This window comes from Rhodoferax sp. SPJ4, assembly GCF_058216275.1.
The window spans coordinates 442,914-497,532 of the sequence record NZ_JBYZMN010000001.1 but is presented as its reverse complement, the minus strand read 5'-3'; the positions used below and the strand labels follow the sequence as shown (position 1 = coordinate 497,532).

Annotated in this window: 53 protein-coding genes and 4 tRNA genes (1 of these 57 running past the window's edge); 25 read left to right on the top strand and 32 right to left on the bottom strand. The window is 67.9% G+C overall.

Annotated features, from left to right (window positions below):
• The 5 genes in view from AC4BAR_RS02460 to AC4BAR_RS02440 are tightly spaced (at most 36 nt apart) and all read left to right on the top strand, a layout consistent with a single transcriptional unit that may run on beyond the window.
• Positions 1-1,173 carry the 3' portion of an efflux RND transporter periplasmic adaptor subunit gene (locus tag AC4BAR_RS02460; RefSeq protein WP_490626225.1) on the top strand. Its footprint begins 30 nt before the window's first position, so 1,173 of the gene's 1,203 nt are visible here — the last part of the coding sequence; the start codon falls outside the window, past its left edge; the stop codon is at positions 1,171-1,173.
• 3 nt (positions 1,174-1,176) lie between these two features.
• A complete protein-coding gene (locus tag AC4BAR_RS02455; RefSeq protein WP_490626224.1) occupies positions 1,177-4,353 on the top strand; it encodes an efflux RND transporter permease subunit in 3,177 nt (1,058 codons plus the stop codon).
• A gap of 36 nt (positions 4,354-4,389) precedes the next feature.
• Positions 4,390-5,067, top strand: a complete 678-nt coding sequence (locus tag AC4BAR_RS02450; RefSeq protein ID WP_490626223.1) for a protein-L-isoaspartate O-methyltransferase family protein — start codon at positions 4,390-4,392, stop codon at positions 5,065-5,067.
• Positions 5,068-5,091: 24 nt separating this feature from the next.
• Positions 5,092-5,433, top strand: a complete 342-nt coding sequence (locus AC4BAR_RS02445; RefSeq protein WP_490626222.1) for a rhodanese-like domain-containing protein — start codon at positions 5,092-5,094, stop codon at positions 5,431-5,433.
• 36 nt (positions 5,434-5,469) lie between these two features.
• On the top strand, positions 5,470-6,828 hold the full coding sequence (locus AC4BAR_RS02440; protein WP_490626221.1) for a TolC family outer membrane protein: 1,359 nt from the start codon (positions 5,470-5,472) through the stop codon (positions 6,826-6,828).
• Here AC4BAR_RS02440 and AC4BAR_RS02435 read toward each other — a convergent pair.
• From AC4BAR_RS02435 to AC4BAR_RS02415, 5 genes are read right to left on the bottom strand one after another with little or no spacing between them, the layout of a single operon-like run.
• Positions 6,794-7,984, bottom strand: a complete 1,191-nt coding sequence (locus tag AC4BAR_RS02435; protein WP_490626220.1) for a fatty acid desaturase family protein — start codon at positions 7,982-7,984, stop codon at positions 6,794-6,796. The genes AC4BAR_RS02440 and AC4BAR_RS02435 overlap by 35 nt on opposite strands.
• Before the next feature lie 27 nt (positions 7,985-8,011).
• The gene (locus AC4BAR_RS02430) at positions 8,012-9,112 is read right to left on the bottom strand and encodes a ferredoxin reductase (protein WP_490626219.1); all 1,101 of its coding nucleotides are present in this window, start codon (positions 9,110-9,112) and stop codon (positions 8,012-8,014) included.
• 26 nt (positions 9,113-9,138) lie between these two features.
• Entirely contained in the window at positions 9,139-10,110 is a 972-nt protein-coding gene (locus AC4BAR_RS02425) for a metal-dependent hydrolase (RefSeq protein ID WP_490626218.1), read from the bottom strand.
• Between the two features lie 39 nt (positions 10,111-10,149).
• Positions 10,150-12,012, bottom strand: coding sequence for an SDR family oxidoreductase (locus AC4BAR_RS02420; RefSeq protein ID WP_490626217.1), 1,863 nt, complete (start codon positions 12,010-12,012; stop codon positions 10,150-10,152).
• 3 nt (positions 12,013-12,015) lie between these two features.
• Positions 12,016-12,900 (bottom strand): M24 family metallopeptidase, encoded by an 885-nt coding sequence (locus tag AC4BAR_RS02415; RefSeq protein ID WP_490626216.1) that lies wholly within the window; start codon positions 12,898-12,900, stop codon positions 12,016-12,018.
• Between the two features lie 205 nt (positions 12,901-13,105).
• Between AC4BAR_RS02415 and AC4BAR_RS02410 the strand changes: the two genes are divergently transcribed.
• The gene (locus AC4BAR_RS02410) at positions 13,106-13,996 is read left to right on the top strand and encodes a MerR family transcriptional regulator (RefSeq protein WP_490626215.1); all 891 of its coding nucleotides are present in this window, start codon (positions 13,106-13,108) and stop codon (positions 13,994-13,996) included.
• A 6-nt stretch (positions 13,997-14,002) separates the two neighbouring features.
• Here AC4BAR_RS02410 and AC4BAR_RS02405 read toward each other — a convergent pair whose 3' ends face one another.
• The 3 genes from AC4BAR_RS02405 to AC4BAR_RS02395 are packed head-to-tail and all read right to left on the bottom strand — an operon-like array spanning position 14,003 to position 17,654.
• Positions 14,003-15,274 carry a 3-deoxy-D-manno-octulosonic acid transferase gene (locus tag AC4BAR_RS02405; protein ID WP_490626214.1) on the bottom strand — a complete coding sequence of 424 codons (1,272 nt, stop codon included), beginning with the start codon at positions 15,272-15,274 and terminating at the stop codon, positions 14,003-14,005.
• Positions 15,271-16,248: a lipopolysaccharide heptosyltransferase I gene (waaC, locus tag AC4BAR_RS02400; RefSeq protein WP_490626213.1), complete on the bottom strand. Its 978-nt coding sequence runs from the start codon at positions 16,246-16,248 to the stop codon at positions 15,271-15,273. The genes AC4BAR_RS02405 and waaC overlap by 4 nt, the downstream gene beginning before the upstream one ends.
• 17 nt (positions 16,249-16,265) lie before the next feature.
• A complete protein-coding gene (locus AC4BAR_RS02395; protein ID WP_490626212.1) occupies positions 16,266-17,654 on the bottom strand; it encodes a phosphomannomutase/phosphoglucomutase in 1,389 nt (462 codons plus the stop codon).
• 101 nt (positions 17,655-17,755) lie between these two features.
• Between AC4BAR_RS02395 and AC4BAR_RS02390 the strand changes: the two genes are divergently transcribed.
• From AC4BAR_RS02390 to AC4BAR_RS02375, 4 genes are read left to right on the top strand one after another with little or no spacing between them, the layout of a single operon-like run.
• The gene (locus tag AC4BAR_RS02390; protein WP_490626211.1) at positions 17,756-19,309 is read left to right on the top strand and encodes a DNA-3-methyladenine glycosylase 2 family protein; all 1,554 of its coding nucleotides are present in this window, start codon (positions 17,756-17,758) and stop codon (positions 19,307-19,309) included.
• The gene (locus tag AC4BAR_RS02385; protein WP_490626210.1) at positions 19,306-19,806 is read left to right on the top strand and encodes a methylated-DNA--[protein]-cysteine S-methyltransferase; all 501 of its coding nucleotides are present in this window, start codon (positions 19,306-19,308) and stop codon (positions 19,804-19,806) included. Before AC4BAR_RS02390 ends, AC4BAR_RS02385 begins: the two co-directional genes overlap by 4 nt.
• A 10-nt stretch (positions 19,807-19,816) precedes the next feature.
• Positions 19,817-20,734, top strand: a complete 918-nt coding sequence (locus AC4BAR_RS02380; protein WP_490626209.1) for a DMT family transporter — start codon at positions 19,817-19,819, stop codon at positions 20,732-20,734.
• Positions 20,735-20,759: 25 nt separating this feature from the next.
• Positions 20,760-21,191, top strand: a complete 432-nt coding sequence (locus AC4BAR_RS02375; RefSeq protein WP_490626208.1) for a DUF2177 family protein — start codon at positions 20,760-20,762, stop codon at positions 21,189-21,191.
• A 17-nt stretch (positions 21,192-21,208) separates the two neighbouring features.
• Here the strand turns inward: AC4BAR_RS02375 and AC4BAR_RS02370 are convergent, their stop codons facing one another.
• Positions 21,209-23,266: a sensor domain-containing protein gene (locus AC4BAR_RS02370; protein ID WP_490626207.1), complete on the bottom strand. Its 2,058-nt coding sequence runs from the start codon at positions 23,264-23,266 to the stop codon at positions 21,209-21,211.
• A gap of 29 nt (positions 23,267-23,295) precedes the next feature.
• Complete coding sequence (locus AC4BAR_RS02365) at positions 23,296-24,834, bottom strand: sensor domain-containing diguanylate cyclase (protein WP_490626206.1); 1,539 nt, start codon at positions 24,832-24,834, stop codon at positions 23,296-23,298.
• Between the two features lie 25 nt (positions 24,835-24,859).
• Between AC4BAR_RS02365 and AC4BAR_RS02360 the strand changes: the two genes are divergently transcribed.
• Positions 24,860-25,099, top strand: a complete 240-nt coding sequence (locus AC4BAR_RS02360) for a hypothetical protein (RefSeq protein WP_490626205.1) — start codon at positions 24,860-24,862, stop codon at positions 25,097-25,099.
• A 71-nt stretch (positions 25,100-25,170) separates the two neighbouring features.
• Here the strand turns inward: AC4BAR_RS02360 and AC4BAR_RS02355 are convergent.
• The 9 genes from AC4BAR_RS02355 to folC form a co-directional block, all read right to left on the bottom strand.
• Positions 25,171-25,247 (bottom strand) — tRNA-Asp (locus AC4BAR_RS02355).
• A 70-nt stretch (positions 25,248-25,317) separates the two neighbouring features.
• Positions 25,318-25,393, bottom strand: a tRNA-Glu gene (locus AC4BAR_RS02350).
• A gap of 53 nt (positions 25,394-25,446) precedes the next feature.
• A tRNA-Ala gene (locus tag AC4BAR_RS02345) sits at positions 25,447-25,522 on the bottom strand.
• 66 nt (positions 25,523-25,588) lie between these two features.
• Positions 25,589-27,016 carry a glutamate--tRNA ligase gene (gene gltX / locus AC4BAR_RS02340; protein WP_490626204.1) on the bottom strand — a complete coding sequence of 476 codons (1,428 nt, stop codon included), beginning with the start codon at positions 27,014-27,016 and terminating at the stop codon, positions 25,589-25,591.
• Complete coding sequence (locus tag AC4BAR_RS02335; RefSeq protein ID WP_490626203.1) at positions 27,016-28,236, bottom strand: O-succinylhomoserine sulfhydrylase; 1,221 nt, start codon at positions 28,234-28,236, stop codon at positions 27,016-27,018. The genes gltX and AC4BAR_RS02335 overlap by 1 nt, the downstream gene beginning before the upstream one ends.
• Before the next feature lies 1 nt (position 28,237).
• Positions 28,238-29,779, bottom strand: a complete 1,542-nt coding sequence (gene purF / locus AC4BAR_RS02330) for an amidophosphoribosyltransferase (protein WP_490626202.1) — start codon at positions 29,777-29,779, stop codon at positions 28,238-28,240.
• 54 nt (positions 29,780-29,833) lie between these two features.
• Positions 29,834-30,322 (bottom strand): CvpA family protein, encoded by a 489-nt coding sequence (locus AC4BAR_RS02325; protein WP_490626201.1) that lies wholly within the window; start codon positions 30,320-30,322, stop codon positions 29,834-29,836.
• Positions 30,322-31,368 carry an SPOR domain-containing protein gene (locus AC4BAR_RS02320; RefSeq protein ID WP_490626200.1) on the bottom strand — a complete coding sequence of 349 codons (1,047 nt, stop codon included), beginning with the start codon at positions 31,366-31,368 and terminating at the stop codon, positions 30,322-30,324. The genes AC4BAR_RS02325 and AC4BAR_RS02320 overlap by 1 nt, the downstream gene beginning before the upstream one ends.
• Before the next feature lie 21 nt (positions 31,369-31,389).
• A complete protein-coding gene (gene folC, locus AC4BAR_RS02315; protein ID WP_490626199.1) occupies positions 31,390-32,697 on the bottom strand; it encodes a bifunctional tetrahydrofolate synthase/dihydrofolate synthase in 1,308 nt (435 codons plus the stop codon).
• 59 nt (positions 32,698-32,756) lie between these two features.
• On the opposite strand from folC, the gene AC4BAR_RS02310 reads away from it, so the two are divergent.
• Positions 32,757-33,116: an arsenate reductase gene (locus AC4BAR_RS02310; protein WP_490626198.1), complete on the top strand. Its 360-nt coding sequence runs from the start codon at positions 32,757-32,759 to the stop codon at positions 33,114-33,116.
• Positions 33,117-33,121: 5 nt separating this feature from the next.
• Here the strand turns inward: AC4BAR_RS02310 and AC4BAR_RS02305 are convergent, their stop codons facing one another.
• A complete protein-coding gene (locus AC4BAR_RS02305) occupies positions 33,122-33,457 on the bottom strand; it encodes a high-potential iron-sulfur protein (protein WP_490626197.1) in 336 nt (111 codons plus the stop codon).
• 180 nt (positions 33,458-33,637) lie between these two features.
• On the opposite strand from AC4BAR_RS02305, the gene AC4BAR_RS02300 reads away from it, so the two are divergent.
• Positions 33,638-34,294: a glycine zipper 2TM domain-containing protein gene (locus AC4BAR_RS02300; RefSeq protein WP_490626196.1), complete on the top strand. Its 657-nt coding sequence runs from the start codon at positions 33,638-33,640 to the stop codon at positions 34,292-34,294.
• A 66-nt stretch (positions 34,295-34,360) separates the two neighbouring features.
• Here AC4BAR_RS02300 and AC4BAR_RS02295 read toward each other — a convergent pair whose 3' ends face one another.
• Both AC4BAR_RS02295 and AC4BAR_RS02290 read right to left on the bottom strand, forming a co-directional pair.
• On the bottom strand, positions 34,361-35,188 hold the full coding sequence (locus AC4BAR_RS02295) for an anti-sigma factor (protein WP_490626195.1): 828 nt from the start codon (positions 35,186-35,188) through the stop codon (positions 34,361-34,363).
• Positions 35,189-35,235: 47 nt separating this feature from the next.
• Entirely contained in the window at positions 35,236-35,820 is a 585-nt protein-coding gene (locus AC4BAR_RS02290; RefSeq protein WP_490626194.1) for an RNA polymerase sigma factor, read from the bottom strand.
• A 191-nt stretch (positions 35,821-36,011) separates the two neighbouring features.
• Between AC4BAR_RS02290 and ppnP the strand changes: the two genes are divergently transcribed.
• Positions 36,012-36,329, top strand: coding sequence for a pyrimidine/purine nucleoside phosphorylase (ppnP, locus tag AC4BAR_RS02285; RefSeq protein WP_490626193.1), 318 nt, complete (start codon positions 36,012-36,014; stop codon positions 36,327-36,329).
• Positions 36,330-36,334: 5 nt separating this feature from the next.
• Positions 36,335-37,669 carry an argininosuccinate synthase gene (gene argG / locus AC4BAR_RS02280; protein WP_490626192.1) on the top strand — a complete coding sequence of 445 codons (1,335 nt, stop codon included), beginning with the start codon at positions 36,335-36,337 and terminating at the stop codon, positions 37,667-37,669.
• A gap of 62 nt (positions 37,670-37,731) precedes the next feature.
• Here the strand turns inward: argG and AC4BAR_RS02275 are convergent, their stop codons facing one another.
• The gene (locus AC4BAR_RS02275; protein ID WP_490626191.1) at positions 37,732-38,046 is read right to left on the bottom strand and encodes an EthD family reductase; all 315 of its coding nucleotides are present in this window, start codon (positions 38,044-38,046) and stop codon (positions 37,732-37,734) included.
• Positions 38,047-38,341: 295 nt separating this feature from the next.
• Here AC4BAR_RS02275 and AC4BAR_RS02270 point away from each other — a divergent pair, with 295 nt between their 5' ends.
• Entirely contained in the window at positions 38,342-38,668 is a 327-nt protein-coding gene (locus tag AC4BAR_RS02270) for a high-potential iron-sulfur protein (protein ID WP_490626190.1), read from the top strand.
• A 75-nt stretch (positions 38,669-38,743) separates the two neighbouring features.
• On the opposite strand, the gene AC4BAR_RS02265 is transcribed toward AC4BAR_RS02270, so the two are convergent.
• The 3 genes from AC4BAR_RS02265 to AC4BAR_RS02255 all read right to left on the bottom strand — a co-directional run bounded on the left by AC4BAR_RS02265 (position 38,744) and on the right by AC4BAR_RS02255 (position 40,389).
• Positions 38,744-39,235: a VOC family protein gene (locus AC4BAR_RS02265; RefSeq protein ID WP_490626189.1), complete on the bottom strand. Its 492-nt coding sequence runs from the start codon at positions 39,233-39,235 to the stop codon at positions 38,744-38,746.
• Between the two features lie 40 nt (positions 39,236-39,275).
• Entirely contained in the window at positions 39,276-40,094 is an 819-nt protein-coding gene (locus AC4BAR_RS02260; RefSeq protein WP_490627174.1) for an isocitrate lyase/PEP mutase family protein, read from the bottom strand.
• Positions 40,095-40,167: 73 nt separating this feature from the next.
• Positions 40,168-40,389, bottom strand: coding sequence for a TIGR02450 family Trp-rich protein (locus tag AC4BAR_RS02255; protein WP_490626188.1), 222 nt, complete (start codon positions 40,387-40,389; stop codon positions 40,168-40,170).
• Between the two features lie 105 nt (positions 40,390-40,494).
• Here AC4BAR_RS02255 and AC4BAR_RS02250 point away from each other — a divergent pair, with 105 nt between their 5' ends.
• Positions 40,495-40,659, top strand: coding sequence for a hypothetical protein (locus tag AC4BAR_RS02250; RefSeq protein ID WP_490626187.1), 165 nt, complete (start codon positions 40,495-40,497; stop codon positions 40,657-40,659).
• A gap of 150 nt (positions 40,660-40,809) precedes the next feature.
• Here AC4BAR_RS02250 and AC4BAR_RS02245 read toward each other — a convergent pair whose 3' ends face one another.
• From AC4BAR_RS02245 to murB, 3 genes are all read right to left on the bottom strand, one after another.
• Positions 40,810-41,511 carry a P-loop NTPase family protein gene (locus AC4BAR_RS02245; RefSeq protein WP_490626186.1) on the bottom strand — a complete coding sequence of 234 codons (702 nt, stop codon included), beginning with the start codon at positions 41,509-41,511 and terminating at the stop codon, positions 40,810-40,812.
• 98 nt (positions 41,512-41,609) lie between these two features.
• Positions 41,610-42,422 carry a glycine-rich domain-containing protein gene (locus tag AC4BAR_RS02240; protein WP_490626185.1) on the bottom strand — a complete coding sequence of 271 codons (813 nt, stop codon included), beginning with the start codon at positions 42,420-42,422 and terminating at the stop codon, positions 41,610-41,612.
• 6 nt (positions 42,423-42,428) lie between these two features.
• Complete coding sequence (gene murB, locus AC4BAR_RS02235; RefSeq protein WP_490626184.1) at positions 42,429-43,469, bottom strand: UDP-N-acetylmuramate dehydrogenase; 1,041 nt, start codon at positions 43,467-43,469, stop codon at positions 42,429-42,431.
• 89 nt (positions 43,470-43,558) lie between these two features.
• Between murB and AC4BAR_RS02230 the strand changes: the two genes are divergently transcribed.
• Entirely contained in the window at positions 43,559-44,044 is a 486-nt protein-coding gene (locus AC4BAR_RS02230; RefSeq protein ID WP_490626183.1) for a YajQ family cyclic di-GMP-binding protein, read from the top strand.
• On the top strand, positions 44,041-44,697 hold the full coding sequence (locus AC4BAR_RS02225; protein WP_490627173.1) for a retropepsin-like aspartic protease family protein: 657 nt from the start codon (positions 44,041-44,043) through the stop codon (positions 44,695-44,697). The genes AC4BAR_RS02230 and AC4BAR_RS02225 overlap by 4 nt, the downstream gene beginning before the upstream one ends.
• A 15-nt stretch (positions 44,698-44,712) precedes the next feature.
• Here the strand turns inward: AC4BAR_RS02225 and plsY are convergent, their stop codons facing one another.
• From plsY to AC4BAR_RS02210, 3 genes are read right to left on the bottom strand one after another with little or no spacing between them, the layout of a single operon-like run.
• Complete coding sequence (gene plsY, locus AC4BAR_RS02220) at positions 44,713-45,348, bottom strand: glycerol-3-phosphate 1-O-acyltransferase PlsY (RefSeq protein WP_490626182.1); 636 nt, start codon at positions 45,346-45,348, stop codon at positions 44,713-44,715.
• Positions 45,349-45,353: 5 nt separating this feature from the next.
• The gene (locus AC4BAR_RS02215; protein WP_490626181.1) at positions 45,354-45,845 is read right to left on the bottom strand and encodes an aminoacyl-tRNA deacylase; all 492 of its coding nucleotides are present in this window, start codon (positions 45,843-45,845) and stop codon (positions 45,354-45,356) included.
• A gap of 11 nt (positions 45,846-45,856) precedes the next feature.
• A complete protein-coding gene (locus tag AC4BAR_RS02210; RefSeq protein ID WP_490626180.1) occupies positions 45,857-46,921 on the bottom strand; it encodes an aldo/keto reductase in 1,065 nt (354 codons plus the stop codon).
• 124 nt (positions 46,922-47,045) lie between these two features.
• Here AC4BAR_RS02210 and AC4BAR_RS02205 point away from each other — a divergent pair, with 124 nt between their 5' ends.
• From AC4BAR_RS02205 to AC4BAR_RS02180, 6 genes are all read left to right on the top strand, one after another.
• A complete protein-coding gene (locus AC4BAR_RS02205; protein ID WP_490626179.1) occupies positions 47,046-47,975 on the top strand; it encodes an alpha/beta fold hydrolase in 930 nt (309 codons plus the stop codon).
• A 60-nt stretch (positions 47,976-48,035) separates the two neighbouring features.
• A protein-coding gene (gene prfB / locus AC4BAR_RS02200) for a peptide chain release factor 2 (protein ID WP_490626178.1) occupies positions 48,036-49,140 on the top strand; the annotation gives its coding sequence in 2 pieces (ribosomal slippage) (positions 48,036-48,116 and positions 48,118-49,140; 1,104 coding nt in all).
• Positions 49,141-49,145: 5 nt separating this feature from the next.
• Positions 49,146-51,836 (top strand): aminopeptidase N, encoded by a 2,691-nt coding sequence (pepN, locus tag AC4BAR_RS02195; RefSeq protein ID WP_490626177.1) that lies wholly within the window; start codon positions 49,146-49,148, stop codon positions 51,834-51,836.
• A gap of 8 nt (positions 51,837-51,844) precedes the next feature.
• Positions 51,845-52,861, top strand: coding sequence for a class 1 fructose-bisphosphatase (locus AC4BAR_RS02190; protein WP_490626176.1), 1,017 nt, complete (start codon positions 51,845-51,847; stop codon positions 52,859-52,861).
• Between the two features lie 32 nt (positions 52,862-52,893).
• A tRNA-Thr gene (locus AC4BAR_RS02185) sits at positions 52,894-52,969 on the top strand.
• Positions 52,970-53,085: 116 nt separating this feature from the next.
• Entirely contained in the window at positions 53,086-54,456 is a 1,371-nt protein-coding gene (locus AC4BAR_RS02180) for a DUF6538 domain-containing protein (RefSeq protein WP_490626175.1), read from the top strand.
• Positions 54,457-54,619: the final 163 nt, after the last annotated feature.

The following is a 54,619-nucleotide window of genomic DNA, read 5'->3' as shown; positions in this document are numbered from 1 at the left end:
GCCCTGGTGGTGCTGGCCTTGGCCGCCGGTGTGTGGCGGGCGCTGTCTGTGCGCAAGGCCCAGCAGGCCGCACTGGCCGAGAGCGTGGCGGCGCGCAGCCAGACGGTGGTGGCGCTGGCGGCAGACGATCTGGTGCGGGCCAGCCCGCGCACGCTGGCGTTGGGCGTGCCGATTTCCGGCGCGCTGCGGGCGGTGAATTCGGCGCTGGTCAAGGCCAGGGTGGCGGGCGAGGTGCAGGGCCTGACGCTGCGCGAGGGCGACACGGTGCGCGCCGGCCAGGTGGTGGCCCGCATTGAGCCCGACGAGTTCCAGGCCCGGGCCCGCCAGGCCCGCGAGCAGGCCGACGCGGCCAAGGCCCAGGTGGACATTGCCCAGCGCCAGTTCAACAACAACAAGGCGCTGGTGGACCAAGGTTTCATTTCGGCCACCGCGCTCGACACCTCGCAGGCCAACCTGGCAGCGGCCCAGTCCAGCTTCAAGGCCGCGCTGGCCGGGGCCGACGTGGCGCAAAAATCGGTGAACGACACGGTGCTGCGGGCCCCGCTCAGCGGCCAGGTGTCGCAGCGGCTGGCCCAGCCCGGCGAGCGGGTGGGCGTGGACGCCAAGGTGCTGGAAATCGTGGACCTCGGCCGGCTGGAGTTGGAAGCCACGCTCAGCGTGGGCGACGCGCTCGACGTGCGGGTGGGCCAGAAAGCCCGTTTGCAGCTCGAAGGCGATGGCGCGGCCACCCGGACCGTGGCCGCCACCGTGAGCCGCATCAACCCCAGCGTGCAGGCCGGCAGCCGCAGCGTGCTGGTGTACCTGGCGCTGGACGCCACCCCCGGCCTGCGCCAGGGCCAGTTTGCGCAAGGCACGCTGGCCACCGGCCAGGCCCAGGGCCTGGCCGTGCCGCTGAGCGCGGTGCGCACCGACAAGCCCATGCCTTATGTGCAGCTGGTGCGCGACGGCAAGGTGGTGCACCAGCCCGTCACGCCCGGTGCGCGCGGCGACGACGGGGCCGACCCGCTGGTGCTGGTGAGTGGCCTGCCCGAGGGTGCGCTGGTGGTGCGCGGCGGTGTGGGTGCCTTGCGCGAGGGCACGGTGGTGACCTTGCCGCCCGCGTCCGCTGCCCCACCGGCTTCTGCTCCTGCTGCACCGGCCCTGCCCGCCTCCGCACCGGCCTCGGCCCGCTGAGCCATGTGGTTCACCCAGGTCAGTCTGAAGAACCCGGTCTTTGCGACCATGGTGATGCTTGCCCTGGTGGTGCTGGGGCTGTTTTCCTACCAGCGGCTGCAGGTCGACCAGTTCCCCAACATCGACTTCCCGGTGGTGGTGGTCACCACCGAATACCCCGGCGCCTCGCCCGAGATCGTCGAGACCGAGGTCACCAAAAAGGTGGAAGAGGCTGTCAACTCCATTGCCGGCATCAACGCGCTGACCTCGCGCAGCTACGAGAACCAGTCGGTGGTGATCATCGAGTTCCAGCTGTCGGTGGACGGCCGCAAGGCCGCCGACGATGTGCGCGAAAAAATCGCCGCGGTGCGGCCCAGCTTCCGCACCGAGGTCAAAGAGCCGCGGGTGCTGCGCTTCGATCCGTCCAGCCGGGCCATCTGGTCGGTGGCGGTGTTGCCGGCCGGCAAGGACAAGCAGGCCGACATGTCCCCGGTCGAATTGACGAACTGGGCCGATCAGGTGCTCAAAAAACGGCTGGAAAACGTGCGCGGCGTGGGCTCGGTCACGCTGGTGGGCGGCACCAAACGCGAGATCAACATCTACCTGAACCCGCAGGCCATGGAGGCGCTGGGCGTCACCGCCGAGCAGGTGGCCAACGCGGTGCGCGGCGAAAACCAGGACCTGCCGGTGGGCGCCATCCGCTCGCTGGAACAAGAGCGCACGGTGCAGGTGCAGGCCCGCATGCAGCGGCCGGAAGACTTCAACCGCATCATCGTGGCCCGCAAGGGCGGGCCGATCCGCCTTGACCAGGTGGCCCGGGTGGCCGATGGCGCGCAGGAGATCGACAGCCTGGCGCTGTACAACGGCGGCCGCACGCTGGTGCTGCAGGTGCAGAAATCGCAGGACGACAACACCATCGCGGTGACCGACGGCCTGAAAAAAGCCATTGCCGACATGGCGGCCGAGCTGCCGCCCGGCGTGCGGCTGGAACCCATCAGCGACGGTTCACGGCCCATCCGCGTGGCGGTGGACAACGTGCGCCGCACGCTGGTTGAGGGCGCGCTGCTCACCGTGCTGATTGTATTTTTGTTCCTCAACTCCTGGCGCTCCACCGTCATCACCGGGCTGACGCTGCCGATCGCCATCATCGGCACCTTTTTGTTCATGTACGCCTTTGGCTTCACGGTGAACATGATCACGCTGATGGCGCTTTCGCTGTGTGTGGGTCTGCTGATCGACGACGCGATTGTGGTGCGCGAGAACATCGTGCGCCATGTGCAAATGGGCAAGTCGCCCTACCAGGCCTCTCTGGACGGCACGCAGGAAATCGGCCTGGCGGTGCTGGCCACCACGCTGTCCATCGTGGCGGTGTTTCTGCCCATCGGCTTCATGGGCGGCATCATCGGTAAGTTCTTCCACGAGTTCGGTGTGACCATCGTCGCGGCGGTGCTGATCTCGATGTTTGTCAGCTTCACGCTGGACCCCATGCTCAGCAGCGTCTGGCACGACCCCAGCATCCACGCCCCGGGCGAGCATGGCGCGCCGGTCACCTTCTACGACAAGACCATTGGCCGCGTCACCGGCTGGTTTGACCGCAGCACCGACCAGCTGGCCGATGGCTACCAGCGCCTGCTGCGCTGGGCCCTGGGGCACCGGCTGGCCACGCTGGGGTTGGCCGTTGCGGTGTTTGTCACCAGCGTGTTGATGGTGCCGCTGCTGGGCACCGAGTTCGTGCCCAAAGCCGATTTCTCCGAGACCTCGCTGACCTTTTACACCCCGGTGGGCTCGGCCATCGAGGTCACCGAGGCAAGGGCCAAGCAGGTGGACGCGATCCTGCGCGAGCTGCCTGAGGTCAGCTACACGCTGGCCACCATCAACACCGGCAACGCGCAAGGGAAGATTTACGCCAGCGTCTACATCCGGCTGGTGAACCGGGCCGACCGAAGCCGCAGCGTGGACCAGATGTCGGCCGTGCTGCGCGAGCGGCTGCGCCAGGTGCCCGGCATCACCGTCACCCATGTGGGCCTGCTGGACGCGGTGGGCGGGCAAAAACAGATCGAGTTCTCGCTGCAAGGCCCCGACCTCAAAGAGCTGGAGCGCTTGACCCGGCTGGTGGGCGAAAAAATCCGCGACATCCCCGGCCTGGTGGACCTGGACAGCAGCGTCAAGCCCGACAAGCCCACCCTCAACGTGACGGTGCGGCGTGACGCCGCTTCTGATCTGGGCCTGGGCGTGGCGCAGATTGGCAGCGCCTTGCGCACCCTGGTGGCCGGGCAGACGGTGGGCAACTGGCGCGCCCCCGACGACCAGACCTACGATGTGAATGTGCGGCTGGCGCCCGAGGCCCGCAACGCGCCGCAAGACCTGGAGCGCCTGCCCTTTGCGCTGACCGGCGCCGACGGCAGCACCCGCGTGGTGCGGCTCAACCAGGTGGCCAGCGTGGCGGCCGCCACCGGCCCCAACCAGATCAACCGGCGCGACCTGAACCGCGAGGTGGCGGTCAACGCCAACACCGGCAACCGCTCGGCCGGCGAGATTTCCAACGACATCCGCGCCGCGCTCGACAGCATTGTTTTCCCGCCCGGCTACCGCTACCAGTTCGGCGGCTCGACCAAGAATTTGCAGGAGTCGTTTGGCTATGCCATCTCGGCACTGGTGCTGGCCGTGGTCTTCATCTACATGATTCTGGCCAGCCAGTTCAAGAGCTTTCTGCAACCGCTGGCGCTGATGACGGCGCTGCCGCTGACGCTCATTGGCGTGGTGCTGGCGCTGCTGATGTTCGGCTCCACGCTGTCGATGTTCTCGGTGATCGGCGTGGTGATGCTGATGGGCCTGGTGACCAAGAACGCCATTTTGCTGGTGGACTTTGCCATCCGCGCCCGCCAGGGTGAGGGCACCGACGACGGCCAGCCGCTGAGCCGCGAAAACGCGCTGCTGCTGGCGGCCCGGGTGCGGCTGCGGCCCATTTTGATGACCACGCTGGCCATGGTGTTCGGCATGGTGCCGCTGGCCTTTGCGCTGACCGAAGGCTCGGAGCAGCGCGCGCCCATGGGCCAGGCGGTGATTGGCGGCGTCATCACCTCCTCGCTGCTGACGCTGGTGGTGGTGCCGGTGGTGTACTGCTACCTGGACGACTTTGCCGCCTGGTGCGGGCGCGTGTGGCGCGGCCAGCCCACCCCAGCGCCTAAAATTGAGGGTTGACCCTGAGTCCCCCACCTCTTCCCCCTGGAGAACCGCATGACCACCCCGATGAACATCGAACAAGCCCGTTTCAACATGATCGAGCAGCAAATCCGGCCCTGGGAGGTGCTTGACGCCGCCGTGCTGCAGCTGCTGGCGGTGGTCAAGCGCGAAGACTTCTGCCCGCCCGCCCACCGCGCGCTGGCTTTCGTGGACATGGAAATCCCGCTGGGTTCGCCGGCCGTGGCCGGTGAGGCCATGCTGGCGCCCAAGGTCGAGGCCCGGTTGCTGCAAGACCTGGCGGTGCAAAAACACGAGCGGGTGCTGGAAATCGGCGCCGGCTCCGGCCACATGGCCGCCTTGCTGGCCCACCGCGCCCAACAGGTCGTCACGCTGGAAATCAACCCCGCGCTGGCCCGTCTGGCCGAAGACAACCTGCGCCGCGCCGGCGTGACCAATGTGCAGGTGCTGGTGGCCGACGGCGCTGGCACGCTGCCGGTGAACGGCGAGTTTGATGTGATCGTGCTCAGCGGCTCGGTGGCCGAGGTGCCCTCGTCGCTGCTGGCCCGCCTCAAGGTTGGTGGCCGGCTGGCCGCCATCGTCGGCCAGGAGCCGGTGATGCGCGCCACCCTGGTCACCCGCAGCAGCGACGCCGCCTTCCACAGCGTCCAGCCCTGGGACACGGTGGCCCCGCGGCTGCTGAACTTCCCCGAGCCGTCCAAATTCAGCTTCTGAAACCACCCTGCCGTGAGCGCCCCAATGATTGACCATGTCCGCCCCGCCCAGCTGGCCGATTGGCTGCAAGCCGTCCAGGCCCAGGGCGCCCCTGTCGTGCTGGACGTGCGCGAACCCTGGGAACTGCAAACCGCCAGCGTCACGCCCGCGGGCTTTGAGCTGGTGGCCATTCCCATGGGCGTGCTGACGCAGCGCCTGGCCGAGCTGGACCCGAACCGCCCGGTGGCCTGTTTGTGCCACCACGGCGCGCGCAGCCTGCGGGTGGCCGCCTACCTGGACCAGAGCGGCTTTGCCCAGGTGGCCAACATTTCCGGCGGCATCGACGCCTGGACCCGCGAGCTCGACCCGCGGATTCCGCTGTACTGAGCGCCGCCCTCCCTGCCCCGCCCCCGAAGGACCTCCATGACACTGCTCCGGCTTCTTCCCTTGTCGCTGGCCCTGGCCAGCGCGCTGGCGGCCCCCGCCCAGGCGCAAAGCCTGCAAGCCCTGTACGAGGCCGCCCGCGCGTCGGACGCCAGCTACCAGTCGGCACGGGCACAGTTCGAGGCCAACCAGTTCAAGGCCGAGCAGGCCAAGGCCAATGTGCTGCCCAATGCCGGGCTGGCCTCCACCTACACCCGGGCCGGCCAGGAGGTTCAGCTAAGCACCGGCCAGAGTTCAGACCGCAACTTCAACGCCCGCAGCACCACCCTGAGCGCGGCGCAGCCGCTGTACCGGCCGGCCAACCTGGCCAGCTACCGCCAGGGCCAGCAACTGCTGCTGGCCAGCCAGGCCCAGTTGCAGGCAGCCGAGCAAGACCTGCTGGTGCGGCTGAGCCAGGCCTACTTTGACGTGCTGGCCGCGCAGGACACCTTGGTGTTTGTGCAGGCCCAGAAAACCGCCACCGCCGAGCAACTGGCCTTTGCCAAACGCAATTTCGAGGTCGGCACCTCCACCATCACCGACACCCGCGAGGCCCAGGCCCGGTTTGACCTGGTCACGGCCCAGGAAATCGCCGCCGACAACGACCTGCGCGTCAAACGCATCGCCCTCGACACCCTGACCGGTCTGGTCAATGCCGCGCCGCGCCCGCTGGCCCAGCCGCTGGCCTTGCCGGCGGTGGCGCCCGACGACGTGAACGCCTGGGTGGCGCAGGCCGAGGCCGGCCACCCGGCCATCGTGCAGGCGCAAACCGCGCTCGACGTGGCCCAGCTGGAAACCGCCAAGGCCGAAGCCGGTCACAAGCCGACCTTGGACCTGACCGCCAGCTACAACCGCTCCGACAACCCCACCAGCTCCAGCGGCCTCAGCAGCCCCACGGCGGCGGTGGGCACCCGGGTCAACACCAGCGCGGTGGGCCTGAGCTTCAACCTGCCGCTGTTTGCCGGCTTTGCCACGCAGAACCGCATCCGCGAAACCCTGTCGCTGGAAACCAAGGCCAGGGCCGACCTGGAGGCCGCCCGCCGCGCGGTGGGGCTGGGCACGCGCACGGCCTTCTTCGGGGTGGTGTCGGGTTTAGGCCAGGTGAAGGCGCTGGAAGCCGCCGAGGCCTCCAGCCAGAGCGCGCTGGACGCCAACAAGCTGGGCTACCAGGTGGGTGTGCGCATCAACATCGACGTGCTCAACGCCCAGAGCCAGCTGTTCCAGACCAAACGCGACCTGGCCAAGGCCCGTTACGACGTGCTGGTGGGTGGCCTCAAGTTGCGCCAGGCCAATGGCAGCCTGAAAGCCGAGGACCTGTTGCCCATCAACGCCCTGCTGCAAGCATCGACGACGCCGTAGACCGGCCGCCGGGGAAGGCCAGCCGCAGAATGGTCCAGGTGGTGGTGCCGTACTGGCGCCACAGCGGCGCGCTGTTGTAGGGCAGGCCGTACTGCCGCGCAATCGCCTGCACCTTGGGCGCCAGTTCGGGGTAGCGGTTGCTGGGCAGGTCGGGGAACAAATGGTGTTCCACCTGGTGGCTCAGGTTGCCTGACATCAGGTGCAGCAGCGGGCCGCCGCTGATGTTGCAGCTGCCCAGCAGCTGGCGGATGTACCAGCCGCCCCGGGTTTCGTTGGCCACATCGGCCTCGGTGAAATGGTGCACACCGGCCGGGAAATGGCCGCAGAAAATGATCAGGTTGGACCACACGTTGCGCACGCCATTGGCCAGCAGATTGGCCAGTGCGGTGGCACCGAAGGCCCAGGCCAGCGCTGCCCAGGGCGCGACACCGGCCGCGGCCAGCGGCAGCACCAGCAGCGCGGAGAGCGCCGGCCACACCACGTAGTCTTTGCGCAGCTGGCGCCAGGCCTTGACGCCGATTTCGCGCAGCATGGGCAGGGTTTCAGCAACAGACTTGCGGCCGTCCAGCAGCTTCTCGGGCTCCACGTCGTGCAGGGCCACGCCCCACTGGAAGTAGAACTGCAGCAGCACGTTCACCAGCGGCTGCAGCAGGTACTTGGGCCGCCAGGGTTGCTCGGGCGTGACACGCAGCACGCCGTAGCCCACGTCGGGGTCTTTGCCCAGCACATTGGTCCAGGTGTGGTGGACCACGTTGTGCGAATGCTTCCACTGGCTGGACGGGCAGACGTTGTCCCACTCCCAGTTGCTGGAATGGATGTGCGGGTCGTGCATCCAGTCCCACTGGGCGTGCATCACGTTGTGGCCGATCTCCATGTTTTCCAGGATCTTGCCCAGCGACAGCAACACGCCGCCCAGGCCGGCCATGGACACCGCCCACCACAGGCTCTCGACCAGGCCGAGATGAGGCAACAGCGGCAGCGCCGCGATGATGGCCAGCCGGCCGAACAGGTTGAAGCCGCGCTGCAGGCGGATCACGCCCAGGATGTAGGCGCGGTCGGCCGCGCCGCGCGAGGCGATGGTGGTGTCGCGCAATTCGTCGAGCGCGCGGCCAAAGGCCTCCACGTCGGCGGGGCTCAAATGGTTGGGCAGAGACATGGTGTTTTCCTCAAAAGGGGAACAGGGTCAGAGGTCCAGCGTGGCGTCGCCGGCGGCGGCGCAGACGCAGGGCTGGACCCGTTGACCGGGGGTGTTGTAGACGGTGTTGTTGCGCAGGTCGCGCACGCAGCCCGACAGCAGCACCGCGTCGCAGCCATGGCAGATGCCCATGCGGCAACCATGCGGTGGCTGCAGGCCGGCGCCTTCGGCCACCAGCAGCAAGGGGGTGGTGCCGTCGGCGGTGGTGTTCACGCCGCTGCGCTGGAACACGATGGCGCCGCCATGGGCCGTGGCCGGCGGGGTGGCCAGCTGGGCGTGGAAGCGCTCAATGTTCAGTTGCTCGCTCAGGCCGGTGTCGGCCCAGTGGGCGTCAAGCCGGGCCAGCAAGGCCTCGGGGCCGCAGGCATAGGCCTGGCGCTCGGCCCAGTCGGGACACAGACGGGCCAGCTGGGCGGCGCTGAAATGCCGCTCGCCGGGCGCGACCCCACCCTGCCGGGTGTAGATGCGGTGCAGGCGGTAGCCGGGGTGGCGGGCCTGCAGGGTGCTGAGGTCGTCGCCGAAGATCACGTCGCTGGCCTCGGTGGCGTAGTGCAAATGCACCACGTCCCACAGCTGGCTGCGGGCGGCCAGCCGGCGCAGCATGGCCATCAGCGGCGTGATGCCGCTGCCGCCGCTGACCAGCAGCATTTGCCGCGGCACCGGCCGGGGCAGCATGAAGTCGCCATGCGGCGGGCTCAGCGTCAGCACGTCGCCGACCTGGGTGTGGCGCACCAGGTGCTCGGACACGCCGCCCTTGCCCATGGCCTTGACGGTGATCCGGATGTGGCGGCCGCGGGTGGGCGCCGAGCTGATGGAGTAGGTGCGGGTGCACAGCACGCCGTTGATGGCCAGGCTCACCTGCACATGCTGGCCGGCCCGGTGGCGGTGCCAGCCCCGGCCCAGCCGCAGCACCAGGGTGCGGGTGTCGGCGGTTTCCATGCGCGCCCGCTCGACCCGGGCCTGGACCCGGTCGCCCGACCACAGCGGGTTGATCAGGGCCAGGAAATGGCCGGGGGCCAGCGGCCAGGTGAAGGCGTCGGCCCAGCCGGTGCGGGCGGGGGTCAAAGCGGGCGGGGAGACGGCATTCATGGCGGGCAGACGTTGGGTAATTGGTTTCAGGCGGCGGCCAGGGCCGGCGCGCGCGCCGGTGCCGAGGCCACCCAGTTGCCACCGTGGGCGGCGGCCTGGGCGGCGGGCGAGCGGGCCAAATAAGCCAGGGCCTGCTCGGTGGAACCCTCGTGGCCGGGCGAGTAGCCCGGGGCGAAGAAACGCAGCGCCGACTTCACCGTGCCCCACAGCGAGGGCAAGCAGCCGCGCTGGGCCCCTTGCGACCAGGTGCGGAACAGGCCCAGCGGCTTGCCGGCATCGGGGTCGTGGCGGTACATGTAGCGGGCGCCCAGCGAGGTGGTGACCAGCAGCAGCGGAATCACGCAGGCCATGTGGAAGCAACGGCCCAGGTAGCCGCCGCCCAGGTGGCGGTAGATGTCGTAGGCCACGCTGCGGTGCTCCACCTCTTCGGCACCATGCCAGCGCAGCAGGTCCAGCATCGCCGGGTCGGTGCCGGCCTGGTCGAGCGCCGGGGCGTTCAGCACCCAGTTGCCCAGGTAGCCGAAGAAATGCTCCAGCGCCGCGATGATGCCCAGCTGCTGGCGCAGCCAGAAGCGGCTCTGGCCGCCCCAGGGCAGGCCCCAGGGCCGGTCGCCCAGCAGCTTGGCCAGCGACCAGTCCAGCACCCGGGTGAAGGGCTTGGTGTCGATGCCGTGGCGCTGGTAGTAGTGGGCCAGCACGCCGCCGTGCGAGCGGGAGTGCAAGGCCTCCTGGCGCAGAAAACCTTCGGCGTCGTCGCGCAGCTTCACGTCGGTGATGTGGGGCAGCACCTTGTTGTAGACCCGGCAAAACCACAGCTCGCCGGCCGGGAACATCAGGTTCAGCGTGTTCATCACATGGGTGCTGGCCGGGTCACCGGGCACCCACTGGATCGGGGTGTGGCTGAAATCGAAGCGCACATGGCGCGGCAGGATGCGGTAGTGGTCATGCAGCGGCGCGACGGCGGGCTGTGGCGTGGTGGTGGGGGCAAGGTCGGTCATGACAAGGTCCTCGGGCAAGGTCGTTGGAATGAAGGGGGTTCAGAGCATCTTGACGCGTGCGATGCGGCGCGACAGCCAGGGCATGAAACGCGAGGTGAAGCGGGCGCCATGGGCCTCCATGCCCACGGTCACCAGCGGCAGGTTTTTGTGCAGCGCGCGCAGCATGGCCTGGGCCACGGTTTCGGGCTGCAGGCCACGCATCTTGTAGAGCTTGGTGGCCTTGGCGCGGCGCTTGGCCTGCTCGTCGGCGCTGACACCCACATGCTCGGTGGCGGCCATGATGCCGGTCTCGGCAAAGCCCGGGCAAACGGTGCTGACGCCGATGCGGTGCTCGGCCAGCTCGCCGCGCAGGCTTTCGCTCAGCATCAGCACCGCGGCCTTGGTGGTCGTGTAGCCCACCATGCTGCGCGAGGGCGAAAACGCCGCCGCCGATGCGGTGTTGAGCATGTGGCCGCCGCGGCCGTTGGCCACCATTTGCTGGCCGAAGAAACGCGCGCCGTAAATCACGCTCCACAGGTTGATGCCGATCACGCGCTGCCAGGACGGGATGTCGGTGTCCAGCATGCCACCGGCCATGCCGATGCCGGCGTTGTTGACCACGATGTCGGCGCCGCCCCAGTCGCGCTGCACGTGGTCGGCCAGGGCCTGCATCTGCTCAGCGCTGCTCACGTCGACCCGCGCAGCGGCGGCGTCCACACCGATCAGCCGGGCCAGCGTGGCGGTGCGTTCGGCGGTTTCGGCGTTGATGTCGACCGACACGATGTGGGCGCCTTGCTGGGCAAAAGCCAGCGCGGCGCAGCGGCCGATGCCGCTGCCGGCACCGGTGACTACCGCCACTTTGCCCGACAACGGCAGGCGCTTGGCACTCAGCCGGGTGCGGCGCAGGTGGCCGGGCGCGGCGGCGCCGTCGGGGCGCTGGCCGTCGGCGTTCAGGCCGCCTTCGGTGAAATTCACGAACTCGCGCACCATCTGCGCCATCACCGACGGCTGCTTCAGCGGAAACCAGTGGCCGGCCTGCACCTCGCGGCGCCAGTGCTGCGGCACCCAGCGGCCGATGTCGTCCGACAGGCGCGGGCTGACGTAGCGGTCAAACAGCGGCACCAGCGTCTGCACCGGCGCGTGGGCCACGCGGGCCTGCGGCCGGCGGCGCAAGAAGTTGGCACGGTACAGCGCCACGCCCTGGACGCCGTCGCGGGTCTGGTGCGGTCGCGGCTCGGTCACCACCGCCTCGGTGCGGCGCAGCAGCCAGGGCCACAGCGGGCCCAGGCCAAGGCGCCACAGCAGGCCGGGCAACACCGGCAGGTGGAAAAAGGCGATGTACCAGGATTTGAGCATCTGCGCGAAGAACTGCGCGAGGTTGGCTGGCGTGGGCCGCGCGACGCGGTCGCGCAGCCAGTGCGCCACATGGTCCAGGCAGGGGCCGGAACAGGAGGTGTAGGACGCGATGCGGCCTTTGAGGCGGGCGTCACTGACAGACTCCCAGCTCTGGATCGAGCCCCAGTCGTGCGCGACCAGGTGCACCGGCGCGTTGGGGCTGACCCGGTTGATCACGGTCTCGAAGTCCTGCGACAGGCGCGTCATCCGGTAGGCCGCCGTGCCCTTGGGCGCGCTGGACTCGCCGGCGCCACGCACGTCGTAGGCCACCACAAAGAAGTTCTGCGCCAGGTCGGCCGCCACCGCGTGCCAAACCTCGCTGGAATCGGGGTAGCCGTGCACCAGCACCACGGTGGGCCGGCCCGGGCCGGCCTTCTGGCCCCAGGTCTTGACGGCCAGGCGCACGCCGTCGCTGGTGGTGACGGTGAAGCGGGCATCGGGCAGCAGGGTGGTGCGTGCCGGGGCCGTGGCCACCCGGGGGGCCACCTTGGCAGCGGGGGCGCGGAAATCAGCGGTGGTGGTGCTCATGGCTCAGGCCGCCAGCAGCTGGGGTTGGCGGTCGGCCTGGCGCTGGGCCCAGCGGCGCACGTGCGGCAGGTCGTCGTCCAGCCAGAAGGCGTCGGTGTCGGTGATGACCAGCAGCTCCTCGAATTTGGCGCCGACGCCGTGGAAGCCCAGGTGGGGCTCGACCGCCCACAGGCCGGGCGTGGGGGCGTGGTCGGATTTGTCGGAGGTGTTCCACAGCGGCGACCAGCCTTCTTTCTTGCCGGCGCGCGACTGGGCGATCAGGTTCAGCGTGCTGTTCAGGCCGAAGCGGGCCACGCTGCGCGGCGTGGCCGGGTTGTCAAGCTTGGCGACGCGGTGGGCCAGCACCTTGAAGGGGTAGGCCTTGTGGCGCGGCTCCACGCCCTGGCGCACACACAGCGCGTCCACCGCACGGGCCACCTCGGCCAGCGTGTGGCGGCGCTGGACCAGGTCGACGATCAGCGCGCGGTGGGCCATCAGGTCGTCCTGCAACTGGTCCAGCGTGGGGTTGTGGCCGATCACGCCGGCGTAACCTACGTCGGCCAGCGCGCCGTTCATGACCGGGGCCACGTCCAGAATGAAGGGCATGTTTTCCTCCAGCCGGCGGCTGCTGGGGAAGAAGTTCAGGCTGAAGCCGGCCATGTGGCTCAGGCCGGAGAAGCCCTGGAAGGCGGTGCGGTCACCAAACCAGGCAAAGGGCTTGTGCAGCCAGTCGTTGACGCCGTGGGCGCGCAGCCAGTCCAGCATGCGGGCGGCGGCATCTTTCTCGGTCATGCCGGGGCGCAGCTCGGCCGCCACCGACTCGACGCAGCGGTAGGCCAGTTGCTGCACGGCCCGGAACTGGGCCAGCTCGTCGGTGCCGATGTGGCGAACCACGCTGGTGTTGATCATGAAAGCCCCCTGGTTGTGGGCCAGATTGATGAAACAATCTGACTGTGACATTGATTGATGTCAAGATTGTGCCTCCAGGCTTTCAAGAAACTTACAGGGTTTTCCACTAGTGACTTCAGCAACCACACTCACCCCCATGGGCCAGAAAGCCCCGGCTGGCCCCATAATTCAGCCGTTATGGCGCTTTGCCACGCCGCACCCTGCCATGTCCCCGCCCCCAGACACACCCAACACCGACGGCCGCGTCCAGCTTGAATCGATGGAATACACCATCGACGAGCTGGCGCGTGCGGCCGACACCACGGTGCGCAATGTGCGTGCCTACCAGGACCGTGGCCTGATCGACCCGCCCGAGCGGCGTGGCAGGGTCGGCATTTACACCCAGGCCCATTTGGGCCGGCTGAAACTGATCAACCACCTGCTGAGCCGGGGTTACACGCTGGCCAATGTGCAGGAGCTGCTGCTGGCGCTGGTGGACGGCCAGGAGTTGCACGCCATCCTGGGGCTGGAAAAAGCCATCAACAGCCCCTGGAGCACCGAGAAGCCGCAGCACTACTCGTATTTGTCGCTAGTGCGCATGTTCGGCACCGCCATCAGCCTGGGCGCTTTGAGCAAGGCGGTGTCGCTGGGCCTGCTGGAGGCCGACGGCCTGGGCTACAACTGCCGCTCACCGCAGCTGCTGGAGGCCGGTGCGGCCTTTGCCAAGGCCGGTTTCCCTCTGGAAGACGTGCTGCAGGTGGTGGACATGGCGCGGCCGCTGCTGCAACAGGTGTCGGACCGGGTGGTGGGGCTGGCGGTGGGTGAACTCGACCGTTATGGCGACGGCAACCTGCCGCCGGCCGAAGACATGCCGCGCTTGGTGGAGACCATCTGGCACATCCGGCCGCTGGCCATGGTGATGATAGAGAGCGAGATGCGCCGCGCGCTGGAACGCTCGGCCAACAAATACCTCGGCGACCGGGTGGCCGCCATCATGGAACACCGGGCCGAGGCGCCCCAGCCCTTCCCGGTGACGGTGGCGCTGCCGCCGGTGGCCGAACCCGCGGCCCCACCCGACACACCGGCCTCACCGGCCGAGCCCACGCCGCCGGTCTGAGCGCCCTCAGCGCGGCGCCTGGCCCAGGGCCAGCAGCGCCTGCGCGGTGCGCTCGGCCGCCCCCCGGTGGGCCCGACTGAAGGCGAGCGCGGCCGCGGCCATCGTGCCCTGCGCCTGGGCCGATCCACCCAAAGCCACTGCGCGGGCGACTGCCGCCGGCAGATTGACCAACCGCTCGGCCGCGCCGGCCGCGATGGCCTGCTCCGCCGCCTCGGCAAAGTTGAAGGTGTGGGGCCCCATTAGCACCGGGCAGCCACAGGCCGCGGCCTCGATCAGGTTCTGCCCCCCCAGGGGTGCGAAGCTGCCGCCCAGCAAAGCCACATCGGCCAGGCCGTAGTACAGCGCCATCTCGCCCAGCGAGTCGCCCAGCCAGACCTGGGCCGGCTCGGGTGCATCGCCCCAGGTAGAGCGGCGCGACAGACTCAACCCCGCCCCCTGCACCAACGCCGCCACCGCATCGAAGCGCTGGGGGTGGCGCGGCACCAGCAGCCACTGCACCGCCGAGGCGCTGGCCGCCAAGGACGGCAAGGCCTGCAGCCACAGCGCTTCTTCGCCCTCACGCGAGCTGGCAAACAACACCACCGGCTTGCCGGCAGCATTCCGCCAGGCCCTGCCCTGGGCGATCTGGCCGGCATCGGGCGCGGCGTCGAACTTCAGGTTGCCCAGCACGCCACGCACCGGCGCGTCCAACGCATGCAGCCGCTGCGCATCGGCCTCGGTCTGCGCGTAGACCGCAGCCAGCGCCCGGTAGGCCGGCCGGGCCAGCCAGGCCAGGCGCTGGGCCTGGCGCTGTGATTTGGCGCTGAGCCGGGCATTGACCAGCGCCACCGGCACCCCCAGGGCCTGGGCCTCGGCCACCAGGTTGGGCCACAGCTCGGTTTCCATCAGCACGCCCAGGCAGGGCTGGAAATGGTGCAGAAAACGCCGCACCGCGCCCAGGCTGTCCCAGGGCTGCCAGACCTGCACATCGCCCGGCAACAGCAGCTTGGCGCCCTCGGCCCGGCCGGTGGCCGTGCCATGGGTCAGCAGCAGGCGCAGGCCGGGCTGCTGGCGGCGCAGCTCGGCCACCAGGATGGCGGCGGCCCGGGTCTCGCCCAGCGACACCGCATGCACCCAGACCCAGCCGCTGGAGGGGGACTGGCTGTAATGGCCAAAGCGCTCGGGAACGGCCTCCAGATAGCCCGGCTCGGCCACGCCACGGCGCGCCAGTTTGCGCCGCAGCAACGGCTGGCCCAGCGCCATCAACAGGCTGTACAGCGCACGCACCACGCGGCTCATGGGGTGCGCGCCGCCCACACCGCCTGCCAGGCCGCCCACACCGCGTCCACCGTGGGGGCCGGCTGGCCGAACACGCTGCGCTGGCGGGCCAAACCCACCGGCCCAGTGCGCCAGGCGGTGTCGAAGTTGTAGAGCTGCACATGGGGCAGATCGAGCGCCACCGCGATGTGGCTCAGGCCGCTGTCCACCCCCACCACACCGGCGCAACCAGCCAGCGCGTCGGTCAAAGCGTCCAGCGCCAGCCGGGGCCAGACCTGGGCGTGGGCCATGGCGTTGGCCATGGCCTCGCTGCGGCGCTGTTCCATGTCGCTGCCATGGGGCAGCACCACGTCAAAGCCGGCCTGGTCCAGCCGCTGGGCCAGCGCCAGCCAGTGGGCGGTGGGCCATTCCTTGTCGGCCCGCGAGGTGCCGTGCACCAGGGCCACACAGGGCCTGCCCTGCGCCACCGGCGGGGCCGAGGGGAACAAGCCGTAACGCTCGCCGGCCGGCAAGGCGTAGCCCAGCGCCTGGGCACAGAGCTCACGCGAACGTTGCACCGCGTGCACATGGAAGGTCATGGGCAGGGCCACGTCGGCCACCCAGCGGGTCGGGGCCTCGTAGCCCGAGCCCTCGGTCTGGTTGGCCATGGCGTAACGCTTGCCGCCCGGCGCCAAACGGGCCAGCCTGGCCACCAGCGCCGACTTGGTCAGGCCCTGCAGGTCGAGCACCGCGTCGTAGGCCTCGTGCTGCAGCTCGGCCTTGAAGGCAGAAAACGCGGCGCGGGTGGCGGCGGCGAACGGCGCCTTGCGCCAGCGCCGCAGCTCGCAGGGAATGGCCCGCCGCACACCCTGGCAGCGTTGCACCAGCGGCGCAAAGCCACGCTCCACCACCCAGTCGATCTGCGCGCCGGGCAGCGCGTGCAGCATGTCTTGCACCGCTGGCATCGCATGGACCACGTCGCCCAGCGACGAGAGCTTGACCACCAAAATTTTCACGGCGAAGCCCGCGTCGCTCAATGCGCAGCGTCGCTGAACGCCGCGTCGGGTTTGACCTGTCGCAGCAGCGCCAGCATGGTGGCCTGGATCCGGGCCAGGGCCTCGGGCGTGTGGCCCTCGAAACGCAGCACCAGCACCGGTGTGGTGTTGGACGCGCGGATCAGGCCGAAGCCGTCGGCCCAGTCGATGCGCAGGCCGTCGATGGTGTTGACCTGGCCGTCGGCCACGGTGCCGCCGGCGGCCAGCGCCTGCAGCGCGGCGCTCAGCCGGTGCGGTTCGCCTTCGGCACAGGCCACGTTGAGTTCGGGGGTGGAAAAGCTGGTGGGCAGGGCGTCGAGCACGGCGCCGGCGTCGGCCGAGCGGCTGAGGATTTCCAACAGCCGTGCGCCGGCGTAGGTGCCGTCGTCAAAGCCGAACCAGCGTTCCTTGAAGAAGATGTGGCCGCTCATCTCGCCGCCCAGCGGCGAGTCGACCTCTTTCATCCGTGCCTTGATCAGCGAGTGGCCGGTCTTGTACATCTCGGCCTGGCCGCCGGCCGCCACGATGGCCGGTGCCAGGCGCTGCGAACACTTGACGTCGAACAACACCGTGCCGCCGGGCACACGGCTCAGCACGTCCTGGGCGAACAACATCATCTGGCGGTCGGGGTAGATGTTGTTGCCACCCTTGGTGACGATGCCCAGCCGGTCGCCGTCGCCGTCAAAGGCCAGGCCCAGCTCGGCGTCGCCGGCGGCCAGCGCGGCCACCAGGTCGCGCAGGTTGTCGGGCTTGCTGGGGTCGGGGTGGTGGTTGGGGAAAGACCCGTCGACCTCGCTGAACAGCTCGGTGACCTCGCAGCCCAGCGCGCGGAACAGCGCCGGTGCCGAGGCCCCGGCCACGCCGTTGCCCGAATCGACCACGATCTTCATCGGCCGGGCGAGGCGGATGTCACCAACGATGCGCTCGGCGTAGGCCGGCCCCACGTCCACGCGGCGCACCGTACCACCGGGGGCCAGCGTCCAGGACTCGGCTTCGATGGTCTGGCGCAGGCGCTGGATCTCGTCGCCATAGATCGCGCGGCCGGCCAGCACCATCTTGAAGCCGTTGTGGTCGCGGGGGTTGTGGCTGCCGGTGACCTGGATGCCGCTGCGGCACAAGGTATGGGCGGCAAAGTACAGCATGGGCGTGGTGACCATGCCGACGTCGATCACCTCGACGCCGCTGGCCACGAGGCCGCGCACCAGGGCCGCGCTGAGTGCCGGGCCGCTCAGGCGGCCGTCGCGCCCCACGGCCACCGTGGTTTCGCCCTCGGCGCGGGCAGCGCTGCCAAAGGCCTGGCCCAACGCGTGGGCGAAGGCCTCGTCCAGGGTGGTGGGCACGATGCCGCGGATGTCGTAGGCTTTGAAAATGGAGGGCGTGACGCGCATGGGAAGCCAGTGGAAATGTGCGCCGATTGTAGGTGGCGGCACTGGGCTGACCATGTCCGAAAATGGCGAGTGATGGCGGCTGGCCGCCGTATCATGAAGCCATGCTTTCGCCCGCCCTGCCCACCCCGGACGACGCCTGCTACCTGGCGCTGAAGACCCGCGACGCGCGTTTCGACGGCCGCTTTTTCACCGGCGTCACCTCCACCGGCATCTACTGCCGGCCGGTCTGCGGCGTCAAGACCCCGCGGCGCGACAACTGCCGCTTTTTTACCCACGCGGCGCAAGCCGAAAGCGCTGGCTTTCGGCCCTGTCTGCGCTGCCGGCCCGAGCTGGCGCCGCAGGCGGTGGTCTGGTCCAGCCAGGACGCCAGCGCCATCCTGGCCCAGCAGGCGGCGCGGCTGCTGGACGAGCCCGACGCTTGGGGGCATGAAGCCCCGTCGGTGCAGGCGCTGGCGCGACGGCTGGGCGTCAGCGACCGCCATGTGCGGCGCATCTTCGAGGCCCAGTTCGGTGTGTCGCCGCTGCAGTATTTGCAGACCCGCCGGCTGCTCACCGCCAAGCAGCTGCTGACCGACACCACGCTGCCGGTCAGCCAGGTGGCGCTGGCCAGCGGCTTTGCCAGCCTGCGCCGCTTCAACGCCGCCTTTGCCGCGCATTACCGCCTGCAGCCCACGGCACTGCGCAAGGCCGGCGCGGCGCCACGCAGCCACCCGTTGGCGGGCAGCGGCCTGGTGCTGAAACTGGCCTACCGCCCGCCCTACGACAGCGCGGCCATGCTGGGCTTTCTGGGCCAGCGTGGGCTGACCGGGGTGGAGCAGGTCGATGGCTTTGGCTACCGCCGCACGCTGCGGCTGGTGAGCGGCGGGCGCGAACACCGCGGCTGGTTCGCCGCCCAGTTCACCGGTGGGCAGTTGGCGCTGCAAGTCAGCGACGGCCTGCACGACGCGCTGCCGGCGGTGGTGCGGCGGGTGCGGGCGCTGTTCGACCTGGACGCCGATCTGGACGCCATCAATGCGGTGCTGCACGCCCCCTTTCCCGGCGGCGATGGCCTGCGGGTGCCAGGCGCGGCCTGTGGCTTCGAGCTGGCGGTGCGGGCGGTGCTGGGCCAGCAGGTAACGGTGGCGGCCGGCCGCACGCTGACCCAGCGGCTGGTGACTCGCTTTGGCGAGCCCCTTGCCACACCCTTCGACGGGCTGGACCGGCTGTTCCCCAGCGCCGCCACGCTGGCGGCGCTGGACGCCGGTGGCAGCGACGCCCTGGGCCAGCTGGGCATCGTGCGCCAGCGCCAGGCTGCCATCGTGGCGCTGGCCCGGGCCGTGGCCGACGGCACGCTGGCCCTGCACGGCGGCGCCGACGTGCCGGCCACCACCGCCGCCCTGCGCGCCCTGCCCGGCATCGGCGACTGGACGGCGCAGTACATCGCGATGCGGGCCCTGCGCTGGCCCGACGCCTTTCCCGCCGGCGACGTGGCCTTGCACAAAGCCCTGGACGTGGCCGGCGCGCGCGAGGCCGAACGGGCCTCCATGGCCTGGACCCCCTGGCGCAGCTACGCCTTGCTGCGGGCCTGGGCCGGCACCCACGTTGCCGCACAGCCTGCACCCTCCTCCACCGCAACATCGCCAGCGCCAACGCCGGCCAAAGGCAGCCCGCCATGAAATTCAGCCCCACCCTGGAAACCACCACCGTCGCCAGCCCGCTGGGCCCCATCCGGCTCGCCGCCAGCCCACGTGGCCTGGCCGGCCTGTGGTTCGACGGCCAGCGCCACCAGCCCGACGCCAGCGCCTGGCATGAGGCACCCGCCCACCCGCTGCTGCGGCGCACCGCGCTGCTGCTGCAGGCCTACTTTGCAGGCCGCGCCAGCGCCTTGCCGGCCGACCTGCCGCTGGACCTGACCGGTGGCACGGCCTTCCAGCAGGCGGTGTGGCAGGCGCTGCTGCACATCCCGCACGGCGGCACCACGAGCTACGGCGGCATCGCGGCCGACCTGGGCCGGCCCGCCGCGGTGCGGGCGGTGGGCGCGGCGGTGGGCCGCAACCCCGTCAGCATCCTGGTGCCCTGCCACCGCGTGCTGGGCCGCGACGGCAGCCTAACCGGCTACGCCGGTGGCATGGAACGCAAGACCGCGCTGCTGCAACTCGAAGGGGTGCTGTGAGGGCGGCGGTGTGAGCACCCGCGCGGCCGCCGGCCGCGGCTGGGTGGCCGAGTTCGTGCTGCTGGCCGCGCTGTGGGGTGCGTCGTTTCTGTTCATGCGCATCGGCACCCTGCAGTTCGGCGCCTGGCCCACGGCCGCGGCGCGGGTGACAGTGGCGACGCTGTTCCTGCTGCCGCTGCTGGCCTGGCGGCGCCAGCTGGGGGCGCTGCGGCCCCACTGGAAAGCGCTGGCGGTGGTGGGCCTGCTGAATTCCGGCATTCCCTTTCTCTGCTACGGCTTTGCGCTGCAGTCCATAAGCACCGGGCTGTCGTCCATCCTCAACGCCACGGTGCCGCTGTTCGGCGCGCTGGTGGCCTGGCTGTGGCTGGGCGACCGGCCCCAGCCCTTGCGGGTGCTGGGCCTGGTGATCGGTTTTGTGGGGGTGGCGCTGCTGGCCTGGCACAAGACCGGCCTGCAGGCCGGCGCACCGGCCGCGCCCGCGCTGTGGGCGGTGGCCGCCTGCCTGCTGGCCACGCTCAGCTACGGCATTGCCGCCAGCTTCACCCGGCGCCACCTGGACGGTGTACCGCCGCTGGTGACGGCCACCGGCAGCCTGCTGGGCGCGGCCCTCATGCTGGCCCTGCCGGCCTGGTGGGCCTGGCCCGCCAGCGCACCGGACACCACGGCCTGGCTGGCGCTGCTGGCGGTGGGGGTGTTGTGCACCGGGCTGGCCTACCTGCTGTTTTTCCGGCTGATCGACAGCGCCGGGCCGGCCAGGGCATTGACCGTGACCTATGTGATCCCGGTGTTTGCGTTGACCTACGGTGTGGGGTTGCTGGGCGAGACGGTGTCGGCGGCCATGGTGGGGTGCGGCGCCGTCATCGTCTTCGGCACGGCGCTGGCCGCCGGGGCGTTGCAGCGCGCCGACCCCAACCGGCGGATGCGTTAAGGTCGGACAACAACGATCCTTCACCATGCCCACCCACCACCCCCTGCCTTTGCGCCGCGCCTGTGCGGCCGCCGCCACCTTGGCGGTGCTGCTGTTGCTGGACTTCGCCTGGCTGGGCCACCTGGCCACGCCGATTTACACCCAGGCCATTGGCCACCTGCTGGCCACGCCGCCCCGGCTGGACGCGGCCGCGGCCTTTTACCTGGTGTACGCGGCCGGGCTGTGGGTGTTTGCGCTGCGGCCCCATGCCGCCAACCCGGCCTGGCGGCCCAGCCTGCAGGCGGCGGGCCTGTTCGGCCTGTTTGCCTATGCCACCTACGACCTGACCAACCTGGCCACGCTGAAGGGCTGGCCGCTGTGGCTGTCGCTGATGGACATGGCCTGGGGGGTGCTGGCCAGCGTGGTGGCGGTGGCAGCGGGCAAATGGGTGTTGCGGCGCGGGCCCATCGTCGGGTGAGCCCCGGCGCGGGCGCGTCAATGCGGGTTGCTTGCCAGCAGCTCGTGCGAGGGCGTCACCCGCCCCCCGCCGTGGCGCTTTGATTCGGCTGCGTCCTTGTTGGCCTGGCGCAGCGCAATGCCGACATGGTCGCTGGCGTCCGGCAAGGCCACGAAACCGATGCTGGCCGAGATGCGGACGCTCAGCCGGTCGCCCAGGTCGAAGGGCTTGTTGATGACCCCGGTCAGCCGCTGCAGCGACGCCTCACGCTCTTCGGCGCTGCTGACGTTGCACATCAGAATGACGAAGGTGTCGCCCTCCAGCCGGCACAACACATCGTGGGCCCTCAGGCTGGCCTTGAGGCGCCCAGCCACCTGGATCAGCAACTCGTCGCCTTTGGCATGGCCATGGGCGTCGTTGACCTTTTTGAAGCCGTCCAGGTCCAGGTAACACAGCGCCACCGGCACATCGCCCCGGCTGCGCATGGCCGTGACCTGCTTGACCCGCTCGGCAAAGGCCCGCCGGTTGGGCAGGCCGGTCAGTGCGTCGGTGAAGGCCGCCTGTTCGGTTTTTTCCTGCGCCCGCTTGATCTCCGAAATGTCGGAAATCACCCACAGCGTTTCGCCGTTGTCCTGGGACAGCAGAGCGCCCTGCAGGTCGATCCAGATGGCATGGCCATCTTTGTGCACCATCTTCAACTGGGTGCGGTACAGGCCGTTCGCCAACACCACCGGGTAGGCTGCTGCGCCGACCGATTCGAACGTGTCCTGGTCGGGGTACAACATGCGCAGCGAATGGCCCTCCAGCTCACCGATTTCGTAGCCAAAAATCCGGTGCATGGCCTCGTTGACCCAGACGAAGCGGCGGTCTTTGACCTTGATGATGCCGGTCAGCTCGTTGTTCAGCATGGCGTTCTGCTCCACCATGAGCTGGCGCAGCCGCTCCTTGTTGCGGCGCAGCTCGGTGATGTCACTGGCCACGGTGCGGCTCATCACAAAGGCCCCATCCTCGCCATAGATGGCGGTGGCGCTGAGCCGGATCCGGCGCAGGGTGCCGTCTTCACTGACCAGGTCAAACTCCAGGCCTTCCACCTGCCCCGACTGGATGAATTCAGCGAAGCACTTTTCGAACAGCGCCTGGCTTTCCGGGGTGTAGAAGTCGCTGATCTTGCGCCGCCCCAGCACCTGGCTCTCGGGCAAACCCAGCCAGCTCAGAATCAGCTTGTTGGCCGCGATGATGGTGCCGTTCGGGTCCAGCGAGTAATAGCCGCAGGGCGCGTTGTCGTAAAAATCCTTGAAGCTCGCCATCGATTCGGCCAGCTTCTGCTTCAGTTCCTTGCGCTCGGTGATGTCGCGGCCAACCAACTGGACGCCGGTCAGCTTGCCATGGGCGTCAAAGGTGGCGCTGTGGACGGACTGAACCCACCGAACGCCACACGCGGTGTTGACACGGCTTTCGATGGTCACCACCGGGTGCGCCGGCGACAGGCTGGCCAGTTCGGCCTGGACCCGCGCGCGGTCCTCATCCACCGCCAGCGGTGCCCACACATGGCCAATCAGTCGCGCCCTGGCCATGCCGAACAGTTCGCAAAACGCCTCGTTGACATAGGTGATGGTCTGGCTGGCGTTGACGCGGCAGATGAAATCGGATTGGGTCTCCAGGATCTGCAGGTACTTCTCTTCGTTCGATTCATGGGTTTGCAACGCCTCCCTGAGCTCGGCGACGGTGGCCTGCAACCGATGGACCAGCAGGCCCATCAGCCCCCCCAGCAGCGCGTGCATCAGCGTCGCCAGGGCCGCGTTGCCGTCGTAATTCAGTTGCTCGAAACTCTTGGACTGGATCAGGTAGCCAACCCCCGCGCCCAACAAAACAACCATGCTGCCAGCGCCCACGCCACACAGGCAGCAGGCCAGTAAAACTGCCGGGTAAAAAGTCAGAAACGCCAGGCCGTAACCGGAAGGCAGCAGGGCAAAACGCAAACCCAATGCCCCGGCGAGAATGAGCAGCGCCAAACCGTAGCGCTGCAGGGGCCGCAGTTTCAGCGGGTTGTAGGCCAGCCTGTGCTCCGATGACGGGGGCACGAACGGGTGGGCCATGCGGCCGGGCGGTGGGAGTGACCGGGCCTTCATGTCTTGACCACCTTCAGCCGCGACACCCGTCGACGGGTTGCCGTTTTGTCGCTGTACATCAGGGCATCGGCACGATCAATGAGCTGCTCCAAACCGGGTGTCGACGCATCCCACAAGGCACATCCCACACTGCAGCCCAGGCCGTGACCAATGGTTTCAATCCGGCGCTTGATCTGGGTGGCCAGCTCTTTCATGCCCGTGTCCACCCATTCCTGCGGCATGAAGACACACATCACAAACTCATCCCCGCCCCAGCGACCCACCACATGGGACAGGCCGGCGATGTCGCGCAGCGCCCGGCCCACGTCGATCAGAACCTTGTCGCCGCATTGGTGGCCCTCGGTGTCGTTGATGGCCTTGAAGCCGTCCAGGTCCATGAACAAAATGCCCACGGCAAGGCCATGCGCTGTGGGGCTTTTCATCAGGCGCTGGTTGACCTGTTCGACAAAGCCCTGGCGTTGCCACAGACCGGTCAGGCCATCGATGTGGGACAAGGCCAGCTGCTGGTTGATCTGGTCCTTCTCATCCTCGTTGCGCCGCAGTTCCTCCTGCACCTGGCGTTTGGTTTGGTGGGCCTGGATCAATGACTGGGTGATGACGTCGAGCTCACGCACATGGACAGCTGCGACACCTTCCGATCGGCCCTCCTTGATGGCCTGAACCGCCGCCAGCACTTTGCGACTCCAGGCCTCCAGGCGCTTGCTGGCGGCGTAGGCCATCAGGGCAATCAGCAGGAACACCGCCATGGCCGCGCCCACCAGCCAGCCCAGCCGGGCCCGCAATGGGGCTTCAATGACCGCACGGGGCACGCCGCTACCGACGGTCCAGCTGAAACCCTGCACCTTGGCGGTGAAACCCATCGCCGGCAGACCTTCCTTGAGGGTGAAAGGCACCGGGCCCGTCTGGCCGGCCCGCAGCTGCGCGAGGATTTCGGGCACCACCGGCGTGCCGACGTATTTGTCTCCCAGCACGTTGCGCGCGATGGTCACGCCATTCTGGTCGAACAGCGCCATGCGCCAGTCCTCTGGCAACTGCAGGTTTTTCAGCAAATCCGCCCAGGCCTCGCTGGAGACCACCATGAACAAACAGTGGGTCATGACTCCGTTACGGAACAGCGGGATGCCCAGAGACACCACCTTTTTGCCAGAATAAGGACCTTGAAAAATGCCTGACACGGCGGGGCGTTCGGTGGCGAACACAGTCTCGGCCATCACGGTGCTCGGCGGCCTGGGCAAAACTGTGCCGTAAGGCTTGGACGTGATGAAGTGCATCGTCAGGTCGCGGTTCATCAGCCCCAGGCCGGTCAGGCCAGGCACCTTTTGCGACACCCGCTGGGCCTGCCGGTACAGCGCTTCGAAGTCACCCGACTGGGCGGCGTCGGTGGACGCCAGCGAGTCCAGGTAGCCAATGCCGACTTGCAGCCGGGTGCTGATGGCAAAGGCGGCCGACTCGGTTCGCTCCGCCAGCTCACGCTCAATGGCTTTCTGACGTGCCTCCTGAATTTGCACCAGCTGGTGGGTCGTCAGCAGCAGCAACGGCCCCAGAACCAACAGACTGAGAATGAGAAACCACCAGCGGATGCTGGGCGACCTGACCCCGTGCAAAGGCCCCGCCGCGGACCGGCGTCTTTCAGTTCTGGAGATCTCGCGGATGGGTAGTGAGTTCACCGAGGTGCGACAAAACAGGGCCAGCGGGATTGCTGTCCACCCCCTGTGTATCGGCGGCGACGGGGCTAATTTGAGAAAAATTGAGGAAGAAAGTCACAACCACGCCTTCTTCAGCGAAGCAAACCAGCGGTGACCAGTGCCTGCAGCGGTGCGGCATCGACAAAGAAAAAGCCCCAAGCAAGTGGCTGCTTGGGGCTTTGTGTTTGGCGGAGTGGACGGGACTCGAACCCGCGACCCCCGGCGTGACAGGCCGGTATTCTAACCAACTGAACTACCACTCCTGGCAGGTGACATTCGCTCTTGCGAGCCAAGCGTCATCGACTTGTGCCTTGTTCACCGAAGGTGAAAACTTGGCGACCCTACGGGGATTCGAACCCCGGTACTCACCGTGAAAGGGTGATGTCCTAGGCCTCTAGACGATAGGGTCAAAACCTGTGGACTTCCGTCTCAACACCACACATTGCTGTGTGTTCAGAAAATTGGTGGAGGTAAACGGGATCGAACCGATGACCTCTTGCATGCCATGCAAGCGCTCTCCCAGCTGAGCTATACCCCCGCACCAGACTGACACTGTTGCCGTGCCTTGTTCCGAGCCTCAAAGTATACCGCGAAAATCGCGTTTTTAGAAACTGCGCAAACGATTCAGCACTTTTTCTTTGTCGAACAAGGCCAGCACCGCATCGACCGACGGCGTCTGCGCCGTGCCCACCACCAGCACGCGCAGCGGCATGGCCAGCTGCGGCATCTTCAGACCGGTCTCGACCAGCACCGCCTTCAGCGTGGCGGCGATGCCGGCCTTGTCCCAGGGGGCGGTTTGCAGGCGCTCGGCCAGCAGGCTGAGCGCCGGGCGCACGGCCTCGGTCACATGCTGGGCCAACTCATCGGCCTTGGGCTTCACGTCGGCGTAAAACACCGCCGCCCAGTCGGCCAGCACCACGGTGGTGTCGCAGCGGTCCTTGAACAAACCACAGATGGCTGGCAGGCGCGCATCTGTGGTGATGCCACGGGCCTGCAGCTGTGCCGCCACCAGCGGGGCCAGGGCCTCGTCGGCCATGGCCTTCAGGTGCTGGGCATTGACCCAGCGCAGCTTGGCCTCGTCGAACTGGGCGGCGCTTTTGCCCAGGTGGTCGAGGTTGAACCACTCGAGGAACTGCGCGCGGGAAAAGATTTCGTCGTCGCCATGGCTCCAGCCCAGGCGGGCCAGGTAATTCACCATGGCGTCCGGCAAATAGCCTTCCACCGCGTACTGGGTGACGGCCTTGGCGCCGTTGCGCTTGCTCATCTTTTCGCCCTGCTCGTTGAGCACGGTGGGCAAATGGGCGTAGACCGGCGGCTCTTTGCCGAGGGCGCGGAAGATGTTGATCTGGCGCGGCGTGTTGTTCACATGGTCGTCGCCACGGATCACATGGGTGATGGCCATGTCGAGGTCGTCCACCACCACGCAGAAGTTGTAGGTCGGTGTGCCCACCGTCTCGCCAGGGGCGGCCGGGCGGGCGATCACCAGGTCGTCCAGCTCGGCGTTGGCGATCTCGATGCGGCCCTTGACCTTGTCGTCCCAGGCCACCACACCGCCCTGCGGGTTCTTGAAGCGCAGCACCGGCTGCACGCCCTCGGGCACCGGCGGCAGCACCTTGCCGGGCTCGGGCCGCCATGTGCCGTCGTAACGCGGCTTTTGTTTGGCCGCCATCTGGCGCTCGCGCAACGCGTCCAGTTCGGCCATGGCCATGTAGCAGGGATAGACATGGCCGGCGGCAATCAGCTCGGCCAGCACCGCCTTGTAGCGGTCAATGCGCTGCATCTGGTAGAACGGGCCCTCGTCGTGGTCCAGGCCCAGCCAGCGCATGCCTTCGATGATGACGTCCACCGCGGCCTGGGTGGAGCGGTCTTCGTCGGTGTCTTCGATGCGCAGGATGAAGTCGCCACCGGTGGCCCGCGCAAAGGCCCAGGGGTAGAGCGCCGAGCGGATGTTGCCGAGGTGAATGAAACCGGTGGGGGACGGGGCGAAGCGTGTGCGGACGCGCGCGCCCGGGGTGCCGATGGGAGCAGTCATTAGAGGGTGTCAAGACCTCGGGCGAGGTCGGTGGTCAGGTCGGTCACGGCCTCCAGGCCCACGGCCACACGCACCAGCCCCTGCTGGATGCCGGCGGCCTGGCGCTGGGGTTCGGAAAGTCGGCCATGCGAGGTGCTGGCCGGGTGGGTGATGGTGGTCTTGGTGTCGCCCAGGTTGGCGGTGATGGAGCACACACGGGTGCTGTCGATCACATGGAAGGCGTTGCGGCGCGCGGTCTGCGGGTCGTCACCGACCACATCGAACGAGATCACCGCCCCGCCCTGCCCCGATTGCTGGGCCATGGCCAGTGCGTGCTGCGGGTGCGAGGCCAGGCCGGGGTAATGCACCCGGGCCACCTTGGGGTGTTGCTCCAGCCACTGGGCCACTTCGAGCGCGCGGCGGCACTGGGCTTCCATGCGGATGCCCAGGGTCTCCATGCCCTTCAGCACCACCCAGGCGTTGAAAGCCGACAGACTCATGCCGGCGCTGCGCATCACCGGGATGAACTTTTCCTCGATCAGCGCCTTGGGGCCGCAGATGGCACCGGCCACCACCCGGCCCTGGCCATCCAGATACTTGGTGCCGGAATGGATCACCAGGTCGGCGCCGAAGTCCACCGGCCGCTGCAACGCCGGGGTGCAAAAGCAGTTGTCCACCGCCAGCAACGCGCCAGCGCCATGGGCCACAGCGGCCAGCGCGGCGATGTCGCAGACCTCGGTCAGCGGGTTGGTGGGGGTTTCGGCAAACAGCAGTTTGGTGTTGGGCTGCAGCGCGGCGCGCCAGGCGGCCACGTCGGTCTGCGAAACAAAGCTGCTCTGCACACCGAACTTGCCAAACTCGCCGGCGATCAGCTTGATGGTGGAGCCGAACACGCTTTGCGAGCAGATCACATGGTCGCCGGCCTTCAGCAAGCCCATGCACAGCAGCAGGATGGCGGCCATGCCGCTGGACGTGCCGATGGCGGCCTCGGTGCCTTCGAGCGCGGCCAGCCGCTGCTCGAAGCTGGCCACCGTGGGGTTGCTGAAGCGCGAGTAGATGTAGCCGTCTTCCTCGCCGGCAAAGCGCCGGGCGGCGGTGGCGGCGTCGGGCTGGACAAAGCTGCTGGTGAGGAACAAGGCCTCGGAGTTCTCGCCGTACTGGCTTTTGGGCACGGCCTCGCGCACCGCCAGGGTGTCGAGGTGCAGGCCGGGCGGCAGCGGGGGCTGACTGGGTGCGCTCAACTCAGGCCCCCTGGGTGCTGGCCTGCGCGTTGGGCAGGGCCAGGCGCGAGGTGTCTTCGGTGGGCTCGTTGGTGCCCACCCGCCTTTCGTTCAGGCGCACGATGTCGTCCGAGGTGATGTCGCCGGTGACGTAAACACCGTCGAAACAAGAGGCGTCAAAGCCCATCAGCAGGCCGTTGGCCGGCGTGGCGGTGGTGGGCGCGGCGGCCTGCACCGCGCGCTTCATCGCGTCCACGTCCTGGTAGATCAGCGCGTCGCAGCCAATGATGTCGCGGATTTCTTCCACCGTGCGGTTGTGCGCCACCAGCTCGTCCTTGGTCGGCATGTCGATGCCGTAGACGTTGGGGAAACGCACCGGCGGCGCGGCGCTGGCCATGTAGACCTTGCGGGCGCCAGCGTCGCGTGCCATCTGCACGATTTCCTTGCAGGTCGTGCCACGCACGATGGAGTCGTCCACCAGCAGCACGTTGCGGCCCTTGAACTCGCTGCCGATGACGTTGAGCTTCTGACGCACGCTCTTCTTGCGCACCGCCTGGCCCGGCATGATGAAGGTGCGGCCCACGTAGCGGTTCTTCACAAAACCTTCGCGGTAGGGAATGCCCAGCAAATGCGCCAGCTGGGTGGCGCTGGGCCGGCTCGATTCGGGGATGGGAATCACCACGTCGATTTCGCTCGGCGGCACGGTGGACACCACCCGCTTGGCCAGCGACTCGCCCAGGTTCAGGCGTGCCTGGTAGACCGAGATGCCGTCGATGGTGGAATCGGGCCGCGCCAGGTAGACGAACTCGAAGATGCAGGGGTAGAGCTGCGCATGGTCGGCACAGGACTGCGAACTCACCTGGCCGGCCATGTCGATGAACACCGCCTCGCCCGGCAGCAGGTTGCGTTCGAACTGGTGGCCCGTGCCTTCCAGCGTGACCGACTCGCTGGCCACCATCACCGTGCCATCGGCGCTGCGGCCCAGGCACAGCGGGCGGATGCCATAGGGGTCGCGGAAGGCCAGCAGGCCATGGCCGGCGATCAGCGCGATCACCGCGTACGAGCCCTTGATGCGGCGGTGCACATGGCGCACCGCGGTGAACACGTCCTCGGGCTTCAGCGCCAGGCCGCGGGTGGCGCGTTCCAGCTCATGGGCCAGCACGTTGAGCAACACCTCGGAATCGCTCTCGGTGTTGATGTGGCGGTGGTCGGTCACGAACAGCTCGGTCTTCAGCGCCGCGGCGTTGGTCAGGTTGCCGTTGTGCACCAGCACGATGCCGTAAGGCGCGTTGACATAGAAGGGCTGGGCCTCTTCCTCGCTGTAGGCATTGCCGGCGGTGGGGTAACGCACCTGGCCCAGGCCCACGCTGCCAGGCAGCGCGCGCATGTCGCGGGTGCGGAACACGTCACGCACCATGCCCTTGGCCTTGTGCATGAAGAACTTGCGTTCCTGCTGCGTGACGATGCCTGCCGCATCCTGACCCCGGTGCTGCAACAGCAGCAGCGCGTCATAGATCAGCTGGTTGACCGGGGTCTGGCTGACTACACCGACGATTCCACACATGTCTTGGTCCTTTTGCGGCGGGGCGGCACTGGCGCCACACCCACCGGGTTCACTTCAGGGAGGCAAATGCCTTCCAAACGTCTCTGGCAGCACCGGCTTCAGGCCCTTCAGCGCCGATGCCAACACCCCCGCGCCGGTGGACTGCTTCCACCAAACGCTGTCTTTCAGCGGCGTCATCGCCACCACCACCGCCGCAGCCAGCAGCAACACCACGCCGCGCAACAGGCCGAACACCATGCCTAAGGTGCGGTCCACCGGCCGCAAACCAATGGCCTCGACCATTTTTTTCACCAGCCAGGCCACCAGCCCACCGGCAAAGGCCGCGGCGATGAACACCAGCACAAAGGCCGCCGCGTAGCGCACCGGCTCGGCCGCGCCGGCCATGGGCAGCTGGCCCGCCACCTGGGGCGCAAACCACTGTGCCAGAAAAAACGCCGCCACCCAACCCAGCACCGACAACATCTCGTACACCAGGCCGCGCCAGAAACCCAGCAGCACCGAGGCGGCCAGCACGGCCAGCAGCACCCAATCGACCGCGGCCATCACAGCGTCAGGATGGCGGCGGGCAGACGCAGCGCCTTGATGCGGCTGGCGGCCTTGTCGGCTTCGGCCCGGCTGGCGAACGGCCCCACCCGGACCCGGATGCGCCGGCCGTCGTCGGTGTCCACCACCTGGGTGTAGGTTTTCAGGCCGGCGGCCTCCACCTTGAGCCGGGCCTCGCGCGCCTTGACCTGCTCGGAGAACGCACCCACCTGCACGATGAAGCGGCTGGCGTCGGCGGCAGCGGCCGAGGCCTTGGCAGCGGGCTTGTCGGCGGCTTTTTCGCTGGTCTTGTCGGACGGCTTGTCGGCTTTGACGGGGGCCTTGTCGACCGGCTTTTCGCCGGGGGCGCTGCCTTCCAGCAGGGCCCGGGCCTTGGCACCATCGTCACCCTTGGCCGGTGCCGGGTCTTTGACCTCGCGCGGCAGCGCGTCGGCGGTGACCTGGGGCATGCGGGGCGGCTCGCCCTTGGCTGATCTGGCCGGCTCTTTGGCGGCGTCCTTGGCCGACGACGCGCTGGGCGCCACCTTGGCCAGCGGCTTCTCCGCGGCCTTGGGCTCGGGGGTTTCTTTTTTGGTTGCCACGGGCGCCGGCTTGGGCGGCACCGGGGCCGGCTTGGGCTTGGGTTCTGGGTCTGGCCGCACCAGCTGCTCGCGTTCGTCCAGGCCCGAGGTGGCGGCCAGCTTGCCGCCGGGCGCGGGCGCCGCGGGTTTGGCCGCGGCCACCGGGGCCGGAATCAGCGCGGGTGCCGGCTTGGCGACGGGCTCGCTGGCCACTGGCTTGCTGGCCACGGTGGGCGCCGGCAGGGCCAGCGGCTTGGCCTTGTTTTTGTCGGGAATGTCGATGGCGATGTCGGTGGCCACCGGCCGCGGCTGGGTGTCGAACAGCAGCGGGAAGGCCACCACACCCACACCCACCAGCACGGCCGCACCGATCAGCCGGTGTTTGGCCCGCTGCCGCATGGCGTCAACGCTCTCGGTGGGGGCTGCGCCGCCACTGGACTCGGACGGGGTTTTCTGGCCGGGCAATCGGAACTTGAAAAAGGCCATGGGCTTGGGTTGGGCGGTCGTTCAGGTCTGGGGCCCGAGGTGTTTGGCGTGCAATCGCGGCACACCCTGCTTCAACACCCCACCCACGGTGTAGAACGACCCAAAAACCACGATTCTATCAGTGGGGTCTGCGGCGGCGATGGCTGCGTCCAGCGCCTGTTGGGGGTCGGCATGGGTGCTGGCGCTGCTGGAATGGCCGGCCGGCGTCAGGCCCTGCCAGCGGGCGGCCAGCTGGTCGGCCGAGGCGGCGCGGGCGGTGGGCAGGTCGGTGAAATACCAGCGGTCGATGATGGGCATCACCTTGGCCAGCATGGGGCCGAGGTCTTTGTCGGCCATGGCGCCGAACACCGCATGGGTGCGCGGGTAAAAGCCCATGGCGTCGAGGTTGGCGGCCAGCGCGGCCACCGAATGCGGGTTGTGGGCCACGTCCAGCACCAGCACCGGCTCGCCGGGCACGATCTGGAAGCGCGCGGTCAGCTCCACCATGGCCAGGCCGTTGCGCACCGCCTGCGCGGTGATGGGCAGCTGCTCGCGCAAGGCCTGCAGCGCGGCCAGCACGCCCGAGGCGTTCATCAGCTGGTTGGCGCCGCGCAGCGCGGGGTAAGCCAGGCCGCTGTAGCGCCGGCCGCGGCCGGCCCAGCCCCATTGCAGCTTGTCGCCGGAGAAATTGAAGTCCGTCCCCAGGCGCCACAGGTCGGCGCCGAGGGACTGTGCGTGGTCGATCACGCTTTGCGGCGGCATCGGGTCGCTGACCACCGCCGGCCGTCCGGCGCGCAGAATGCCGGCCTTCTCAAAACCGATGGCCTCGCGGTCATGGCCCAGCAGCTCGGTGTGGTCAAGGTCGATGCTGGTGATGACGGCGCAGTCGGCGTCGATGATGTTGACCGCGTCCAGCCGGCCACCCAGACCCACCTCCAGAATCGCCACCTCCAGCCCGGCGCCGGCCATCAGCCGCAGGATGGCCAGGGTGGTGAATTCGAAATAGCTCAGGCTGACCTCGGCGCCGTCGGTGCGGGCCGCCTCCACCGCCGCGAAATGCGGCAGCAGTTCGTCGGCCTTGACCGGCTCGCCATGCACCCGGCAACGCTCCTCGAAATGCACCAGGTGGGGCGAGGTGTAGACGCCGGTGCGGTAGCCGGCCTGCAACAGGATGGCCTCCAGCATCGCGCAGGTCGAGCCCTTGCCGTTGGTGCCGGCCACGGTGATCACCGGGCAGTCGAAGCGCAGGCCCAGCCGCGTGGCCACGGTGCGCACCCGGTCCAGCCCCATGTCGATGGTGGTGGGGTGCAGGCGCTCGCAGTGGGCGAGCCAGTCGGACAGCGTGTTCATGGCAACCTCAAAGAGGCGGCGATTGTCGCCGAGGTGGAATTCGCGCATCATCGCGGCCCATGAATCCCCCCAACCCCACCCTCTATGGCATCCCCAACTGCGACACCGTCAAAAAGGCCCGTGCCTGGCTGGCCGAGCGTGGCCAGCCCCCCACCTTTCACGATTTCAAGAGACAAGGTGTGCCCGCCGACCGGCTGGCCGCCTGGGTGGCGGCGGTGGGCTGGGAGAAGGTGTTGAACCGCCAGGGCACGACCTGGCGCAAGCTCGACCCGGTGGCCCAGGCGGCGGTGCGGGACGCACCCAGCGCCCAGGCGCTGCTGCAGGCACAGCCCAGCGCCATCAAGCGCCCGGTGGTGGAATGGCCCGACGGCACCATCACCGTGGGCTTCAACGCCGACGACTGGCAACGTCGGGTCTGAGTCCCTCAGTGGTCGGGCTGCTCGCCCAGGGCGGCATAGGCCTGGCACCAGCCGGTGGCAGCCACCCGCCGACCGCCGAAATAGGGGCAAGGGCCCAGCGCCTCGCCTTCCTGGCCCTGGAAGGCCTGGCAGTTGCCACATTGCTGGCTGGGCCGGTGAGACGGGTATTGGGCGCCATCGACCCGGCGCGAGTCGGTTTTGTAGCCCAGGGCCTGGGCCACGCCGTCGGACTCGGGCACGGTGGCGGGGGGCGCGGTCTGGGCCTGGGCTCCGCCCACGGCCAGGCCCAAGGCGCTGGCGGCCCAGCGCACGATGAATTTCCGCCGGGGGGTTGGCTGCATGGCACGGTCTCCTGATTGGGCCTGGGGTGCAGGTTACACCGCCGCACCGGCGGCCGCCATTCACCCACTGCATTTACCCCGGGTTTACCGAACTCCGACCCCTGATCCCCACTCAAAGTGGGAAAATCTGCCTGTGATGGCGGGGCGTTGGCGCCCACCGTGTTGTCCAAAGGAAATGCCATGAAACAAGTCCTCGTCTGTTCCGCGCTGGCCCTGGTGGCCGCGTCGGTGGGAGCCCAGGAAGCGGGCCGTGTGCTGTCCAGCACGCCGGTGGTGCAGCAGGTGGCGGTGCCGCGACAGGTCTGCCAGAACGCCCAGGTGGCGGTGGGCCAGCCCAAGACGGGCGCTGGCGCCCTGCTGGGGGCGGTGGCCGGTGGCGCGGTGGGCAATGCCGTGGGCGGTGGCAGCGGCCGCGCGGCGGCCACGGTGCTGGGGGTGCTGGGCGGTGCGGTGTTGGGTGACAGCATCGAAGGCGGCGCGACCCAGGTGCAAAACGTGCCCCAGTGTTACACCCAGACGGTGTACGAAAACCGCGCCGTGGCCTACAACGTGGTCTACGAGTACGCGGGCCGCCAGTACAGCGTGCAAATGCCCAACGACCCGGGCCCCACCATTGCGCTGCAGGTCTCGCCGGCCGGCGCGTCGGCCGCAGCGCCCCAGGCCCCCTATCCGGCCGAGGGCACGGTGGGCGCCCCGGTGTATGCCGCACCCTACCCGGTGTACGCCCCGGCGCCGGTCTATGCCGCGCCCTACCCCTACTACTACGGCCGGCCCTACGCGCCGGTGGGTGTGTCGCTCAATTTCGGCTTCTACGGCGGCCACCGCCACTGGCGTTGAGCACATGCCCCCAACAAAAAGGCCCGCATCAGCGGGCCTTTTTGTTGATGGATTCTGCCCTGGCGCTCAGAGCGAGGTGGCCAGCCAGGCGCCCTTGAACAGCACCGGGCCGGTGGGGCCCTTGTCGCCGGGCACACCGCCCTTGGGTTCCAGGCTGATGGCCAGTGCCGGCACCTCTTTCAGCGCGGCGTCGTTGGCCGTCAACCGCACCACAGCGTCGCCGCCCAGCACGCCCAGCGAGGTCGGTCCGGCGGGCGCGCCTTCGGTCGCGCCGGGCTTGGGCAGGGCCCAGAGCTGCAGCGAATGCTCAGCGGCTTCGCGGTAGTCGCCCACCCTTTTGAGGGTCAGGCTCTGGTGCTGGGCATCAAAGGTCACCAGCACCTTGGCCTGGGCCAGGTCGTCGGCCAGCACCGCCACATAGGCCACTTGGGGCGTGGCCTGCAATTTCGCCACCAGCCGGCTGTTTTGCTGCGCCGCCTCGGCCAGTTGGCGGGCCTGGTCGTCGAGCTGGCCCCGGACATGGGCGCCAGCCAGCACCGCCACCACACCCACGACGCCGGAGGCCAGGGCCGCACCGCGCCACAGGCCCAGCAGGCGTTGCAGACGCTGCAGCACCGCCGGCGCCACGCCGGGGGCGGGCTGCGGCGGGGCGGGCTGGCGCTGGGCCTCCACCGCGATGGCAATGCGTTTCCAGACGTTGCCGTTGGGCACTTCACTGGCTTGCAACTCGGTCAGCGAGGCCATGCGCTCCTGCCAGACCAGGGCTTGCACCCGCAGAGCGGGGTTGTGGCGCGCCATGGCCTCGAAGCGGCGGCGCGCACCGCCACGCAACGTGCCCAGCGCGTAGCTGGCGGCCAGTTGGTCAAGCAGTTCAGGGTGTCGGGCAAGGTTCATGGTGGCAGTGCAACTCGGGACGGGGACTCAAATAACAACGGGCGACCTCAGGCCACCCCGGTCAGGCATTGCCGCAGCTGGGCCATGCCGCGGCGTATCCAGGTTTTCACCGTGCCCAGCGGCAGCTTCAGCTGCGCGGCCAGCTCGCCATGGCTCAGGTCACGCAAATAGGCCAGGCTGACCACCTCGCGGTGCCGGTTCTCCAGCCGAGTCAAACACTGGTGCAGGGCCCAGGCGCGTTCGCTGGCGTGGGCGGTGTCCACCGGCGAGGGCAGGTCGCTGGCGACGGTGTCGGCCAGCAGCGTGTCCAGCGGCTGGTGGCTGTCGATGCGCTCGGTCTGGCGGCGGCGCAGGAAGTCCAGCCCCCGGCTGCGCACGATCACGCCCATCCAGGCCATGGGCGGGCTGAGCGCGGCACGGTAGTCGCCGGCAATGCGCCAGATATTGAGGTAGGCGTCCTGAAGCACATCCTCGGCCCATTCGCGGTTGCCCACCACCCGCAGCGCTACGCCATACAGCTTGGGCGCGGTGAGGTCGTACAACTGCCGCAGCGCCTGTTCGGCTCCGGCGTCACGGGGGGCAATTCGGTCGATGAGGGCGGTCAATTGGGGGTCAGACGATTCAAAGGCCATGAACAACAAGTACCAGTTGGGAACATTACGCACGCCATGCAGGGGCGGATTCAGGCAGATCGGCCAAAGTTGCAGCCTAACGCAGTCGCGGGGCGAGCGGCAAGCCGACCCTTGGCCATGCCGGTAAAATCAGGGGCTTTGTTTCTTCTGTTCGGCCCTCTCCTTCTGGCGCCCTGCGCCCGCCTTACCCCATGACCACCGAAATTTTTGACGGCGTGTCCGTCGCCACCAAGGCCAATGTCTATTTCGACGGCAAGTGCGTCAGCCACAGCATCACGCTGGCAGACGGCACGAAAAAGTCTGTCGGCGTGGTGCTGCCCGCCACGCTGACCTTCAACACCGGCGCACCCGAAATCATGGAATGCACAGCCGGCGCCTGCGAGTACAAGCTGGCCGGCAGCGATGCCTGGCTCAAGTCATCGGCCGGTGAAAAGTTCAGCGTGCCGGGCAACTCGAGTTTCCAGATCCGGGTGGCCGAGGCCTACCACTACATCTGCCATTTCGGTTGAACAGCATGGGCACGATTCTGCAAAACGTCCCGGTCGGCCAGAAGGTCGGCATTGCCTTTTCCGGTGGCCTGGACACCAGCGCCGCGCTGCACTGGATGAAGCTCAAGGGCGCCCTGCCCTACGCCTACACCGCCAACCTGGGCCAGCCCGACGAGCCCGACTACGACGAGATTCCGCGCAAGGCGATGGAGTACGGCGCCCAGCAGGCCCGGCTGATCGACTGCCGCTTGCAACTGGCACAGGAGGGCATTGCCGCACTGCAGGCGGGCGCCTTCCACATCAGCACCGCCGGCATCACCTACTTCAACACCACCCCGCTGGGCCGCGCTGTGACCGGCACCATGCTGGTGGCGGCGATGAAGGAAGACGATGTGCACATCTGGGGCGATGGCAGCACCTACAAGGGCAATGACATCGAGCGTTTCTACCGCTACGGTCTGCTGACCAACACGTCCTTGCGCATCTACAAGCCCTGGCTGGACCAGGCCTTCATCGACGAGCTGGGTGGCCGGGCCGAAATGAGCGCCTTCATGACGCAGCACGGTTTTGGCTACAAGATGAGCGCCGAGAAGGCCTACAGCACCGACAGCAACATGCTGGGTGCGACCCACGAGGCCAAGGACCTGGAGCACCTGAACAGCGGCATCAAGATCGTCAACCCCATCATGGGCGTGCCGTTCTGGAAGGACGACTGCGTGGTCAAGGCCGAAACGGTGACGGTACGCTTTGAAGAAGGCCAGCCGGTGGCACTGAACGGCCAGAGCTTTGCCAGCCCGGTGGAACTGATCCTGGAAGCCAACCGCATCGGTGGCCGCCATGGCCTGGGCATGAGCGACCAGATCGAGAACCGCATCATCGAGGCCAAGAGCCGCGGCATCTACGAGGCCCCCGGCCTGGCGCTGCTGTTCATCGCCTACGAGCGGCTGGTGACCGGCATCCACAACGAAGACACCATCGAGCAGTACCGCGAGAGCGGCCGCAAGCTGGGCCGGCTGCTGTACCAGGGCCGCTGGTTCGACCCGCAGGCCATCATGCTGCGCGAAGCCGCGCAGCGCTGGGTGGCCCGCGCCATCACCGGCGAGGTGACGCTGGAGCTGCGCCGCGGCAATGACTACAGCCTGCTCAACACCGAGAGCCCCCACCTGACCTACCACCCCGAGCGGCTGACCATGGAAAAGGGCGAATCGATGTTCTCCCCGCAGGACCGCATCGGCCAGCTGACCATGCGTAACCTGGACATCATCGACACCCGCGACAAGCTGGGCATTTACAGCCAGGCCGGCCTGCTGTCGGTGGGCGCGGGCACCGCGCTGCCGCAGCTGGGTGGCGAGAAGAAGTAAGCCAACCCCCACCAACAACAAGGGCCGCATTTGCGGCCCTTGTTGTTGGTGCTGCGGAACACTCAGCCCACCACCACCTCGCTGATCAGCAGCGTGGGGCTGAGGTTGGTGTAGTTCGGAATGTCGGCCATGATTTCCTTGGCGTGCGGGCCGAAGCCGGCCTGGAAGGCCTCGACCGAGGCACAGTACAAATGGCACACGGCAATGAAGGGCGGCGGTGCGCCCGGCGCCCCACCGGCCAGCCCGCGGTCCACCGTGTAGTGGCTGCAATGCTCACCCATGCGGGCCTTGACCATGGGCATGTGTTTGTCACGGTAGTAGGCATGGTCGAATTTCGCATCGGGCTGCTGTGGGTACAGCACACTGACCTTGATCATGGGATCTCCTGTTTTGTGGGCTCAAACGCATTGTGTACCGGCGCTGGCAGCCTGTGGGTGGGGTCGATGCCGGGGAAATTTGGTTTCAAATGGTATCTGCCGGCGGGGTCCTGGCCGATGCTGCACCTGGCCAGTTCGGGGCTTTTCATTGGGAAACCGGCTGCGACACCAGGGTCTCGGCCCGATTGCCACAGCGGCAACGTCGGGCATCCCTAAGCTGCCACACTGCGGCCAGTCATCCGGCATGTCCCGGCCGACGTTAATCCCACACCATCCACCCTCAGGAGATCCGTCCATGAACGCAAACACCACCCGCCGTCGCTTCATTGCCATCGTGCCATTCGCCGGCGCCGCGCTGCTGGCGGCCAGCCAGGTCCAAGCGGCCGGCCATGCGGGCGCCGCCATGGTGGACGAAAAGGACCCCACCGCCGTGGGCCTGGCTTATGTGGCCGATGCCGGCAAGGCCGACAAGACCAAGGTCAAGGCAGCGGCCGGCAGCATGTGCAGCAACTGCGCGCTGTACCAGGGCAAGGCCGGTGACGCCGCTGGTGGCTGTGGCATCTTCCCGGGCAAGCAGGTTTCGGCCAAGGGCATCTGCTCGGCCTACGCCAAAAAGGCCTGAGTCCCGCGGCCAGCAGGCCACGCGACAGACAACAAAGGCGCTCTCGGGCGCCTTTGTTGTTGGGTGATGGTGCGCTCAGTCCGGCGCCCGGCCCCGCCAGGCCGCTTCGATGGCTGCGATGTCGATTTTGCCCATTCCCATCATCGCTTCAAAGGCGCGCTTGGCCGCCGCACGGTCCGGGTCGGCGATGGCCTGGGTGAGGAGGCGCGGCGTGATCTGCCAGGACAGGCCCCACCGGTCCTTGCACCAGCCACAGGCACTGGCTTCACCACCGTTGCCGACGATGGCGTTCCACAAGCGGTCGGTTTCAGCCTGGTCGTCGGTGGCCACCTGAAACGAAAAGGCCAGGCTGTGCTGGAACCCCGGGCCGCCGTTCAGGCCCAGGCAGGGAATGCCCAGCACGGTGAACTCGACCGTCAGCACATCGCCTTGCCTGCCCGCGGGGTAGTCGCCAGGCGCGAGGTGGACGGCTGTCACGGCGCTGTCAGGGAAGGTCTCGGCGTAGAACCGCGCGGCGTCCAGCGCGGTGCCGTTGTACCAGAGACAGAGGGTGTTCTTGCTGACCATGGTCGCTCCTCCAGAAGATGCCTGCTCCCGTTGTCCCGCCTCAGCGAAACAGTGCATTCAAACCCGCGCCTGGCGCGGCATCGGCCAGGCCGTCGAAGCGCCCCTGCTCGGCCATCAGCGTTGCGGCCCGCATGAAGCCACCCCAGGCCGCGCGGGCGAGTGCACCGCCCACGCTGACGCGGCGAACACCCAGGGCCGCGGCGTCGGCCAGCGTGAGTTCGCTGGCGTGGCCGATCAGCAGGTTGACGGGCTTGGGCGCCACCGCTTGCACCACGGCGGTGATTTGTTCGGGGGTTTTGATGCCGGGGGCGTAGAGGCAGTCGGCACCGGCCTCGGCGTAGGCTTTCAGGCGGGCCAGGGTGTCGGGCAGGTCGGCGCGGTGGATGAAGAAGTTTTCGGCCCGGGCCACCAGCAGCACCTCACCGCCGGCCTCGTCAATGGCCTGGCGGGCGGCGCGCAGCCGTGCCACCGCTTCAGCGATCTCGAAAACGGGCCGGTCGGCCTGGCCGGTGCTGTCTTCGATGGACAGGCCGGCCACACCGGTGGCCACGGCCAGACGCACACTCTGGGCCACCGCCTCGGGCGTGTCGCCAAATCCGTTCTCAAAATCGGCGTTCACCGGCAGCGGTGTGGCGCCCACCATCTCGCGCAAATGGGCCAACACCGCGTCGCGGCTCAGCGCGCCGTCGGGCCGGCCCTGCGACCAGGCATGGCCGGCGCTGGTGGTGGCCAGCGCCTGGAAGCCCAGGCCATGAAGGCAGCGGGCGCTGCCCACGTCCCAGGGGTTGGGAATCAGGAAGCAGCCGCGCTGGTGCAGGGCCTTGAAGGTCTGGCGGCGTTCGGCAAGGGTGGGGGTCATGCTGGGGGTGGGGGTCATGGGCGATGCGCCGGCCCCCATGATGCCGCAGCGCGGGCCGGCCTGGCCCTGGGGTTCACACCCAGCCCTGGCGCCAGCGGCTGGCATCCCGCAATTCGCGCCAATCGATGCGCCGCACCGCCTTGGAGTGCACCGCCTCCAGTTCCACCCACAGCACCGCCGTCTCCGGTGGTTCGGGTGCGACCACCTGGCTGACCAGGAAATGTTTGGCCTTGGCCACCGGCGTCACCGCTGTCCATTTGCTGAGCAACAGTTTTTTCGGGTGCAAGGGGTTCATGACGGGTCTCAGGGGCATGGCGGAGGCGCTCAGCGCCCAGCGGGCCGATCGGCCAGAATTCAGACCTTGATGGTGCCACATGGCCCCCACCCCCGGAAACTCCCGATGCAAGAAGACGAACGCTGTTGCGGCACCGGCACCTGCCTGATCGACGCTGAGGGCCGCTGCTGGTGCGGCCAGCAATGGGACGGCCAGGCCATGTGCCCGCCCCGCCCGATCACCGCCGAACCCCCAGACACGACACCGGCCGATGCCGGGCCCACCCCGTGATCACCACGGCAGGCGGCGGCGTGACCCGGTCGCCGCAGCGGAACGCCGACCGTTTGCAGCGCCGCGTGGTGGACAGCCACCGCAGCCCTTCGGCGAGTTCGTCACCGTCTTCAGCCCACACATGAACCAAGGCGGGCCGGCAGCGGCAACTCAGAGCGGCAGGCTGTTCAGCGTGTCGGTGGTGCGTTGCAGCCAGGTCTTGACGCGCTGGCGCTCCAGCAGGCCCAGCGCATCCGGGCCGCTGCGGGCCTGGGTGGCGGCCCAGAAGCTGGCGTGCTGGCGGTCGAGCTTGCGCATGCTGGCTTCGTGCAGCGGCGCCAGCGACACCACCTGGCCACCCCAGTCGCGCAGCTGCTGCAGCGCCGGCGAGGCCTCCAACTCGGAGAAGTCGCTGCCGCGGCCCATGTTTTTCACCACGATGTATTTGGGGCCCTGGCCGTAGGTGGCCAGCAGCTTGGCCAGCAGGTCCACCGAGTCGTGGCCGGCGTCGGCCACATGCCAGAAGGTGACGGCAATGCCCAGCTCGGCCATCAGGCCCAGCAGGTCGGTGTCGTGCACCCAGCGGGCCAGCGGCGCGGCGGTCTGGGCGGCCAGGTCCACCACCACCCGGTGGCCGGGGTCGGCGCCCTCGTCGGTCAGCACGGTGGCGATCTGGTCCAGGCCTTCGTAGGTGTCGACCACCACCGGCGAGGCGTAGTCGGCGTAGAAGCGGCTGAAGGTGGTGTGTGAGCGGTCGGTGTCAAAGCCGGTGAAGGGCACGCCGCTATCGATGCTGTGCTGGGCCAGCAGCCGCGCAACAACGGACTTGCCGACGCCGCCTTTTTCGCCGCCGATGAAATGGAGTGAGGGCATGGGTTTCCTGAAGGTTGAGAAAGAGGGGCACCGCAGTGCGACACCCTGCCCTTGTACCTCAAGCAAGAAGCGTGCTTTGTGACAAAGCGTGGCGGCTTTCAGTCCCCGCCGCCACAGCCGCCGCCATCTCCCCCACCATCGCCACCGTCCGAACCGCCCTCACCGGCCGAGGACTCGGCACCGCCAAAGCTGTCGGCGTTGCCGCTGAAGCTGCCGTCCGCAAAGTCGGTGCCGCAGTGGCTCACGCCGTCGCGGCCCCCGCGGTCGGTCACGCCCAGCCGGCAGTCGGGCGCGTAATGAAAACCGTCGGCAATCGCCAGCTTGGCGTCCAGCGCAAACAGCAGCGGCAGACGGCTGGGCTGGCGGGGCTGGATGGCCTCGTCACGGCAGGCCCAGTACCAGGCGCGGCGCAGGCCGTCGTTCACTGTGCCCTGGTGGCCCAGCACCTCGGCCGGCGTGTGGTGGACAAAGCGGCCCAGCGCCAGCTGGCACCAGTCGCGGTAGGCCCGGGTGTGCAGAATGAACTCGTGCCACATCGCGTCCACCACCCGCGAGGGCATGGCGACAAACTGGCGCCGGCTGCGCAGACAGGCCAGAAAGAACTGGCGCAGGCCGCGTTCCACCAGCTCGCAGTCTTTGGCGCTCAGCGCTGGGTAGGCTTCACGCAGTTTGCGCTTAAGGAACTGCGGCAGCGGCGCCTCACGAACGATTTTTTCGCGCTGCCAGCGCACCCAGGCCAGCAACAGGCCGGCCGCCACGCCCGAGGCGATGAAGTAGCCCAGCCAGTCGCGGTCGCGCCACCAGCCGTTGGCGCTGCCCAGCCACCACAACAGCCAGCCCCCACCCAGCAGCAGCAGGGCCGCGCCATGGTGGCGCAGCAGCGCGTGCTTCCAGCCGGGCAGGTGGGGCATGGGGCCTCAGAGCACCACGGGCTCGGGCTCCAGCCGGATGCCGAAGCGCTCGTAGACGCTGGTCTGGATGGCCTTGGCCAGCGTCATCACCTCGCCGCCGGTGGCGCCGCCGCGGTTCACCAGCACCAGGGCCTGGCGCTCGTACACCCCGGCCTGGCCGACCGACTTGCCGCGCCAGCCACAGGCGTCGATCAGCCAGCCGGCGGCCAGCTTGATGTTGCCGTCCAGCATGGGGTAATGCACCACCTTGGGTTCGCGGGCGATGATGTCGGCGCACTGGTCGGGCGTGACGGTGGGGTTCTTGAAAAAACTGCCGGCGTTGCCCACCACCCGCGGGTCGGGCAGCTTGGCGCTGCGAATGGCGCAGACCCAGTCAAAGATTTGCTGCGCGCTGGGCTGGGTGATGCCGGTCTCGGCGATTTTTTTCTCCAGGTCGGCGTAGCCCAGCACCGGCTTCCAGGGTTTGGGCAGGCGCAGCCGCACCCGGGTGATCAGCGCCTTGCCGGCCAGGCCGAAATCACCGGGCCGGGCGCTGACCCGCTTGAACACCGAGTCGCGGTAGCCAAAAGCACATTGGGCGGCGGTCAAAGTGAACGACTGGCCGGTGGACAGGTCCACCGCGTCCAGCGACTCGAAGCGGTCTTGCAATTCCACGCCATAGGCGCCGATGTTCTGCACCGGCGAGGCGCCCACGGTGCCGGGGATCATGGCCAGGTTTTCCAGCCCGGGGCAGCCCTGGGCCAGCGTCCAGGCCACCAGCTCGTGCCAGTTCTCGCCGGCCCCGGCCTCGACCACCCAGGCCCGGGGGCCGTCGTCGACGATGCGTTTGCCCATGACCTCGACCTTGAGCACCAGCGGTTTGACGTCGCCGGTGAGCACCAGGTTGCTGCCACCACCCAGCACGAACTTATGGCGGCTGGCCAGTTCAGGATCGACCGCCACCGCCCGCGCGTCGTCCTCGTCGTGGATGCGCACCAGCGCATGGGCTTTGGCAACAATGCCAAAGGTGTTGTGGGGCTGCAGCGGGACCTGGGTTTCAACGAACATGGGAGAATTGTCAGCGATTCAGGGCCAGGCGCCCACCGCTCCGGCGGGTCCCGGCCATTTGCCATTCCCACACCCATTGTTGACACACCATGCCTTCTTTTGACACTGTTTGCGAAGCCAACCTGGTGGAAGTGAAAAACGCGGTGGAAAACACCGCCAAGGAAATCGCCACCCGCTTCGATTTCAAGGGCACCTCGGCCGCCATCGAGCTGAAGGACAAGGACATCACGCTGTTCGGCGACGCCGATTTCCAGCTCCAGCAGGTGGAAGACGTGCTGCGCGCCAAGCTCGCCAAGCGCGAGGTGGACGTGCGCTTCCTGGACATCGGCGATGTGCAGAAAATGGGCGGCGACAAGGTCAAGCAGGTCATCAAGGTGCGCAACGGCATCGAGACCGAGCAGGCCAAGAAGATCACCAAGGCCGTCAAGGAAAGCAAGCTCAAGGTGCAGGCCACCATCCAGGGCGATGCGGTGCGCGTGACCGGTGCCAAGCGCGACGACCTGCAGGCTGCCATGGCCTTGCTGCGCAAGGAAATCGCCGATCTGCCGATTTCCTTCAACAACTTCCGCGACTGACACCCATGCGCGCCACCCGCCCCACCCTGGCCCTGGCGGCGCTGCTGGTGGCCGGCGTGGCGGCGGCGCAGTCGGTGGTGTTGTCGGGCATGCTGGGCAAGCAGGCCTTGCTGGTGGTGGACGGCGGGCCGCCGCGCAGCGTGGCCCCCGGCCAGACGGTGGCCGGTGTCACCGTCATCTCCACCCAGGGTGACCAGGCGGTGGTGGAGTTCCAGGGCCAGCGCCACACGCTGCGGCTGGGCGACACGCCGGCCCGCCAGGGCGTCGGCGTCCCCATCAGCAATGGCCGGCGCATTGTGCTGCCAGCCGGCTCGGGTGGGCATTTCACCACCCCCGGCCGCATCAACGGCCAGGCCACGCAGTTTCTGGTGGACACCGGTGCCACTGTGGTCAGCCTGGGCCAGAGCGACGCTGACCGGCTGGGCCTGGACACCAAGACCGCCACCCCGGTGCGCATCGGCACGGCCAACGGCACGGTGGCGGGCTGGCGCCTTCGGCTCGACTCGGTGCGGATTGGCGAGGTGGAGGTGTACGGGGTGGACGCGGTGGTGCTGGCCCAGCCCATGCCTTATGTGCTGTTGGGCAACAGCTATTTGAACCGCTTCCAGATGCAGCGCAGCAACGACCAGATGGTGCTGGACCGCCGCGACTGAGGTCTGTGCAGCCCCTCAGCCGGGCTTTTTCTTGCTGCCCAGCTTGCTTTCCTGGCCGCGCAGCAGGCGGCCGATGTTCTCGGCGTGGCGCCAGACCAGCAGCATGGCCATCAGCGCCATCACCACCACCAGCGAGCGGTCGGCGTACCAGACCACCCGGTCGCCAAACAAATAGTAGGCCGGCGCAAACACCGCCGCGGCCAGCGAGGCCAGTGACGAGTAACGAAAAAACAGCGCCACGATGACCCAGGTGGCCAGCGTGGCCAGGCCCAGCGCCCAGTGCACACCGAACAGCACACCGGCCGCAGTGGCCACGCCCTTGCCGCCCTCGAACCTGAAGAACACCGGGTACAAATGGCCCAGGAAGGCCGCCAGGCCCACCAGCGCCATCGTGCCCTCTTCCAGGCCCCAGGGTGCGCCCCATTGCGCCACCAGCGCCACCGGCAGCCAGCCTTTCAAACCGTCCAGGAGCAGCGTGACCACCGCGGCGGCCTTGCTGCCCGAGCGCAGCACGTTCGTGGCACCGGGGTTTTTGCTGCCATAGGTGCGTGGGTCGTTCAGGCCCATGGCGCGGCTGACGATGACGGCAAACGACAGCGAGCCCAACAGGTAGGCAGCCAGCGTGGCAATGGCGGGGTAAAGGGCTTGCATGAGGCCTATTCTGCCAGCGCGCACTGCACCGGTTTGGCGCCCAGCAGGTCCACACAGACCTGGGGGGCGATGCCCACCAGGTAGCCGCGCCGGCCGCCGTTGATGGCGATGCGGGGCAGGTCCAGGATGGTCTGCTCGATGTAGACCGGCATGGCCTTGCGGGTGCCGAAGGGTGAGGTGCCGCCCACCAGATAGCCGCTGTGGCGGTTCGCCACCTCGGGCTTGCAGGGCTCGACCGACTTGGCGCCGATCTGCCGCGCCAGGTTCTTGGTGGACACGGTGCGGTTGCCGTGCATCAGCACCAGCAGCGGCCTGGCGTCCTGGTCTTGCATCACCAGGGTCTTGACCACACTGAACGGGTCCAGGCCCAGCACCTTGGCGCTGTGCTGGGCGCCGCCATGTTCCAGGTACTCGTAGGGGTGCTCGGTGAAGGCCACCTTGGCCGCTTTCAGCAGCTGGGTGGCGGGGGTTTCGCTGACGTGGTCTTTCTTGGCCATGGATGGATGGTTTACAGGGCCGGGTCGCGCAGTTCCCAGCGGATGGCGTCGACCTCGGCCAGCAGTTCGGGCGACAGCGGGGTGCCCAGGATGTCGCAATCCTCGTCAAGCTGGGCCAGCGAGGTCACGCCGATGATGGTGCTGGCCACCTGCCACTTGGTGTAGCAAAACGCCAGCGCCAGCTGAACGGGTGTCAGGCCATGGTCGCGGGCCAACTGGTTGTAGCGGCGGGCCGCCACCAGGGCTTCGGGCCGGCCCCAACGCTGCTTGCGCATGGACTCGAACTGCGTCAGCCGTCCTTCGGCCGGCGCGCCATCACCGGTCAGGCCGGAGGCATCGTACTTGCCGGTCAGCAGGCCAAAGCCCAGCGGCGAATAGGCGAGCAGCGACACCTGCAGGTGGTGCATCACCTCGTCCAGCCCGTTCTCCACCGTGCGGTTCACCAGGCAGTAGGGGTTTTGCACCGTGGCGATGCGGGGCAGGCCATGCTGCTCGGCCAGCCGCACGAACTCGGCCACGCCATAGGGCGTTTCGTTCGACAGGCCAATGGCCCGCACCTTGCCCGCCCGCACCAGGCCGGCCAGCGCGTCCAGCTGCGCGTGGATGGAGGTGACCGCCTTGTCCTTGGCCGGGTCGTAATAGGCCATGCCGAACATGGGTGCGTTGCGCACCGGCCAGTGGATCTGGTAAAGGTCGATCACGTCGGTCTGCAGCCGGGCCAGGCTGGCGTCGCAGGCGGCGCGGATGTCGTCCGGCGTCAGGTTGGGGCTGCCGCCGCGCACCCAGGGCATGTTGCGCGACGGTCCCGCCACCTTGGTGGCCAGCACCACCTTCTGGCGCGCGCCGGGCCGGCGGGCGAACCAGTGGCCCAGGATGGTTTCGGTGGCGCCAAAGGTCTCGGCCCGTGGCGGTACCGAATACATCTCGGCCGTGTCGAGAAAGTTGATGCCGCGTTCCAGCGCGCGGTCCAGGATGGCGTGGGCCGCGTCCTGGCCCACCTGGGCGCCAAAGGTCATGGTGCCCAGGCAGATCGGGGTGACATGCAGGTCGCTGTGGCCGAGTCGGACGGTGTTCATGGGGTGATCGGAAGACAAGTTACGTTCCAGTTTACGGTTTGCCGCCGGCCGGCGACCGGGGATGGTCTTGCCGGCGGTCCCATGGGCGACGCGGCCAGATGGCGCGCTGCGTATGATTTCATCGATGTACCGCCCCCGCCGCCCCTTCAGCAGCCGCTTTGTTGCCGTGCGCGGCCTGCGCTACCACCTGCGTTGCTGGGGCGAGCCGCAGGCCGGCCAGCCGCCGCTGGTGTTGCTGCATGGCTGGATGGACGTGGGCGCCTCCTACCAGTTCATGGTGGACGCGCTGGCACAAGACCGTCACATCGTGGCCCCCGACTGGCGCGGCTTTGGCCTGACCGACTCGGGCGGCGCCGACCATTACTTTTTCCCCGACTACCTGGCCGACCTGGATTTCCTGCTCGACGCCCTGGCCGGAGAGCAGCCGGTGGACCTGGTGGGCCACAGCATGGGCGGCAACATCGCCATGGTGTACGCCGGCGTGCGGCCGGTCCGCATTCGCCGCTTGGTGAACCTGGAGGGTTTTGGCATGCCGGCCACCGATGCCGCCCAGGCGCCGGGCCGCCACGCCAAGTGGATGGACGAATTGAAAAGCCTGCACCGCGGCGAGCTGGCGCTGCAGGGCTACGACAGCCTGGACGGTGTGGCCGGCCGGCTGATGAAAACCAACCCCCGGCTGGCCCGCGACGCCGCCGGTCAGGCCAAGGCCCGCTGGCTGGCCGCGCACTGGGCCAAAGCGGTGGACCGGCCCGACGGCAGCGCCCGTTGGGAGGTGCTGGGCGAGCCGGCGCACAAAATCAGCAGCGCGCAGCTGTTCCGGCTGGAGGAGGTGCTGGCCACCTACGCCCGTATCACCGCGCCGGTGCTGGCGGTGGAGGCCAGCGACAACAGCCTGGCCCGCTGGTGGGGCGAGCGCTACACGCTAGCCGAGTACCACCAGCGCCTGACAGCGGTGCCGAACCTGCGCACCGCGCAGCTTGTCGACGCCGGCCACATGCTGCACCACGACCAGCCGCAGGCCCTGGCCAGGCTGGTAGAAGACTTTCTGGCCTGAACCGCCCCGCCGCGTGAGAAAATGAGGGGTTACAGACCGCTCACCTCGCAAGGATTTCTCATGGACGCAGAACGCATCAACGCCATCGGCTCACAACTCGCTGACCTGGCCGCCCGGACCCGCGAGCTCCGGGGGTATCTTTGACTACGATCAAAAAGCCCGTCGCCTGCTGGAAGTGAATGCCGCGCTGGAAGACCCCAGCGTCTGGAACGACCCCAAACACGCCCAGGAACTGGGGCGTGAAAAAAAATCGCTGGACTCGGTCGTGACCCTGCTGGAAAAGCTGGGCAGCGAGTTGGCCGACAACGGCGAGCTGTTCGAGATGAGCCGCGACGAAGGCGACGAGGACGGCATGGCCGCCATCGAAGCCGACGCCGGCCTGCTGGCCAAGGACGTCGAGCAGCTCGAGTTCCGCCGCATGTTCAACAACCCGGCCGATCCGCTGAACGCCTTCCTGGACATCCAAGCCGGCGCCGGTGGCACCGAGGCCTGCGACTGGGCCAGCATGCTGCTGCGCCAGTACCTGAAGTACGCCGAGCGCAAGGGCTTCAAGGCCACGGTGGAAGAGGAGTCGCCCGGCGACACTGCCGGCATCAAGGGCGCCACCATCAAAATCGAAGGCGAGTACGCCTTTGGCCTGCTGCGCACCGAAACCGGTGTGCACCGCCTGGTGCGCAAAAGCCCGTTCGATTCGGCCGGTGGCCGCCACACCAGCTTTGCCAGCGTCTTTGTCTACCCGGAAATCGACGACTCGATCCAGATCGACATCAACCCGTCCGACGTGCGCACCGACACCTTCCGCGCCAGCGGCGCCGGCGGCCAGCACATCAACAAGACCGACTCGGCCGTGCGCCTGACCCACATCCCCACCGGCATCGTGGTGCAGTGCCAGGACGGCCGCAGCCAGCACAGCAACCGAGACGTGGCCTGGCAGCGCCTGCGCTCGCGGCTGTACGACTTCGAGATGCGCAAGCGCATGGAAGCCCAGCAAAAGCTGGAAGACACCAAGACCGACGTGGGCTGGGGCCACCAGATCCGCAGCTACGTGCTCGACCAGTCGCGTATCAAGGACCTGCGCACCAACGTGGAAATCTCCAACACCCAGAAGGTGCTGGACGGCGACCTCGACCCGTTCATCGAAGCCAGCCTGAAACAAGGGGTTTAAGCACCATGCTCCGAGAAGGACAAGCCACCGTGGTTCGCCGCGAGGACTACACCGCCCCCGCCTACTGGGTTGACAGAGTCGACCTGACCTTCGACCTCGACCCGGCCAAGACCCGGGTGCTGAACAAGATGCGGCTGCGTCGCAACCCGGACGTGGCCGCGCAGGCGCTGCGCCTGGACGGCGAAGAGCTCAACCTGGCGCGGGTGCTGGTCAATGGCCAGGGCACCTCGTTCAAGATGGACGGCGGCCAGCTGGTGCTGGAAAACCTGCCCGAAGGCCCGGACGCCTTCGACCTGGAGATCTTCACAACCTGCGCGCCGGCCAAGAACACCCAGCTGATGGGCTTGTACGTCAGCGGCGGCTCCTTCTTCACCCAGTGCGAAGCCGAGGGCTTTCGCCGCATCACCTACTTCCTCGACCGGCCCGACGTGATGGCGATGTACAGCGTCACGCTGCGCGCCGACAAGGCCAAGTACCCGGTGCTGCTGTCCAATGGCAACCTGGTCGAGCAAGGCGATCTGGACGACGGCCGGCATTTCGCCCGATGGGTTGATCCGCACAAAAAGCCCTGCTATTTGTTCGCGCTGGTGGCCGGCCAGTTGGTGGCGCGCGAGCAGCGCATCACCTCGCGCGCCGGCAAAGACCATCTGCTGCAGGTTTATGTGCGGCCTGGCGACCTCGACAAGACCGAGCACGCGATGCACTCGCTGATGGCCAGCGTGGCCTGGGACGAGGCCCGCTTCGGCCTCAGTCTGGACCTGGAGCGCTTCATGATCGTAGCCACCAGCGACTTCAACATGGGCGCGATGGAGAACAAGGGCCTCAACATCTTCAACACCAAGTACGTGCTGGCCAACCCGGCCACCGCCACCGATGTGGACTACGGCAACATCGAGAGCGTGGTCGGCCACGAGTACTTCCACAACTGGACCGGCAACCGCATCACCTGCCGCGACTGGTTCCAGCTGAGCCTGAAAGAAGGCCTGACGGTGTTCCGCGACCAGGAATTCAGCCAGGACCTCTCAGGCAGCCCCAGCGCCCGCGCGGTGAAGCGCATCGAGGACGTGCGCCTGCTGCGCACCACCCAGTTCGCCGAGGACGCCGGCCCCATGGCCCACCCGGTGCGGCCCGACAGCTACGTCGAGATCAACAACTTCTACACCGTCACCATCTACGAAAAGGGCGCCGAGGTGGTGCGCATGATGCAGACCCTGGTTGGCAAAGACGGTTTTGCCGCGGGCATGGCGCTGTACTTCGCCCGCCACGACGGCCAGGCCGTGACCTGCGACGACTTCGCCCAGGCGATTGCCGACGCCAACCCGGCGTCCGACCTGGCCCGGCTGCTCCCGCAGTTCAAGCGCTGGTACAGCCAGGCCGGCACGCCCCAGTTGCAGGCCAGCGGGCAGTTTGACGCCGAAGCGCGCCGCTACACGCTGGCGCTGTCGCAGCACTGCGCACCCACGCCGGGCCAGCCCGACAAGGCGCCCTTTGTCATCCCGGTCACGCTGGGCTTGGTGGGGGCCGACGGCCGCGACCTGCCCTTGCAGCTGCAAGGCGAGGCCAGCGCCGGTGCCGGCACCAGGACCTTTGTGCTCACTGAGCCGCAGGCCACGCTGGTCTTTGTCAATGTGGACAGCGCACCCGTGCCCTCGCTGCTGCGCGACCAGTCAGCCCCAGTCACGCTGGTCTGCGACTACAGCGACGCCGAGCTGCTGACGCTGCTGGCCCACGACAGCAACGCCTTCAACCGCTGGGAGGCCAGCCAACGCCTGTCGCTGCGCCGCGCGCTGGCCGCCATCCAGGCCGACGGTGCGCTCACCGCTCCGGTGCTGGACACGGCTTACCTGGACGCGATGCGCCAGCTGCTGCGTCACCCCACACTGGACGCGGCCTTCAAGGAGTTGGCGCTCACGCTGCCCTCGGAAAACTACCTGGCCGAACAGCTGGACGTGGTGGACCCGCAGCGCATCCACGCGGTGCGCGAGGCCATGCGCCAGGAAATGGCCACCGCCCTGTTGGCCGAATGGGAATGGGCCTACCAGGCCCACCAGGTGGCCGGCGGCTACTCGCCCGACGCGGTGTCGGCCGGCCGCCGTGCGCTGGCCAACCTGGCGCTGGTCCACCTGTGCCTGGCCGCCCGCGAGAGCGGCGACCCGGTCTGGCCCGGCAAAACCTTCCAGCGCTTCAAGGACGCCGGCCACATGACCGACCGCTTCGGCGCACTCAACGCGCTGGTCAGCAGCGGCCACGCGCTGGCCACCGACGCGCTGGTGCGCTTCCATGCGCTGTTCCAGGGCGAAGAGCTGGTCATCGACAAATGGTTTGCACTGCAGGCCGGCGCGCCCGACCGCGGCGGCGACGTGCTGCCCCGGGTGCGGGCGCTGATGCAACACCCCGAGTTCAGCCTGCGCAACCCCAACCGCGCCCGCAGCCTGGTGGCCACCGTGTGCCAGGCCAACCCCGGCGCCTTCCACCGCGGCGACGCGGCCGGCTATGTGTACTGGAGCGAGCGCGTCATCGAGCTGGACGGCATCAACGCCCAGGTGGCGGCCCGCCTGGCCCGCGCGCTGGACCGCTGGAAAAAGCTGGCCGAACCCTACCGCAGCGCCGCCCGCGAAGCCATCGCGCGCGTGGCCGCCCGCCCCGACCTGAGCAACGACGTGCGCGAGGTCGTCACCCGCGCCCTTGCGGATTGAAAGAAACCATGACCCAGAAAATTTCCCTCTCTCGCTACCTCGTCGAACAGCAACGCATCGACGGCCGCATCCCGCCGCAGCTGCGCCTGCTGCTGGAGGTGGTGGCCCGGGCCTGCAAGAGCATCAGCCACGCCGTCAACAAGGGCGCGCTGGGCGGCGTGCTGGGCACAGCCAGCACCGAGAACGTGCAGGGCGAGGTGCAGAAAAAGCTCGACATCATCGCCAACGAGGTGCTGATCGAGGCCAACGAATGGGGCGGCCACCTGGCGGCCATGGCCTCCGAGGAAATGGACGGCATCTATGTGGTTCCCAACCGCTACCCGCAAGGTGAATACCTGCTGCTGTTTGACCCCCTCGACGGCTCCAGCAACATCGACGTGAATGTCAGCATCGGCACCATCTTCAGCGTGCTGAAAAAGCCCGATGGCGAAGGTGTCAGCGAAGGCGACTTTCTGCAGGCCGGCAACAAGCAGGTGGCGGCCGGCTACTGCGTTTATGGCCCGCAGACCACGCTGGTGCTGACCGTGGGCGACGGCGTGGCCATGTTCACGCTGGACCGCGAGCAGGGCTCCTTTGTGTTGAGCGAGGAGAACATCCAGATTCCGGCCGACACCAAGGAATTTGCCATCAACATGAGCAACATGCGCCACTGGGACGCCCCGGTGAAACGCTACATCGACGAATGCCTGGCCGGCAAGGAAGGCCCGCGCGGCAAGGACTTCAACATGCGCTGGATCGCCTCCATGGTGGCCGACGTGCACCGCATCCTGACCCGGGGCGGCGTCTTCATGTACCCCTGGGACAAGCGCGAACCCGAGAAGCCGGGCAAGCTGCGCCTGATGTACGAGGCCAACCCCATGGGCTGGCTGGTCGAGCAGGCCGGCGGCGCTGCCACCAACGGCCGCCAGCGCATCCTGGACATTGCGCCGGGCAAACTGCACGAGCGTGTCAGCGTGGTGCTGGGCTCCAAGAACGAGGTGGACCGCGTCACCGCCTACCACCTGGCAGCCGACGCCGCCAAGTGAGCCGCCAAACTGCTGCTAAAATCTGAGGCTTCGCCGGTGTAGCTCAGTCGGTAGAGCAGCTCATTCGTAATGAGAAGGTCGGGTGTTCGATTCATCTCTCCGGCACCATCTGAAAGCCCCGGAACCCGCATAAACAGTGGGTTCCGGGCGATTCCAAGGCTCCCAGTCGTGGTAGAAACCGTGGTAGTTTCTACATGCACCATGCATTTGGCCCTCTTCTCTCCGTGAAACTGCGCTTCTCGTACGTAGCCCCCAGCGGCATCATCTACTCCCAGATTCCTGTCCCCTCGGACCTACAGGCCCGTTACGGCAAGAAGACCCTCCGGAAGCACCTCAAGACCAAGGACCCCATCGCGGCGGCCCCTCAGATTGAGGCACTCCTGCGCAAATACGCTGCCGAGTTCGCGGGGCTTCGGGCCGCTCCTGAGTCATCCCCCAAAGCCCTGCGTGTCCACGCCGATGCCCTGCTAGCCGAATACGGCCTTTCCCCAGGTCAGGTGGACACGCCTTCTGCGGACCTGTTCTTTGACCGCTTGGAGGAGAAGAGGCAGCTTATCGCCGCCGGGGATGAAGAGCTGTACGAGAGCCTGCCCCACGCTGAGTTCATGTCCCCCGTGGAACTGGCAGCGTTCCAGAAGTTGCGCGGTGACACCCCTCCCGTCCTGCTGTCGGATGCCCTAGACCTTCATCTGTCGATCCACCCGAAGCGCGGGGACAAGAAGTTCGAGGACTACCAGCGGCGGGCCTTTGATGGCTTGCTGGCGGTCATCGGGGACAAGCCCATGGCCGAGGTCAGGCGCACCGATGCACGCACCTACATGGAGGCCGCGCTGCTCAAGGCAAGCACCGGCACGGTACGGCGTCGCATTGGCGTGATGTCCGCTGTGTTCGCCACGTACAAGCAGGAGAACGACCTCCCCACTCCGAACCCCTTTGCCTCGCTCCAGATACCGCGTGAGGGCCACGATGCCAAGCGGCGAATGCCCTTCTCTCCGTCCGAGTGGGTCGCACTGGAGGCCGCATGCCGAGCCAAGGATGACCCCATGCGCTGGGTCCTGTTGCTGCTTGCAGGGACAGGTGCGCGACTTGCCGAGGTGGTGGGTCTGCCACTGGAAGACCTAGTGCTGGATGTCTCCATCCCGCATGTGGTCCTACAAGTGCACCCGTGGCGCGACATCAAGGGAGCTAACGGCCTTCGTGGGGTCAAGGACCGCGTGGTCCCGCTGCTGGGGCCCGCGCTGTGGGCCGCTAGGCGCGTCAAGGAGACCGCTACGGAGGGGCAGCGCTTTGCCTTCCCGCAGTACACGAGCGAGAGTGCCTGCAAGGCCATGCACGCCTCTAACGCCCTTAACAACTGGATGAGAAGGCAAGCGCTGCCACATAGCTGCCACGAGCTGCGGCACACCATGAAGGACTTGCTGCGGGCCGTGCAGTGTCCGAAGGAGATAAGTGATGCCATCACAGGTCACGGGAAGAAGGACGCGGGGGACGGCTACGGAGAAGGTTACGGTGCTGGTTCACTCTTGTTCGTGACCTCCGAGTGGCTGGACAAGGCACTGACCTCAGTTGCCGCCCGCGCCCAAGCTGCAGACTAGAAAAAACAGATGCCCAGAGACGAACACGGAGAGTCCCGTGGTCGCCTCGGCATCTGCAGGGGGATGTCTGAGGTTAGCGCCTCGCTCAATCAGCCCAAGCCAGTAACCATGCGGGTTCCGCTGGTCTCATAGCTGCTTGCTGTTCTATGTAGCCGTTCAAATT

Bases quoted from the DNA above. Each gene is read 5' to 3' on its own strand.
- AC4BAR_RS02455 (WP_490626224.1), top strand. From the start codon at position 1,177: ATGTGGTTCACCCAGGTCAGTCTGAAGAACCCGGTCTTTGCGACCATG.
- AC4BAR_RS02450 (WP_490626223.1), top strand. From the start codon at position 4,390: ATGACCACCCCGATGAACATCGAACAAGCCCGTTTCAACATGATCGAG.
- AC4BAR_RS02445 (WP_490626222.1), top strand. From the start codon at position 5,092: ATGATTGACCATGTCCGCCCCGCCCAGCTGGCCGATTGGCTGCAAGCC.
- AC4BAR_RS02440 (WP_490626221.1), top strand. From the start codon at position 5,470: ATGACACTGCTCCGGCTTCTTCCCTTGTCGCTGGCCCTGGCCAGCGCG.
- AC4BAR_RS02435 (WP_490626220.1), bottom strand. From the start codon at position 7,984: ATGTCTCTGCCCAACCATTTGAGCCCCGCCGACGTGGAGGCCTTTGGC.
- AC4BAR_RS02430 (WP_490626219.1), bottom strand. From the start codon at position 9,112: ATGAATGCCGTCTCCCCGCCCGCTTTGACCCCCGCCCGCACCGGCTGG.
- AC4BAR_RS02425 (WP_490626218.1), bottom strand. From the start codon at position 10,110: ATGACCGACCTTGCCCCCACCACCACGCCACAGCCCGCCGTCGCGCCG.
- AC4BAR_RS02420 (WP_490626217.1), bottom strand. From the start codon at position 12,012: ATGAGCACCACCACCGCTGATTTCCGCGCCCCCGCTGCCAAGGTGGCC.
- AC4BAR_RS02415 (WP_490626216.1), bottom strand. From the start codon at position 12,900: ATGATCAACACCAGCGTGGTTCGCCACATCGGCACCGACGAGCTGGCC.
- AC4BAR_RS02410 (WP_490626215.1), top strand. From the start codon at position 13,106: ATGTCCCCGCCCCCAGACACACCCAACACCGACGGCCGCGTCCAGCTT.
- AC4BAR_RS02405 (WP_490626214.1), bottom strand. From the start codon at position 15,274: ATGAGCCGCGTGGTGCGTGCGCTGTACAGCCTGTTGATGGCGCTGGGC.
- AC4BAR_RS02395 (WP_490626212.1), bottom strand. From the start codon at position 17,654: ATGCGCGTCACGCCCTCCATTTTCAAAGCCTACGACATCCGCGGCATC.
- AC4BAR_RS02390 (WP_490626211.1), top strand. From the start codon at position 17,756: ATGCTTTCGCCCGCCCTGCCCACCCCGGACGACGCCTGCTACCTGGCG.
- AC4BAR_RS02385 (WP_490626210.1), top strand. From the start codon at position 19,306: ATGAAATTCAGCCCCACCCTGGAAACCACCACCGTCGCCAGCCCGCTG.
- AC4BAR_RS02375 (WP_490626208.1), top strand. From the start codon at position 20,760: ATGCCCACCCACCACCCCCTGCCTTTGCGCCGCGCCTGTGCGGCCGCC.
- AC4BAR_RS02370 (WP_490626207.1), bottom strand. From the start codon at position 23,266: ATGGCCCACCCGTTCGTGCCCCCGTCATCGGAGCACAGGCTGGCCTAC.
- AC4BAR_RS02360 (WP_490626205.1), top strand. From the start codon at position 24,860: ATGAGAAACCACCAGCGGATGCTGGGCGACCTGACCCCGTGCAAAGGC.
- gltX (WP_490626204.1), bottom strand. From the start codon at position 27,016: ATGACTGCTCCCATCGGCACCCCGGGCGCGCGCGTCCGCACACGCTTC.
- purF (WP_490626202.1), bottom strand. From the start codon at position 29,779: ATGTGTGGAATCGTCGGTGTAGTCAGCCAGACCCCGGTCAACCAGCTG.
- AC4BAR_RS02325 (WP_490626201.1), bottom strand. From the start codon at position 30,322: ATGGCCGCGGTCGATTGGGTGCTGCTGGCCGTGCTGGCCGCCTCGGTG.
- AC4BAR_RS02320 (WP_490626200.1), bottom strand. From the start codon at position 31,368: ATGGCCTTTTTCAAGTTCCGATTGCCCGGCCAGAAAACCCCGTCCGAG.
- folC (WP_490626199.1), bottom strand. From the start codon at position 32,697: ATGAACACGCTGTCCGACTGGCTCGCCCACTGCGAGCGCCTGCACCCC.
- AC4BAR_RS02310 (WP_490626198.1), top strand. From the start codon at position 32,757: ATGAATCCCCCCAACCCCACCCTCTATGGCATCCCCAACTGCGACACC.
- AC4BAR_RS02305 (WP_490626197.1), bottom strand. From the start codon at position 33,457: ATGCAGCCAACCCCCCGGCGGAAATTCATCGTGCGCTGGGCCGCCAGC.
- AC4BAR_RS02300 (WP_490626196.1), top strand. From the start codon at position 33,638: ATGAAACAAGTCCTCGTCTGTTCCGCGCTGGCCCTGGTGGCCGCGTCG.
- AC4BAR_RS02295 (WP_490626195.1), bottom strand. From the start codon at position 35,188: ATGAACCTTGCCCGACACCCTGAACTGCTTGACCAACTGGCCGCCAGC.
- AC4BAR_RS02290 (WP_490626194.1), bottom strand. From the start codon at position 35,820: ATGGCCTTTGAATCGTCTGACCCCCAATTGACCGCCCTCATCGACCGA.
- ppnP (WP_490626193.1), top strand. From the start codon at position 36,012: ATGACCACCGAAATTTTTGACGGCGTGTCCGTCGCCACCAAGGCCAAT.
- argG (WP_490626192.1), top strand. From the start codon at position 36,335: ATGGGCACGATTCTGCAAAACGTCCCGGTCGGCCAGAAGGTCGGCATT.
- AC4BAR_RS02275 (WP_490626191.1), bottom strand. From the start codon at position 38,046: ATGATCAAGGTCAGTGTGCTGTACCCACAGCAGCCCGATGCGAAATTC.
- AC4BAR_RS02270 (WP_490626190.1), top strand. From the start codon at position 38,342: ATGAACGCAAACACCACCCGCCGTCGCTTCATTGCCATCGTGCCATTC.
- AC4BAR_RS02265 (WP_490626189.1), bottom strand. From the start codon at position 39,235: ATGGTCAGCAAGAACACCCTCTGTCTCTGGTACAACGGCACCGCGCTG.
- AC4BAR_RS02260 (WP_490627174.1), bottom strand. From the start codon at position 40,094: ATGACCCCCACCCTTGCCGAACGCCGCCAGACCTTCAAGGCCCTGCAC.
- AC4BAR_RS02255 (WP_490626188.1), bottom strand. From the start codon at position 40,389: ATGAACCCCTTGCACCCGAAAAAACTGTTGCTCAGCAAATGGACAGCG.
- AC4BAR_RS02250 (WP_490626187.1), top strand. From the start codon at position 40,495: ATGCAAGAAGACGAACGCTGTTGCGGCACCGGCACCTGCCTGATCGAC.
- AC4BAR_RS02245 (WP_490626186.1), bottom strand. From the start codon at position 41,511: ATGCCCTCACTCCATTTCATCGGCGGCGAAAAAGGCGGCGTCGGCAAG.
- AC4BAR_RS02240 (WP_490626185.1), bottom strand. From the start codon at position 42,422: ATGCCCCACCTGCCCGGCTGGAAGCACGCGCTGCTGCGCCACCATGGC.
- murB (WP_490626184.1), bottom strand. From the start codon at position 43,469: ATGTTCGTTGAAACCCAGGTCCCGCTGCAGCCCCACAACACCTTTGGC.
- AC4BAR_RS02230 (WP_490626183.1), top strand. From the start codon at position 43,559: ATGCCTTCTTTTGACACTGTTTGCGAAGCCAACCTGGTGGAAGTGAAA.
- plsY (WP_490626182.1), bottom strand. From the start codon at position 45,348: ATGCAAGCCCTTTACCCCGCCATTGCCACGCTGGCTGCCTACCTGTTG.
- AC4BAR_RS02215 (WP_490626181.1), bottom strand. From the start codon at position 45,845: ATGGCCAAGAAAGACCACGTCAGCGAAACCCCCGCCACCCAGCTGCTG.
- AC4BAR_RS02210 (WP_490626180.1), bottom strand. From the start codon at position 46,921: ATGAACACCGTCCGACTCGGCCACAGCGACCTGCATGTCACCCCGATC.
- AC4BAR_RS02205 (WP_490626179.1), top strand. From the start codon at position 47,046: ATGTACCGCCCCCGCCGCCCCTTCAGCAGCCGCTTTGTTGCCGTGCGC.
- pepN (WP_490626177.1), top strand. From the start codon at position 49,146: ATGCTCCGAGAAGGACAAGCCACCGTGGTTCGCCGCGAGGACTACACC.
- AC4BAR_RS02190 (WP_490626176.1), top strand. From the start codon at position 51,845: ATGACCCAGAAAATTTCCCTCTCTCGCTACCTCGTCGAACAGCAACGC.